58 protein-coding genes and 1 tRNA gene (1 of these 59 running past the window's edge) are annotated in these 54981 nt (G+C 59.2%); 13 read left to right on the top strand and 46 right to left on the bottom strand.

Features of this window, described 5'->3' with window-relative positions; translation table 11 throughout:
- Nucleotides 1-1297, top strand: partial view of a glutamate--cysteine ligase gene (locus ATY29_RS02145; protein WP_097534854.1) — the 3' portion only. The gene continues 77 nt to the left of window position 1, outside the view; 1297 of the gene's 1374 nt are visible here — the last part of the coding sequence; its start codon lies off the left edge, out of view; its stop codon occupies nt 1295-1297.
- A 149-nt stretch (nt 1298-1446) separates the two neighbouring features.
- Nucleotides 1447-2307 (top strand): DUF937 domain-containing protein, encoded by an 861-nt coding sequence (locus ATY29_RS02150; protein WP_025415413.1) that lies wholly within the window; start codon nt 1447-1449, stop codon nt 2305-2307.
- Nucleotides 2308-2395: 88 nt separating this feature from the next.
- On the opposite strand, the gene ATY29_RS02155 is transcribed toward ATY29_RS02150, so the two are convergent.
- On the bottom strand, nt 2396-2695 hold the full coding sequence (locus ATY29_RS02155) for a YjiS-like domain-containing protein (RefSeq protein WP_025415412.1): 300 nt from the start codon (nt 2693-2695) through the stop codon (nt 2396-2398).
- 255 nt (nt 2696-2950) lie between these two features.
- Here ATY29_RS02155 and ATY29_RS02160 point away from each other — a divergent pair, with 255 nt between their 5' ends.
- Nucleotides 2951-3907: a LysR substrate-binding domain-containing protein gene (locus ATY29_RS02160; protein ID WP_003588350.1), complete on the top strand. Its 957-nt coding sequence runs from the start codon at nt 2951-2953 to the stop codon at nt 3905-3907.
- Nucleotides 3908-3925: 18 nt separating this feature from the next.
- On the opposite strand, the gene ATY29_RS02165 is transcribed toward ATY29_RS02160, so the two are convergent.
- The 3 genes from ATY29_RS02165 to ATY29_RS02175 all read right to left on the bottom strand — a co-directional run bounded on the left by ATY29_RS02165 (nt 3926) and on the right by ATY29_RS02175 (nt 6151).
- Nucleotides 3926-4636, bottom strand: a complete 711-nt coding sequence (locus ATY29_RS02165; protein WP_193550342.1) for a TetR family transcriptional regulator — start codon at nt 4634-4636, stop codon at nt 3926-3928.
- 220 nt (nt 4637-4856) lie between these two features.
- Nucleotides 4857-5273 carry an MAPEG family protein gene (locus ATY29_RS02170; protein WP_097534856.1) on the bottom strand — a complete coding sequence of 139 codons (417 nt, stop codon included), beginning with the start codon at nt 5271-5273 and terminating at the stop codon, nt 4857-4859.
- Nucleotides 5274-5395: 122 nt separating this feature from the next.
- Nucleotides 5396-6151, bottom strand: a complete 756-nt coding sequence (locus ATY29_RS02175; protein WP_025415409.1) for an SDR family oxidoreductase — start codon at nt 6149-6151, stop codon at nt 5396-5398.
- Nucleotides 6152-6243: 92 nt separating this feature from the next.
- Between ATY29_RS02175 and ATY29_RS02180 the strand changes: the two genes are divergently transcribed.
- Nucleotides 6244-7161 carry a LysR family transcriptional regulator gene (locus tag ATY29_RS02180; protein ID WP_097534859.1) on the top strand — a complete coding sequence of 306 codons (918 nt, stop codon included), beginning with the start codon at nt 6244-6246 and terminating at the stop codon, nt 7159-7161.
- A gap of 8 nt (nt 7162-7169) precedes the next feature.
- Here the strand turns inward: ATY29_RS02180 and ATY29_RS02185 are convergent, their stop codons facing one another.
- From ATY29_RS02185 to ATY29_RS02195, 3 genes are all read right to left on the bottom strand, one after another.
- Nucleotides 7170-7724, bottom strand: coding sequence for a hypothetical protein (locus ATY29_RS02185; RefSeq protein ID WP_097534861.1), 555 nt, complete (start codon nt 7722-7724; stop codon nt 7170-7172).
- A gap of 2 nt (nt 7725-7726) precedes the next feature.
- A complete protein-coding gene (gene guaB / locus ATY29_RS02190; RefSeq protein WP_003570128.1) occupies nt 7727-9211 on the bottom strand; it encodes an IMP dehydrogenase in 1485 nt (494 codons plus the stop codon).
- Nucleotides 9212-9491: 280 nt separating this feature from the next.
- Nucleotides 9492-10484: an MBL fold metallo-hydrolase gene (locus ATY29_RS02195; RefSeq protein WP_097534863.1), complete on the bottom strand. Its 993-nt coding sequence runs from the start codon at nt 10482-10484 to the stop codon at nt 9492-9494.
- A gap of 251 nt (nt 10485-10735) precedes the next feature.
- Between ATY29_RS02195 and ATY29_RS02200 the strand changes: the two genes are divergently transcribed.
- The gene (locus ATY29_RS02200; protein ID WP_097534865.1) at nt 10736-12160 is read left to right on the top strand and encodes a DHA2 family efflux MFS transporter permease subunit; all 1425 of its coding nucleotides are present in this window, start codon (nt 10736-10738) and stop codon (nt 12158-12160) included.
- 57 nt (nt 12161-12217) lie between these two features.
- On the opposite strand, the gene ATY29_RS02205 is transcribed toward ATY29_RS02200, so the two are convergent.
- The 3 genes from ATY29_RS02205 to ATY29_RS02215 are packed head-to-tail and all read right to left on the bottom strand — an operon-like array spanning nt 12218 to nt 14948.
- Nucleotides 12218-12601: a VOC family protein gene (locus ATY29_RS02205; protein WP_025415404.1), complete on the bottom strand. Its 384-nt coding sequence runs from the start codon at nt 12599-12601 to the stop codon at nt 12218-12220.
- Nucleotides 12602-12656: 55 nt separating this feature from the next.
- On the bottom strand, nt 12657-13376 hold the full coding sequence (locus ATY29_RS02210) for an RlmE family RNA methyltransferase (protein ID WP_025415403.1): 720 nt from the start codon (nt 13374-13376) through the stop codon (nt 12657-12659).
- Between the two features lie 9 nt (nt 13377-13385).
- Nucleotides 13386-14948, bottom strand: a complete 1563-nt coding sequence (locus ATY29_RS02215; RefSeq protein ID WP_097534867.1) for a Ppx/GppA phosphatase family protein — start codon at nt 14946-14948, stop codon at nt 13386-13388.
- Between the two features lie 243 nt (nt 14949-15191).
- Between ATY29_RS02215 and ATY29_RS02220 the strand changes: the two genes are divergently transcribed.
- A tRNA-Gln gene (locus ATY29_RS02220) sits at nt 15192-15265 on the top strand.
- A 232-nt stretch (nt 15266-15497) separates the two neighbouring features.
- Here ATY29_RS02220 and fcl read toward each other — a convergent pair.
- A complete protein-coding gene (gene fcl / locus ATY29_RS02225; RefSeq protein ID WP_097534870.1) occupies nt 15498-16448 on the bottom strand; it encodes a GDP-L-fucose synthase in 951 nt (316 codons plus the stop codon).
- The gene (gene gmd, locus ATY29_RS02230; protein ID WP_097534872.1) at nt 16449-17510 is read right to left on the bottom strand and encodes a GDP-mannose 4,6-dehydratase; all 1062 of its coding nucleotides are present in this window, start codon (nt 17508-17510) and stop codon (nt 16449-16451) included.
- Between the two features lie 181 nt (nt 17511-17691).
- On the opposite strand from gmd, the gene rfbB reads away from it, so the two are divergent.
- Nucleotides 17692-18747 carry a dTDP-glucose 4,6-dehydratase gene (rfbB, locus tag ATY29_RS02235; RefSeq protein ID WP_097534874.1) on the top strand — a complete coding sequence of 352 codons (1056 nt, stop codon included), beginning with the start codon at nt 17692-17694 and terminating at the stop codon, nt 18745-18747.
- Between the two features lie 43 nt (nt 18748-18790).
- Here rfbB and ATY29_RS02240 read toward each other — a convergent pair whose 3' ends face one another.
- The 22 genes from ATY29_RS02240 to rfbA form a co-directional block, all read right to left on the bottom strand.
- On the bottom strand, nt 18791-19762 hold the full coding sequence (locus ATY29_RS02240) for a hypothetical protein (RefSeq protein ID WP_097534876.1): 972 nt from the start codon (nt 19760-19762) through the stop codon (nt 18791-18793).
- On the bottom strand, nt 19759-20571 hold the full coding sequence (locus ATY29_RS02245) for a class I SAM-dependent methyltransferase (RefSeq protein ID WP_097534878.1): 813 nt from the start codon (nt 20569-20571) through the stop codon (nt 19759-19761). The genes ATY29_RS02240 and ATY29_RS02245 overlap by 4 nt, the downstream gene beginning before the upstream one ends.
- Nucleotides 20571-21704 (bottom strand): CgeB family protein, encoded by a 1134-nt coding sequence (locus ATY29_RS02250; protein ID WP_097534880.1) that lies wholly within the window; start codon nt 21702-21704, stop codon nt 20571-20573. The genes ATY29_RS02245 and ATY29_RS02250 overlap by 1 nt, the downstream gene beginning before the upstream one ends.
- A 12-nt stretch (nt 21705-21716) precedes the next feature.
- Entirely contained in the window at nt 21717-22724 is a 1008-nt protein-coding gene (locus ATY29_RS02255) for a class I SAM-dependent methyltransferase (protein ID WP_097534884.1), read from the bottom strand.
- Nucleotides 22721-23599 (bottom strand): glycosyltransferase family 2 protein, encoded by an 879-nt coding sequence (locus ATY29_RS02260; protein ID WP_097534885.1) that lies wholly within the window; start codon nt 23597-23599, stop codon nt 22721-22723. Before ATY29_RS02260 ends, ATY29_RS02255 begins: the two co-directional genes overlap by 4 nt.
- Nucleotides 23600-23613: 14 nt before the next feature.
- Nucleotides 23614-24600: a class I SAM-dependent methyltransferase gene (locus ATY29_RS02265; RefSeq protein WP_097534886.1), complete on the bottom strand. Its 987-nt coding sequence runs from the start codon at nt 24598-24600 to the stop codon at nt 23614-23616.
- On the bottom strand, nt 24597-25463 hold the full coding sequence (locus tag ATY29_RS02270; RefSeq protein ID WP_097534887.1) for a methyltransferase, TIGR04325 family: 867 nt from the start codon (nt 25461-25463) through the stop codon (nt 24597-24599). The genes ATY29_RS02265 and ATY29_RS02270 overlap by 4 nt, the downstream gene beginning before the upstream one ends.
- A 1-nt stretch (nt 25464) precedes the next feature.
- A complete protein-coding gene (locus ATY29_RS02275) occupies nt 25465-26319 on the bottom strand; it encodes a hypothetical protein (protein ID WP_244597327.1) in 855 nt (284 codons plus the stop codon).
- Nucleotides 26320-26327: 8 nt separating this feature from the next.
- On the bottom strand, nt 26328-26960 hold the full coding sequence (locus tag ATY29_RS02280; protein WP_097534889.1) for a PIG-L deacetylase family protein: 633 nt from the start codon (nt 26958-26960) through the stop codon (nt 26328-26330).
- On the bottom strand, nt 26957-27658 hold the full coding sequence (locus ATY29_RS02285; protein WP_097534890.1) for a WbqC family protein: 702 nt from the start codon (nt 27656-27658) through the stop codon (nt 26957-26959). Before ATY29_RS02285 ends, ATY29_RS02280 begins: the two co-directional genes overlap by 4 nt.
- Nucleotides 27655-28620, bottom strand: a complete 966-nt coding sequence (locus tag ATY29_RS02290; RefSeq protein WP_097534891.1) for a PseG/SpsG family protein — start codon at nt 28618-28620, stop codon at nt 27655-27657. Before ATY29_RS02290 ends, ATY29_RS02285 begins: the two co-directional genes overlap by 4 nt.
- Nucleotides 28602-29279 carry a cytidylyltransferase domain-containing protein gene (locus tag ATY29_RS02295; RefSeq protein ID WP_097534958.1) on the bottom strand — a complete coding sequence of 226 codons (678 nt, stop codon included), beginning with the start codon at nt 29277-29279 and terminating at the stop codon, nt 28602-28604. Before ATY29_RS02295 ends, ATY29_RS02290 begins: the two co-directional genes overlap by 19 nt.
- Entirely contained in the window at nt 29276-30292 is a 1017-nt protein-coding gene (locus ATY29_RS02300; RefSeq protein ID WP_097534892.1) for an N-acetylneuraminate synthase family protein, read from the bottom strand. The genes ATY29_RS02295 and ATY29_RS02300 overlap by 4 nt, the downstream gene beginning before the upstream one ends.
- 103 nt (nt 30293-30395) lie before the next feature.
- Entirely contained in the window at nt 30396-31466 is a 1071-nt protein-coding gene (locus ATY29_RS02305; protein ID WP_097534893.1) for a radical SAM/SPASM domain-containing protein, read from the bottom strand.
- A 1-nt stretch (nt 31467) separates the two neighbouring features.
- Entirely contained in the window at nt 31468-32313 is an 846-nt protein-coding gene (locus tag ATY29_RS02310) for an NAD-dependent epimerase/dehydratase family protein (protein ID WP_097534894.1), read from the bottom strand.
- Entirely contained in the window at nt 32306-33019 is a 714-nt protein-coding gene (locus ATY29_RS02315; RefSeq protein ID WP_097534895.1) for a nucleotidyltransferase family protein, read from the bottom strand. Before ATY29_RS02315 ends, ATY29_RS02310 begins: the two co-directional genes overlap by 8 nt.
- Nucleotides 33012-33992, bottom strand: coding sequence for an NAD-dependent 4,6-dehydratase LegB (locus tag ATY29_RS02320; RefSeq protein WP_097534896.1), 981 nt, complete (start codon nt 33990-33992; stop codon nt 33012-33014). Before ATY29_RS02320 ends, ATY29_RS02315 begins: the two co-directional genes overlap by 8 nt.
- Nucleotides 33989-35308: an ABC transporter ATP-binding protein gene (locus ATY29_RS02325; protein ID WP_097534897.1), complete on the bottom strand. Its 1320-nt coding sequence runs from the start codon at nt 35306-35308 to the stop codon at nt 33989-33991. The genes ATY29_RS02320 and ATY29_RS02325 overlap by 4 nt, the downstream gene beginning before the upstream one ends.
- On the bottom strand, nt 35308-36186 hold the full coding sequence (locus tag ATY29_RS02330; protein ID WP_097534898.1) for an ABC transporter permease: 879 nt from the start codon (nt 36184-36186) through the stop codon (nt 35308-35310). The genes ATY29_RS02325 and ATY29_RS02330 overlap by 1 nt, the downstream gene beginning before the upstream one ends.
- The gene (locus ATY29_RS02335; protein ID WP_097534899.1) at nt 36183-37289 is read right to left on the bottom strand and encodes a DegT/DnrJ/EryC1/StrS family aminotransferase; all 1107 of its coding nucleotides are present in this window, start codon (nt 37287-37289) and stop codon (nt 36183-36185) included. Before ATY29_RS02335 ends, ATY29_RS02330 begins: the two co-directional genes overlap by 4 nt.
- A gap of 1 nt (nt 37290) precedes the next feature.
- On the bottom strand, nt 37291-37665 hold the full coding sequence (locus ATY29_RS02340; protein WP_097534900.1) for a sugar 3,4-ketoisomerase: 375 nt from the start codon (nt 37663-37665) through the stop codon (nt 37291-37293).
- A gap of 25 nt (nt 37666-37690) precedes the next feature.
- The gene (rfbA, locus tag ATY29_RS02345) at nt 37691-38602 is read right to left on the bottom strand and encodes a glucose-1-phosphate thymidylyltransferase RfbA (protein WP_097534901.1); all 912 of its coding nucleotides are present in this window, start codon (nt 38600-38602) and stop codon (nt 37691-37693) included.
- A 250-nt stretch (nt 38603-38852) separates the two neighbouring features.
- Here rfbA and ATY29_RS02350 point away from each other — a divergent pair, with 250 nt between their 5' ends.
- Entirely contained in the window at nt 38853-39641 is a 789-nt protein-coding gene (locus ATY29_RS02350; RefSeq protein WP_097534902.1) for a glycosyltransferase family 2 protein, read from the top strand.
- Nucleotides 39642-39679: 38 nt separating this feature from the next.
- Here the strand turns inward: ATY29_RS02350 and ATY29_RS02355 are convergent, their stop codons facing one another.
- Genes ATY29_RS02355 through ATY29_RS02365 form a run of 3 tightly spaced genes read right to left on the bottom strand, consistent with a single transcriptional unit; the run spans nt 39680 to nt 41666 of the window.
- Nucleotides 39680-40483 carry an anti-sigma factor family protein gene (locus ATY29_RS02355; protein WP_097534904.1) on the bottom strand — a complete coding sequence of 268 codons (804 nt, stop codon included), beginning with the start codon at nt 40481-40483 and terminating at the stop codon, nt 39680-39682.
- Nucleotides 40480-41085: an RNA polymerase sigma factor gene (locus ATY29_RS02360; protein WP_097534906.1), complete on the bottom strand. Its 606-nt coding sequence runs from the start codon at nt 41083-41085 to the stop codon at nt 40480-40482. Before ATY29_RS02360 ends, ATY29_RS02355 begins: the two co-directional genes overlap by 4 nt.
- Before the next feature lie 44 nt (nt 41086-41129).
- Complete coding sequence (locus ATY29_RS02365; protein WP_097534908.1) at nt 41130-41666, bottom strand: tetratricopeptide repeat protein; 537 nt, start codon at nt 41664-41666, stop codon at nt 41130-41132.
- A gap of 171 nt (nt 41667-41837) precedes the next feature.
- Between ATY29_RS02365 and ATY29_RS02370 the strand changes: the two genes are divergently transcribed.
- From ATY29_RS02370 to ATY29_RS02380, 3 genes are all read left to right on the top strand, one after another.
- Nucleotides 41838-42890, top strand: coding sequence for a type III polyketide synthase (locus ATY29_RS02370; RefSeq protein WP_097534910.1), 1053 nt, complete (start codon nt 41838-41840; stop codon nt 42888-42890).
- Complete coding sequence (locus ATY29_RS02375; RefSeq protein WP_097534912.1) at nt 42887-43390, top strand: isoprenylcysteine carboxyl methyltransferase family protein; 504 nt, start codon at nt 42887-42889, stop codon at nt 43388-43390. The genes ATY29_RS02370 and ATY29_RS02375 overlap by 4 nt, the downstream gene beginning before the upstream one ends.
- Nucleotides 43391-43463: 73 nt before the next feature.
- Entirely contained in the window at nt 43464-44711 is a 1248-nt protein-coding gene (locus ATY29_RS02380) for an NAD(P)/FAD-dependent oxidoreductase (protein WP_097534914.1), read from the top strand.
- Here the strand turns inward: ATY29_RS02380 and ATY29_RS02385 are convergent.
- From ATY29_RS02385 to ATY29_RS02420, 8 genes are all read right to left on the bottom strand, one after another.
- A complete protein-coding gene (locus ATY29_RS02385) occupies nt 44701-45240 on the bottom strand; it encodes a gluconokinase (protein WP_097534917.1) in 540 nt (179 codons plus the stop codon). The genes ATY29_RS02380 and ATY29_RS02385 overlap by 11 nt on opposite strands.
- Nucleotides 45241-45325: 85 nt before the next feature.
- Entirely contained in the window at nt 45326-46279 is a 954-nt protein-coding gene (locus ATY29_RS02390; protein WP_097534919.1) for a peptide ABC transporter ATP-binding protein, read from the bottom strand.
- Complete coding sequence (locus ATY29_RS02395) at nt 46276-47292, bottom strand: ABC transporter ATP-binding protein (RefSeq protein ID WP_097534921.1); 1017 nt, start codon at nt 47290-47292, stop codon at nt 46276-46278. The genes ATY29_RS02390 and ATY29_RS02395 overlap by 4 nt, the downstream gene beginning before the upstream one ends.
- Nucleotides 47292-48182, bottom strand: a complete 891-nt coding sequence (locus ATY29_RS02400) for an ABC transporter permease subunit (RefSeq protein ID WP_097534923.1) — start codon at nt 48180-48182, stop codon at nt 47292-47294. The genes ATY29_RS02395 and ATY29_RS02400 overlap by 1 nt, the downstream gene beginning before the upstream one ends.
- A 9-nt stretch (nt 48183-48191) precedes the next feature.
- Entirely contained in the window at nt 48192-49196 is a 1005-nt protein-coding gene (locus ATY29_RS02405; RefSeq protein WP_025415376.1) for an ABC transporter permease subunit, read from the bottom strand.
- Between the two features lie 87 nt (nt 49197-49283).
- Nucleotides 49284-50879 carry an ABC transporter substrate-binding protein gene (locus tag ATY29_RS02410; protein ID WP_097534925.1) on the bottom strand — a complete coding sequence of 532 codons (1596 nt, stop codon included), beginning with the start codon at nt 50877-50879 and terminating at the stop codon, nt 49284-49286.
- Between the two features lie 360 nt (nt 50880-51239).
- Nucleotides 51240-51722 carry an iron-responsive transcriptional regulator RirA gene (gene rirA, locus ATY29_RS02415; RefSeq protein WP_003570210.1) on the bottom strand — a complete coding sequence of 161 codons (483 nt, stop codon included), beginning with the start codon at nt 51720-51722 and terminating at the stop codon, nt 51240-51242.
- Between the two features lie 217 nt (nt 51723-51939).
- Nucleotides 51940-53436 (bottom strand): CoA-acylating methylmalonate-semialdehyde dehydrogenase, encoded by a 1497-nt coding sequence (locus ATY29_RS02420; RefSeq protein WP_097534927.1) that lies wholly within the window; start codon nt 53434-53436, stop codon nt 51940-51942.
- Between the two features lie 176 nt (nt 53437-53612).
- Here ATY29_RS02420 and ATY29_RS02425 point away from each other — a divergent pair, with 176 nt between their 5' ends.
- Nucleotides 53613-53927: a putative quinol monooxygenase gene (locus ATY29_RS02425; RefSeq protein WP_025415374.1), complete on the top strand. Its 315-nt coding sequence runs from the start codon at nt 53613-53615 to the stop codon at nt 53925-53927.
- The gene (locus tag ATY29_RS02430) at nt 53924-54805 is read left to right on the top strand and encodes a LysR family transcriptional regulator (protein ID WP_025415373.1); all 882 of its coding nucleotides are present in this window, start codon (nt 53924-53926) and stop codon (nt 54803-54805) included. Before ATY29_RS02425 ends, ATY29_RS02430 begins: the two co-directional genes overlap by 4 nt.
- On the opposite strand, the gene ATY29_RS36665 is transcribed toward ATY29_RS02430, so the two are convergent.
- Nucleotides 54802-54966 carry a hypothetical protein gene (locus tag ATY29_RS36665; protein WP_003584352.1) on the bottom strand — a complete coding sequence of 55 codons (165 nt, stop codon included), beginning with the start codon at nt 54964-54966 and terminating at the stop codon, nt 54802-54804. The genes ATY29_RS02430 and ATY29_RS36665 overlap by 4 nt on opposite strands.
- Nucleotides 54967-54981: the final 15 nt, after the last annotated feature.

Consider the following 54981-nt stretch of genomic DNA (forward strand, 5'->3'; position numbering starts at 1 on the left):
GCCGCGGGAGCGCTTCCGGATCGGCACCGAACACGAGAAATTCGCCTTCTTCCGTGCCGACAACAGCCCGGTTCCCTATTTCGGCGACGCCAGCATTTCCGCCCTGCTCACCGGCCTGCAGAAAAAAAGCGGCTGGGAGCCGATCATGGACGGTGGCAACATCATCGGCCTTGCCGAGCAGAGCGGCATGGGCGCGATCTCGATCGAGCCAGGCGGGCAGTTCGAACTGTCCGGCGCGCCGCTGGAAACGATCCACGAAACCTGCAGGGAATCGAACCAGCATCTGGCGACGCTGCGCGACATCGCCGAGCCGATGGGCATCCGCTTCCTCGGCATCGGCGGCAGTCCGAAATGGACCTATGCTGAAACCCCGCAGATGCCGAAATCGCGCTACGAGATCATGACCCGCTATATGCCGAAGGTCGGCACCAAGGGTCTCGACATGATGTACCGCACCTGCACGATCCAAGTGAATCTCGATTTCTCCTCCGAAGCCGACATGCGCCAGAAGATGCGCGTCTCGATGAAACTGCAATCGCTGGCGACCGCCCTCTTCGCATCCTCGCCCTTCACCGAGGGCAAGCCGAACGGCCTGCTGTCCTGGCGCGGCGATATCTGGCGCGATGTCGACAATCAGCGCTCGGGCCTGCTCGATTTCACCTTCCGCGACGATTTCGGCTTCCGCGACTATGCCGAATGGGCACTCGACGTGCCGATGTATTTCATCGTCCGGGACGGGAACTATCACGATTGCACCCATGTCACTTTCCGCCAGTTCATGAATGGCGCTTTGAAGGGCGAGGTCGCTGATCCGGCGCCAACGATGGGCGACTGGACGAACCATCTTTCGACGCTCTTCCCCGACGTGCGGATGAAGCGTTTCCTCGAAATGCGCGGCGCCGACGGCGGCCCGTGGCGGCGCATTTGTGCCTTGCCGGCCTTCTGGGTTGGCCTGCTCTACGACGATGCGGCTCTCGATGCCGCCGACCAGTTGACGAAGGATTGGAGCCTTGCCGAGATCGGCACATTGCGGGATGCCGTTCCGGCGCAAGGATTGAAGGCCGAGTTTCGCGGACATGCACTGCTCGACACGGCGCGCGAAGTGGTCGGCATATCGAGGGCCGGCCTCAAGGCGCGCGGCAGGCTCAATCGCGAAGGCCAGGACGAGAGTATCTTCCTGGCGCCGCTCGACGAGGTGCTCGCCAAGAAGGCGACGCTCGCCGAGGATCTGCTGTCGCTTTATCACGGCCGCTGGAACGGCTCCGTCGAACCGGTCTTCGAGGACTATCAGTACTGAGCCTGTCCTGGGGTTTTCTCCAACTCGGAAAATCGCACGGCACTTTCGCTGAAATTGGTTTAAGTTCTTATGGCAAAAAGCCGTTTGCACATTACCATTTCCGGATATAGTGGCGTTACCAGCGTCACGACTCGGGGAAAGGGACCTCCATGCTGCCACTCTTCGACATGATGATGCAGGCGCAGAACGGCGCGGCGATGGAGGCAATCGCCCGGCAGTTCAACCTGGCCCAGGAACAGGCGACCAAGGCGATGGCGGCATTGATGCCGGCCTTCTCAGCCGGCCTGAAGCGCAGCACCAGCAACCCTTATGATTTCGTCGGGCTGATGCAGGCCGTCTCCTCCGGCAATTATGCGCGTTATTTCGAGGATATGAGCCGGGCTTTCACGCCCGAGGGCATTTCCGACGGCAACAATATCCTTGCCCAGCTTTTCGGCTCCAAGGAGGTTTCGCGCGCGGTCGCCGCTCAGGCCGCACAGATGACCGGCATCGGCCAGGATATCTACAAGCGGATGCTGCCGGTGCTGGCCGATACGCTGATGGGCGGGCTCTTCAAACAGACGACTGGCCAGATGGCTTCGCCGGTCAACCCCTTCGTCAATACGGCGATGGCCGAGACCATCCAGCAATGGCTGCAGAGTACCGGCTTCGCGCCGAAACCGAAGGCGGCGCAGCCCAGCATCTTCGACAATCCCTTCACGCAGGCGATGCAGCAGATGTTTTCGGTGCCGAAGGCTCAGCCGGCACCTCAGCCGAACCCCTTCCTCGACAATCCCTTCGCCAAGGCCTTCCAGGAGATGATGGGTGGGCTAGGGCAGCAACCGGCGGCCCAGCCGGCAACCAAGACGCCCGAGGCGCCGAAGGAAGAGACGAAGGCCGCGGCAGACAGCTATGGCGAAATATTGAACGCCATGTTCGACAGCGGGCTGGAAGTGCAGAAGACCTACCAGAGGAACCTGGAAGCGATCTTCGAAACCTATCGGCCGAAGCCGCCGGAATCCAAGGCGTAAAAAAACCCGGAGATGGCTTGGGAAAAGCCGATCACCGGGTCAAGCGGCAGGGCTATTGGCTATCACCCTGCGGGGAAACTCGACATTCCTACTCCTGGTAGGAGCGGAAGAGCGACAGGCGCCAGCGATTGCGCGCCGAGCGGGTCAGATGTTCCGACGGGTCCTCGAAGAAGGTCGACGCCAGGAACGCGGAGGTCAGATCGGCCCTGGTGAGGCCGATATCCCTCAACTGCGTGTCGTTCAGATCATGCAGCGCGTTGATCTCCATGCGATTGCGGAACACGCGAAAGAGAGAGGCCAACGGTGCGAGACCTGCCGCCAGACGCTGGGAAAACGTCGGGGTCGGCTTGTCGCAATCGAGTTCGAGTGTCTGGTCTGTCATGCGCATTGAACTCTCCTTTCTGTACAGCGCCGCGCGTCCTTCAGACGTGGAAAGGGCGCTGTAACGTTTCAGATCTCCGCGCAACGCAACCGACCCTCCCGCGAGGTCGTGCGGGAAGGAGCAAGCTGAATTCCGCTTGGACAGGCAGGGTGTCTGTCCTTCACTTTGCTTTGATTTGCATCCCGAAGATGCCAAAGACCTATTGATCAGTCCAACGAATGTTTCTAATGATTATCATCAGCTATCTTTATGGGTGACACCATGTCCGCGCCTCTTGATCTCGACCAGTTGCAGACTTTCATCGCCATCGTCGATTCCGGCAGCTTCACCAAGGCGGCCGACAGGGTCTACAAGACCCAATCTGCCGTCTCCATGCAGATGCGCCGTCTCGAGGAGCGCATCGGCAAGCAGTTGTTCATCAAGGATGGACGCGGCAACCGGCTGACGGTCGAGGGCGAAAAATTGCTCAATTACGCCCGGCGTATCATCCGCCTCAACAATGAGGCGATCGCGGCCTTCGACGACAACAGGCTCGAGGGCACGCTGCGCATCGGCACGCCGGACGATTATGCCGACCGCTACATGCCCGAAATCATCGGCCGCTTCGCCAAGACCCATCCGAATGTCGAACTCTACATCGTCTGCGAGCCCTCGGTGGATCTGGCCGAGCGCATGCATAAGGGCGAACTCGACATCGCGCTCGTCACCCACAATCCGCGCGAGCGAATGTCTGACGTCGTCAGAACCGAGCCGCTCTGCTGGGTGGGTTCGGCCAACCATCCGATCCGCGACGACGCGCCGGTGCCGCTGGCCGTCGGCCGGCGTGATTGCCAGTGGCGCCAGCTTGCCTGCTCGGCGCTCGACGCAGTGGGACGCGAACACCAGATCCTGTTCACCAGCTGGTCCTGCACGGTCGTTGCCGCTGCCGTGCTTGCCGGCATGGCAGTCTCGGTGATGCCGGAATCGGCGCTGCGCACCGGCATGAAGGTGCTGAGCCAGGCGGACGGCTTTCCCGCACTGCCGCCGGTGCAGATCGGCATCATGAAGCGGCCGGGCGTTTCGCTCTCGCTGATGAACGCGATCACGGCGCATATCACCGCCTGCCTCGACAATATCACGCCTGCCGTCGTCGACGACACGCTGGAGGCCGATGTCAAATCCGCCCAGGCACGCCTTTATCCACGGCTGAAAGCCGCCAATATGGTGCCGAGCTGGTAAGAAGTATGACTTAAGAGCTCAGGCGGCGCGCTGAGCGGTTGCGGCGAAAAGGGAAGCGCGGATGGCGCGTTTCCACTCATCGAGCATGCGCCGCGCCAGGGCTTTGTCGCTGACGGCGGCAAGCCGGATGACGGCGCCGATCAAGTGGCTGAACAGATAAGTGCGCGCATACATCTCTTCGTCGCAAAGGTGCGGGGCCAGCCGACGCACGGCCTCATGAAAGATGCCGGCAACGCGGCCGCTATGCTCGATATTCAGCTGAAGCAGATCCTGGTCGGTCTCCGTTCCCATCCAGACACCGAGATAGACGGGATCATCATGATAGGACTCGTAATACCAGTCGATAATGTCGCAGACGATGTCGAGTGCCTGGTCGAGCGTCTGAACGTCGGCGAACATCGCCTCCGTCTTTTCCTGGATTGCCAAGGCGTGCTGGTCGAACAAGGCTTTGACGATCGCCGCCTTTTCGGGAAAATACTGGTAAACCGAGCCGATCGGCACCTTGGCGGCGACGGCGAGCTCCGTCATCCGCATGGCGCTGACGCCCTTTTCGGCAATGATCTTGGCGGCGGCGGCAAGAATGAGGTCCAGCCTCTGGATACTGCGCTCCTGCTTCGGCTTCCTGCGCAAGCCGATCCGATCGATGCTTTCCACGCCCATCTCGTTCCCGTTCTTATCGTTCGCGCGGCAGGCATCATGCCAAATCAGCGCGTCGGGCGGGTATGACATTGCAGGTCTTCATCAGTGGTAAATGAAAACGCCCGCATTTTAACGATCGGCAAATGCGTTTGAAATCAGGCACCTAGATCATATCATCCTAATTGACCAGCATTCGAAAGACCTGAAATAGTTGTAAAATCCTTGGGTCGAGAAGAGAGACCCATGCCGCTGCCGGGGCAAGTGACGATCCTGCCCGCCGGGACGCCGGACGAGCTCCCAGTGTTCGGCATCAGCCCATTGCCATCCATGCTGCGAGCCACACCCACATAGCGGCGAGCGTGAGGTAACCGGCAGCGAAAAGCGGACTGCGGTAGCGCAGATCATTGCTGGTGACATGCACGACGGCATGGGCGTAACGCAGCGCGACGAAGAGCCAGGCGAGCCCGACGGCCGGGAGATTGTCGGCCTCGGTGACATAGAGAAGAATACAGCAGGCGTAGAAGAGCACAGGCAGTTCGAACTGATTGGCGAGGCAGTTTTTGACGACGAGGCTTGTCGCCGGCTCGTCCCGATTTTCGCGATAATCCGATCTCCCGATCTTGCCGGCGCGGACCATTTTCCCGCGCCGCATGCCCAGAAGTGCATAAAGACCATAGACCAGGGCCACATGGGCGAGGAGTGGCCAGAAGATTTGATAACCGGTCATATGGGCGCCTTGAGTCCTTTTCCGCTTCCGCATTCGTTGCGAGCAGTAGCCGAAAGGAGAGCCGGATACCAGCGGCGGCGGCAGTGAACCGCCGTCGTGCGACGGCGGGTCACAAGAACATGTCAGACCTGAGCAGAGCCACCATCGGCGAAGAGCTCTGTGCCGGTGATGAAGCTCGAATCGTCCGAGGCGAGGAAGAGTGCCGCGGCGGCGATTTCCTCGGCGCGGCCGACGCGGCCCATCGGCACCTGTGTTGCGAGATAGTCGAGCAGGCCCTGCTGCTGTACCTTGTCCTTACCGGCGAGTTCGACAAGACCGGTCGTCTCTGTCGGGCCGGGGCTCAGCGTGTTGATGCGGATGCCGCGATCCTTGAGATCGAGGATCCAGTTGCGGGCAAAGCTTCTGAGCGCGGCTTTCGACGCAGCGTAGACACTGAAGGCAGGCGTGCCGGTCGAGCCGGCCGTCGAGCCCGTCAAGATCACGGATGAACCCCGGCCGAGCAGCGGCAGCGCTTTCTGTACGGTGAAGAGCACGCCCTTCACATTGCGGTTGAAGGTATCGTCGTACTGCTCCTCGGTAATTTCGCCGAGCGGCAGCATGGAACCGCCGCCGGCATTGACGAAGAGCACGTCGATGCGGCCGACTTGCGCCTTCACGAACTCATAGAGCCGGTCGAGGTCGGCAAGCTTTGCCGAGTCCGCCTGGATACCTTTGACATTGCCACCGATTTCGGCGACCGCCGCGTCGAGGACGTCTTTGCGCCGGCCGGTCACGAAGAGCTGCGCGCCCTCGGCAGCGAAACGTTTGGCGGTGGCAAGGCCAATGCCGGATGTGGCGCCGGTGATGACCACGATCTTTCCATTCAGTCTCTGCGTCATTGTCGTCTCCTGTTGTTGGACCGAGGCTGAGATATGGACGCGGGGATTGTTTCGGAATAGAAAGAAATGAAAGCCATCGTTGCAAGGATGAAATGACGAAGTTTCCCGATTTCGAAGGCCTCGCAATGTTTGCAAAGGTGGCAGAGGAGCGTTCTTTCGCCCGCGCCGCCAAGACGCTTGGCGTCTCGGTGCCGACCGTTTCGCGCGCCGTCGCCCGGCTGGAGGAGAGGTTGGGAGCACGGCTCTTCAACCGCACGTCACGGCAGCTGGCGCTGACCGATTTCGGCTTGCGGCTGGTCGACAGTGCCTCACGGCTCTATGCGGAGGCGGAGGCGGCGGAGGATGCAGCGCGCGAGCTTTCCAGCAGTCCGCGCGGGATGATCCGGCTTGCCGTGCCGATGGCCTTTGGCACACGCTGGCTGGCGCCGATCCTGCCTGATTTTTTCGAGCTTTATCCGGATATTTCCATCGACCTGCATATGAGCGACGCTGCCGTCGATCTGGTGGGAGACGGTTTCGATGCAGCGCTGCGGATCGCCGTTCTACAGGATTCCTCGCTGGTGGCACGGCGGCTGACGCCGGTCGCTCGTTTCATCCTCGCAGCGCCCTCCTACCTGGAAAAACACGGGACACCGGCACATCCAAGCGAGCTTACCGCCCACCATTGCCTGGGCTATGCCTATCGGCCGCGGCAGGATATCTGGCACTTGCGCAACGAGGCCGGCGAGGAAGAAACGGTCATACCGACGGGGCCGTTGCGCGCCACCAATTCGCAGGCGCTGATCCCGATGGCGCTCCGCGGCCTAGGGATCGTCGAACTGCCTGAATTCATGGCGCATGAATATCTCGCCGATGGCCGGCTGAAAGCCATCCTCAGCGATTGGAAACTGCTGAGCGGTGCGCTCTATTTCGTCACGCCCTCGGCTCGCACTCGTCCGGCGAAGGTGGAGGTGTTGTCCGATTTCATGGTTGCGCGGCTTTCCAACCCATCATGGCGATGGAACGGCTGAAGGTCCCCTCAGTCCTCGCGCGGCGAGAGCCAGCGGGCGATGGCAAGCCGGGCGATGACAATGACGCAGATGGCGAGGCTTGCGAATTTCAGCCGTGTCATCCACGGCAGCAGATGTGTTGCAAGATGTGTGGACGCACCATCGCCGAAGGCGATCAGGCTCGAGATGTTCTCGGCGTAGTCGGCGATGCCGTAGATGAACGGTAGCAGGTAGATCGCCTTGGCCACAAGCGGATGCGCCGATCGGCCGAACCACGAGCCGACGGGACCGAGTGCGACGAAGACAAAGAACAGCAGCGCCGTCAGCAAGGCCGGAAAAATCAGTTCCGGCCCGAAATACATGGCGCGCAGCAGCTTTGTCGCCGTCTCGTTCTCATCCAGCAGCTTCTGCATGTGGAAGACGGCAGACTCGTCGTAACCGGCGAAATAAGTATCGAGCACCGCCTGCCCGGTCTCATGCTTGAAGGGCACGACGAAGCCGAAGGTCGTCCAGGCGAGCACGATCAGGCAGAGGGCTGCGAGCAGCGCGACGATCCAGACAGGAATCCCGCTGCCCGCTTTCATGATCAGAGGCCAGCGCCCGGATAGTTCGGGCTCTCGCGGGTGATCGTCACGTCATGGGCGTGGCTTTCGCGAAGGCCGGCGCCGGAGATGCGCACGAAGGTCGCCCGCTCCTGGAAATCCTTCAGATCCTTGCCGCCGACATAACCCATGGCTGCCTTGAGACCGCCGGCCAGTTGATGGACGACGGCCGAGACCGGACCCTTATACGGCACCTGGCCCTCGATACCCTCGGGCACGAGCTTCAGCGTGTCGCGCACCTCCGCCTGGAAATAACGGTCGGCGGAGCCGCGGGCCATGGCGCCGACGGAGCCCATGCCGCGATAGGCCTTGAAGGAGCGGCCCTGGTAGAGATACACCTCGCCCGGGCTTTCGTCGGTACCGGCCAGCAGCGAGCCGATCATGACGGCGGAAGCGCCGGCGGCGATCGCCTTGGCCAGATCGCCGGAGAATTTGATGCCGCCATCGGCGATGACGGGCACGTCCTGAGCCTGTGCCGCCTGAACGGCCGACATGATGGCGGCGAGCTGGGGAACGCCGACGCCGGCAACGATGCGCGTCGTGCAGATCGAGCCTGGGCCGATGCCGACCTTGACGGCATCGGCACCGGCATCGATCAGCGCTCTCGTACCGTCATAGGTGGCGACGTTGCCTGCCATGATCCTGACCGAGTTGGAAAGCTTCTTGACGCGGGTGACGGCATCGAGGACGCGCTGCGAATGACCGTGGGCGGTATCGACGACCAGAAGGTCGACGCCGGCCTCGATCAGCCGCTCGGCGCGCTCGAAGCCGTCATCGCCGACGCTGATGGCGGCGGCGGCGCGAAGCCTGCCCTGCGCATCCTTGGAGGCGTTCGGGTTCAGCTGCGACTTCTCGATATCCTTGACGGTGATGAGGCCGACGCAGCGGCCTTCAGTGTCGACCACCAGCAGCTTTTCGATGCGGTGCGAATGCAAGAGGCGCTTGGCCTCCTGCTGATCGACGCTCTCCTTGACGGTGACCAGATTGTCCTTGGTCATCAGCTCGTGGATCTTCTGCTCCGGATCGGAGGCGAAGCGAACATCGCGGTTGGTCAGGATGCCGACGAGGCGACCCGATTTCTCGACGACGGGAATGCCGGAGATGCCATGCGATTTCATCAGGCCGAGCGCTTCGGCGAGCTTCGCCTCCGGACCGATGGTCACCGGATTGACGACCATGCCGCTTTCGAACTTCTTCACCTGGCGGACCTCTTCGGCCTGCTCGATCGGCGTCAGGTTTCGGTGGATGACGCCGAGGCCGCCGGCCTGGGCCATGGCGATCGCCAGACGGCTTTCGGTGACGGTATCCATGGCCGAAGAGAGGATCGGGATGTTGAGGTCAAAATCGCGGGCGATCCGGGTGGAAATGTTCGTCTGGCCGGGCATGACCTCGGAATGACCGGGCTGCAGCAGCACGTCGTCGAAGGTAAGCGCGTCCGCGCCGGTTGCCGTTTCAATGATGCGTGCCATGGCCAAATTCCTTCATTTAAGAAAATGCAACCTGGCCCGGAAACGAATCGTCCGCCCCGGCGGTGTGCATGGGATTGCTTGGAAGTTGGCGAGGGCTGGTAACACGTCTATGACAGGAAGGAAATAGCAAAAAGCCCGGCCTGTCCGCCGGGCTCGTCATGGGTGCCATGCGCCTGGAGCAATCCCCTGATTTCCCCAAGTCGCGGGGATGGCCTAACTCTCTGTTTTCACGCATTCCGGACGCACAACCGCTGCGCAATTTTGCTGGAGCGGCTCCATATCAGATGTCGAACTGATAGGTCTTCGGCACGAAGCGATAGCCGCCATCCTGCTTCTCGGCAAAACCGACCGCCGGGAACGGCATGTGGTAGCCGAGGAAGGCGATCTTCTCGGTCGCGATCATGTCGAAGACCTTGCGGCGGGTGGCTGCTGCCTGCGCCTTGTCCATGTCGAAGCGCACCTCCCAATCCGGCCGCAGCAGCGACAGGATATAGTGATTGGCCGTATCGCCGGTCAGCACGAGACGTTTCCCCTCGGATTCGACGTGGAAGACCATATGCCCCGGCGAGTGGCCGGCCGCCAGCATTGCTGTCACGCCGGGCGCGACGCTGTCACCGTCCTTGATGAAGGTGGTCTTTTCGGCAAGCGGCGCGACATTGGCCAGCACCGCCTTATGGCCGCCTTCGGCCGGCGTGCCCTCGCGCGCCTTGTTCGACCAGAAATCATATTCGGCCTGGCCGGCGACATAGCGGGCATTTTTGAAGGCAGCCGCGCCATTCTCCATCAGGCCGCCGATATGATCGCCGTGCAGATGGGTCAGCGCGACTATGGTGACGTCGTCGGCCGAATAGCCTGCGGCCTTCAGGCCCTCTGTCAACTGGCCGGCGCCCCGTGCGCGTCCGTTCTCGCCGAAGCCGGTATCGATCAGGATGACATCCGAGCCGGTATCGATGACAGCCGGCGTATAGCCGTTCACGAACTTGTCGGCCGGCAGGAAGTTTGCGGTCAGTAACGCCTGGACGGTTTCGGGGGCTTGATTGGTACCGAAGGTTTCATAGGGCTTTTCGGAGACATTGGTGCCATCGCGAACGACGGTGAACTTATAGGAACCGAGCTTGAATTGATTGATCTCTGGCAAAGGCGTTAAATCCATCTTATTGCTTTCTCCAGTCGCGGCCGCTTCGGCCTTCTCTCTTAAAATGACCGGCGCCGCGAGCAGGCCGAGGCCTGCGGCAAAAAGGGTGCGCCGCTTTATTCCCGACGAAATTGCCATATGTCCATCCTCCAATGACGTGCGGTGCGTCGCCGCACGGCCCCCGATGTCGATTCCGGCCGGATTTCTTCTTCGGGCGGAATAGACATATCCCAATCTTGCCAAACGACGTTGTCGGACAAGCCGTTTCACGCAGACGTGAAGCAAACGTGTCGTCGAGGCCGATTGAGGGATTGGCAGGCCCCTGAAGTGGGACTACACAGCACTGGCCTTCGCAGCTCCCGTCCGCAGCCCATCAAGGCCTCCCGCCTATGAACCGCATCGTCCCGCTGATCCTCGCCGTCGCTCTTTTCATGGAACAGATGGACTCCACGGTCATTGCAACGGCGCTGCCCGCGATCGCGAGGGATCTCAATGTCGGGCCGATCACGCTGAAGCTGGCGCTGACCTCTTATATGGTGGCGCTTGCGGTGTTCATTCCGGTCAGCGGCTGGATGGCCGACAGATTCGGCGCCAAGAAGATCTTCCGCCTGGCCATCGCAGTCTTCGTCATCGGCTCGATCTTCTGCGCCATCTCGTCCAATCTCGGCGAATTCGTCTTTGCCCGCTTCCTTCAGGGCATGGGCGGGGCGATGATGACGCCGGTCGGCCGTCTGGTACTGGTGCGCACGACGAAGCGCAGCGATCTGGTTTCGGCCATGGCGCTGCTCACCATTCCGGCGCTGGTCGGCCCGCTCACCGGCCCGCCGCTCGGCGGCTTCATCACCACCTATTTCAGCTGGCACTGGATCTTCCTGATCAACGTGCCGGTCGGCATCATCGGCATCTGGCTTGCAACGATCTTCCTGCCGGAGGTGGAGGCGACGGCGCCGCCGAAGCTCGATTTCACCGGTTTTGTTCTTACCTCGCTTTCGGCCGCCGGCGTCGTCTTCGGCCTGTCGGTCGTCAGCCTGCCGGCCCTGCCGCCGATCATCGGCGTTACCGCCACCGCGATCGGCTTCATCTGCGGCTATCTCTATATCGGCCATGCGAAGCGCCACCCGGCGCCGATCCTCAACCTCAACCTGTTCAAAAACCCGACCTTCCGGGCCTCGACCACGGGGGGCAACCTCTTTCGCGTCTGCGTCGGCGCCATGCCGTTCCTGACGCCGCTGATGTTGCAGCTCGGATTCGGGCTGACGCCGTTTCAATCGGGCCTGATCACCTTTGCCGGCGCGATCGGGGCGATCACCACCAAATTCATGGCAAAACGCGTCTTTGCCGCCGCCGGCTTCCGCACGACCCTGCTCGGCGCCGCCATGGTAACGACCCTGGTGACCGTTATCACCGGCCTGTTCACACCGGCGACGCCGCATCTTGTGATCATCGGCGTGCTGCTTGTCGGCGGCTTCTCCCGCTCCTTCATGTTCACCGGCGTCAATGCGCTTGCCTTCGCCGATATCGACGATGCGCAAGCCAGCCAAGCGACATCGATGAGCTCGGTAATGCAGCAAATCAGCCTGGCGCTCGGCGTCGCACTCGCCGCCGCGATCTTGGAGAGCTCGATCTACATCCGGGGCGAAGCGCTCGATGTCGTCGACTTCCACCTTGCCTTCTACATCATCGCCGGACTGACCGTCATTGCGACGATTCCCTTTGTGAGAATGGACCGCAATGCCGGCGCGCTCGTTTCCGGCCACCGGTTAAAGGTGGCGAGGTCGTCGACTATTGAAGCCGAGCAGCCGGTGACGAAATAGGCTTGAAACTGCGATAGCGCCCTTTACGCATCGGAAAAGACGCGCGGCGCTGCCCTCCTATTCCGGGTTTTCGCAGACGGCAGAGAGCTTGTTGCCGTCGAGATCGCGCACATAAGCGGCATAAAAATTGGCGTGGTAGGGGCGCAGACCCGGCTCGCCTTCATCGGCGCCGCCTGCGCCAATCGCCGCCGCATGGAAGGCGTCGACATCAGCCCGGGTTTCGGCCGTGAGCGCGACCATGGCGCCGTTGCCCGATGTCGCCCGGCGGCGATTGAACGGCGTCACCACCCAGAAGCGGCAGCGCGTATCGCTGTCGGCGGAATAGCCAATTTCCTCTTCCGAATAATGCTGGCGGCGATAGCCGAGCAGAGGCAGCACGGCATCATAAAACTGTCCTGCGCGATAAAGGTCGTTGGTTCCGAGGGTGATGTAAAGAAGCATGGGATCGGCAGTTCAGCTCTTGGGTCCGTCATCATCGGACGGTCCCGGCCCAAGATCAAGCTTTCTCAGCGTCACCTTCGGCCTTGCGGCCCTTGAACCCCTTGGCGAGCAGGAACATCTCGACGGATTCCGCGCGCGACGCATTCGGCTTGACATGGACCACCTGGCGAAAATTCTGCTTCAGCATGGCGAGCAGCTCACGTTCGGTGCCGCCCTGGAAGGTCTTGGTGAGGAAATGTCCGCCCTCCCCCAGCACCTCCACGGCGAAATGCGCCGCGACTTCGCAGAGGTGCATGGTGCGCAGATGATCGGTGCGGTGGTGGCCGGTGGTTGGTGCCGCCATGTCCGAGATGACGAGATCGGGTGTGCCGCCGACGGCTTCCAGCAGCTTTTCCGGCGCTGTCGGATCAAGGAAATCGAGCTGCAGGATCTTCACACCGGGCAGCTGGGTCATTTCGAGGAAATCGATTGCGGCCACACGGACATCCTCATCGGTCGAGCCGGTGACCTTGGCGGCGATCTGCGACCAGCTGCCGGGGGCGGCACCGAGATCGATGATGCGCTTGGCGCCGCGCAGGATATGGTGTTTCTCATCGATCTCCAGCAGCTTGAAGGCGGCGCGGGCACGATATCCCTCCAGCTGGGCGCGCTGCACATAGGGATCGTTGATGTGGCGCTGCAGCCATTGGCGGGAGGAGGCCTTCATCTTCTTGTTCTTGACGCGCTGGCCGAGCTTGCGGCCGGTGCGGTTACCCGCGATCGGTGCCTTGGTCATGCCTTCTCCTTATCTTGCACGCTGGCCGCGGCGGTTGCGGTTGCGCCGCCACACGCCGTCATCGGCCATCATGTCGGTGAGCAGGCCCTCCCTCAAGCCGCGATCGGCGACGCGCATGCGCGGGCTCGGCCAACGGCGGCGGATCGCCTCGAGGATGGCGCAGCCGGCGAGCACCAGATCGGCCCGATCGGGCCCGATACAGGGATTTGCGGCGCGGCTTTCGAAATTCCAGGAGAGCAGTTTTGCCTGCATGGCAGAGACCTCGTCGTCGGACAGCCAGATGCCATCGACCTTGCGCCGGTCATACCGCGGCAGATCGAGATGCACCCCGGCAAGCGTCGTCACCGTGCCCGATGTGCCGATCAGATGGAAGTCGCCGGTCTGGGCGACCTCGATCTCCGGGCAATCAAAGCCTTCGAGCATGCCGCCGACTTCGCGCACCATGCCTTCGAACGCCTCCGGCGTGACGTCGCGCCCGCCATGACGCTCCGACAGCGTCACGACGCCGACCGGCAGCGAAGTCCAGTGGGTGATGTGATTGGCCAGCCGGCTGAAACGATTGTCGCCGATGCGGATGACGGCAATCTCCGACGAACCGCCGCCGATATCGAAGAGCACGACAGAGCGCGTCTCGCGTCCGACGAGCGAGGAGCAGCCGGAGACGGCGAGCCGCGCTTCGGTCTCGCGATCGATGATCTCCAGCGCGAGACCAGTTTCGGCAACGACGCGGCTGAGGAATTCCTCGCCATTGACCGCCTGGCGGCAGGCTTCGGTGGCGATCAGCCGCATGCGGCGGATCTCGCGGTTCCTGAGCTTGGAGGCGCAGATCCTCAGCGCTTCGATCGCCCTTTCCATTGCCTCGTCGGACAGACGGCCGCTGGCAGCCAGGCCTTCGCCAAGGCGCACGATGCGGGAAAAGGCGTCGACCACCCGGAATTGCCCCGGGCGGGTCGGCTGGGCGATGAGCAGACGGCAATTATTGGTGCCGAGGTCGAGAGCGGCATAGAGCTCGTCCGGCCATGCATGTTCGCTCGCCTGGCGATCGCCCTGATAACCGGAAGTGGTATGGCCATCCTGGCGCCCCCTGCGGCCGGCATTTACGCTGTTTGGCGCCTCGCGCGGCTCGGTGCGCTGCACCGTCTCTTCGGCGCGGCTTTCCGGCTGCGGAGCGGAAGGTTTTGCCGTCGTCAGCGGCCGGCCCTGAAGACCGCGCTTACCGCGATGTTTGCGGCGGTTGCGCCGGCTCGGCGCCAACGCGCCTTCCGACCGGGCAGGATTGCCCGCCGCTTGCGCCTGCTCCATCGCTTGGGGGTGAGATGAACCGTCCTGCGCAGCGCCTTGGCCGCCACGGCGGCGACGCTTTCGCTTGCGAGCCGGATTGCCGGCCGCATCTTCCATCGGGCGCGCAGACTGCCCGGCACTGCCGGAAAGGTCATGCGAAGCGGGATGAGCCGCGTTGCGGGATTGCCCGCCACGCTTGCCCTTGCGGCGCCTGGACTTCTTGCCGTCCTTGCGCCCTACCGCCGACGCCCCGTCAAATTGCGGCTTTTCGCCGCCTTCGGGGTCTTCCACGTTGTTTTTCCATCGCGCCGCGCAAGTCCTGAGGTATGCAGCAGGCGCTCATTCGATTTTTGCGTTGCGGCAAGAATATCAGCGCCCGCCGAAATCGCCAAATTCTTTTTTGGACGCGGGATTTGCGGATGGTTTCACGTCTTCCGTACAACATTGAATTTTTTCAGAACGGGTATTTGCAATCCGCCCGCTTTTGGTTATAAGCGCCGCACAGCAGCCAAGCCATGCTTCGGCGGCACCTGCTGGGGAATAGTTCAATGGTAGAACGACGGACTCTGACTCCGTTAATCTTGGTTCGAGTCCAGGTTCCCCAGCCAATCGATTTTATCGAACAAGCCGACATTGAATTTAGGCAGTAAAGATTTTCCTGGGTGGACTGCCGTGTCTGAGCGGCTCTGGGAAGTGACAGGAACATGCTGTTGGCACCAGGCTGCTGGATCAAACCCAAGGCCCAGCGATTTTCCAATTGCATGTTGCCCCAGGCGCCGGCCCGATGACGCCGTCTGTGGCGCCAACATCGGTGCGGTTAATTGCCGGTTCTCACCGATATCAGGCTGCCGGATCCGATGCATTTTCGAACTCCAGAAACCAAGCATAGGTGGCTGCAATGCCGTCTTCAAGCGAAATGCGTGGTTTCCAACCCATGTCCTGCAGCTTCTGATTGCTCATCAGCTTTCGCGGCGTGCCATCGGGCTTGGAAAGATCATGGATGATCTCGCCCTCATAACCGACAACCCGGCAGACCAGACGCGTCAACTCGATAATTTCGAGATCTGCCCCCGAGCCGACATTGACGTGCTGCGCGCCCGAATAAGTTTTCAGCAGAAATACCAACGCGTCGGCGCAGTCGTCGACGTGCAGAAATTCGCGGCGCGGGGTGCCGGTGCCCCAGACCACCATATGCGGGTCTTTGCGAAGTTTGGCAGCGTGCGCCTTGCGGATAAGGGCCGGCAGCACATGGCTGGAATTCAGGTCGAAATTATCGCCCGGGCCATAAAGATTGGTCGGCATGGCGGAGATGTAATCGCGGCCGTATTGCTTACGATAGGCTTCCGCGAGTTTGATTCCGGCGATCTTGGCGATCGCGTACCATTCGTTGGTCGGCTCGAGCGCACCGGTCAACAGAGCCTCTTCGGAAATCGGCTGTGGAGCGAGCTTGGGATAAATGCAGCTTGAACCCAAGAACAGAAGCCGGTCCACTCCGCCTCGGTGGGCGGCTTCGAAGATGTTCGATTCAATTATCAGATTGTCATAGATGAATTCTGCGGGATAGCTGTCATTGGCGAGGATGCCGCCGACCTTGGCAGCGGCGAGAATGATCGCGTCGGGTCGGTTTGCGTCAACAAATTTCTCGACCTCGTCCTGCCGCTTCAAATCGACCTCACGGCGCGTCGCCGTGATGACGTTGCAATCTTCCGATTGAAGTCTGCGCACGAGAGCACTGCCGACCATACCGCGATGACCGGCAACCCAGATCTTCTTGTGGGACAAGTCGTACACTTAGATCTCTTTCCGGCTGTTTTGAGCCTTCCAGTGCTTGACATCTTCGCGCACCATTTCGGCGGCGAGCTCACGAACCGGGGTCTTGTGCTGCCAGCCGAGCTTCTGACGTGCCTTGGTCGGATCACCCAGCAAAAGGTCGACTTCCGTCGGGCGGAAATACCGAGGATCGACTTCCACGAGGCACGCACCGGACGCGGAGTCATAACCCTTTTCATCTACGCCGGAGCCCTTCCATTCCAAAGCGATGCCGACGTCGGCAAACGCCCACTCGACAAACTGGCGGACACTCGTCGTCTCACCGGTCGCCAATACGTAGTCATCCGGTTGGTCCTGCTGCAGCATGCGCCACATGCCCTCGACATACTCACGGGCATGGCCCCAGTCGCGCTTGGCGTCTAGATTGCCGAGGAAGAGCTTATCCTGAAGTCCGAGATGGATGGCAGCCACCGCCATCGTGATCTTGCGCGTGACGAAGGTCTCACCGCGAAGTGGGCTTTCGTGATTGAACAGAATGCCGTTCGACGCGTGCATGCCATAGGCCTCGCGATAATTTACGACGATCCAGTAGGCATAGAGCTTGGCTGCGGCATAGGGAGAACGTGGGTAAAAGGGCGTCTTCTCGTTCTGCGGCACTTCCTGGACAAGACCGTAGAGCTCCGACGTCGATGCCTGGTAGAACCGGGTCTTTTCCTCGAGCCGCAGGATGCGGATCGCCTCAAGCAACCTCAACGTCCCGACACCATCGGCATCCGCCGTATATTCAGGCGTTTCGAAGCTGACACCCACGTGGCTTTGGGCGGCAAGATTGTAGATTTCATCGGGCTGCGTCTGCTGCACGATCCGCAGCAGATTGGTCGAGTCGATCATATCGCCATAATGGAGAATGAAGCGTGGATGTGCCTCGTGCGGATCCTGGTAGATATGCTCGATGCGGCCGGTGTTGAAAGACGATGACCGGCGCTTGATACCATGCACGGTATAGCCTTTGCTCAGAAGCAATTCAGCGAGATAAGCACCATCCTGACCAGTCACCCCAGTAATCAGCGCGGTTTTTGTCATTCTTTTCACGTCTTTCGATACAATCTTCGGGACGTGTTTATGGAAACGGTTGAACTAGCGCAACCCCCATGTGACCAGGGTGAGGCCAGCGAAATGAGCATCGTCGATCTCTTCGGTTGACGCGGGAGTGAGACAATGAGACTAGAACTCTCCAAATTGTCAGATCTCCAAGGGGGAAAATATGATCCTGGTGACGGGGGGAGCTGGTTTCATTGGCGCGAACTTCGTGCTCGATTGGCTTGCGCTTCATGATGAACCGATCGTCAACCTCGATGTGCTGACATATGCCGGCAATCTACAGAACCTCTCCTCCGTCTGGAACGACCCGCGCCATGTCTTTGTCAAAGGCAGCATCGCGGACTACGATCTCGTTGAGGAACTGCTACGATCCCATCGTCCCCGCGCAATCTTGAATTTCGCGGCGGAAAGTCACGTCGACCGATCGATCCATGGCCCTGAAGAATTTATCCAGACGAATATTGTCGGCACTTTTCGCCTGTTGGAGGCCACACGCGGATTTCTTGCCGCACAGGATGAAGCCTTCCGAAAGAGCTTCCGCTTTCTTCATGTATCGACGGACGAAGTCTACGGCTCGCTTGCTCCCGTGGAAGCAGCCTTCAGCGAAGATCGCAAATACGAACCCAACAGCCCTTATTCCGCGAGCAAGGCAGCCAGCGATCACCTGGTTCGCGCCTATCATCACACCTACGGCCTGCCGGTTCTGACCACGAACTGTTCGAACAATTATGGTCCCCACCATTTTCCCGAGAAGCTTATTCCGCTGGTCATCCTCAATGCCCTTTCGGGCAAACAGATTCCGATCTACGGGGATGGAATGCAGGTACGCGACTGGCTGTTCGTCAAGGACCATTGCAGCGCGATCCAACGCGTTCTGGAAAGCGGAAAGGTCGGAGAAACTTATAATGTCGGCGGCAAAAACGAGCTGACCAACCTGTCGGTAGTCAATACGCTCTGCGAGATCCTCGACGAATTAAGGCCCCTGCCGCACGGGGCAAGCTATAAAGCGCAGATCTCCTTCGTGCGGGATCGGCCTGGTCACGACCGCCGCTACGCCATCGATGCGGCCAAGATCGAGCGGGAACTGGACTGGCGTCCAAGCGAGACGTTCGACACCGGCATCCGCAAGACGGTTGAATGGTATCTTGCCAACGATGCCTGGGTCGAGAACGTCACAAGCGGCAGCTACCGCCAATGGATCGATCGGCAGTATCGGTAAGCATACTGCCCCTTGATCTTCGACATTCAAGGCTGCGCTAGGATCAATAACGCAGGAGACGGTGCAGGACGCGCTTGACTGCGAACGGAACGTAACGCTGCGCCCATCTACGCCTCGCGACAGCGGCGGCCTCTCGAAGGCCGCCAGAGAATCCTGGTGAGATCATCCTTATTTCCGAAAGCGCTCGCATGAGTGCAGTCTCATAGGCTGCGTAGACAGCTTCGGGCTCCCTGCAAACCGAAGTGTAGAATGACGACAGCCTGTCGAAACCGCCGTCCGCCAGCAACTGAAACTGATGAAAATGATAGAATATCAACGGCACGCCTTCGACCAGTATCTGACCTGAAGTATCCTCGGCGAAATGCAGCTTCTCATAATTCCAAGGCGCAATTCCCGCTCCTGGGTGCGCGATAATATGGCACGTCGGATACAGCACAGGCCACTCGTCCAAATATTTCTGGTCGCCCATTTTGCCGTCTTCGAGGCGATAGTAGCACCACTCAATGCACTGCTCGCGCCAACGAGCAAGGCAACGCATACCCTCCTCGTCGCGCCGGAAGCTCACCCATTCCACACAGAAACGACCGTTCACTTCCCTGTCCTGCAGCCGCGGAACAAAACGGTGCTCGATGATTGCGATCGAACTGTCGCCAATTTCGTCCAGGATTGGACGGATCGGCGAATAGAATAGCAAGTCGGAGTCGAGATAGGTGATGAAATCGATCTCGGGATGATGCTGCAGTACGAAAGTTGGGAGACAGGGCGACAAAGTCCAGCAATATTCGGCGACGCCACGCGATTTCTTTGCCTCCAACAGCTCTGGCGTCTCCAGATCGGCGAGTGGGATGCAGGTGATGTAGGATCTGTCGAAAGCAGTCAGTATCTCCTGCGCCTTCTGATCCATGCAGAGCACAAAAACATGCGCGTCTGGGCACCACTGGACGAGGCTCTCCATCATGGCCATCCCCTTGATGAGATAGCCGCTGTCGAAAAGGGTACAGAAGTAGGTCGTCATGACTGGGATTGTTTCCTGCACAAATAGGTGCGGTTGGCATTGCCCTTGCTACTGTCACGCGGATCCGCGCTCTCATTTAGCGTGAAGGTGGATTGAACTTCCAGGCCATGAACCCGAAAGCTCTCTAACAGCTCCGGTTCGGAAAAATGGATCTCGATGGTCTCGACGCCATAGGCCTGCTTACGGAAATACTTGGTCGATTCGCCATAGACGACAGGCGTGCGGTGAAAAATGACATATTCCTTGGCGACGCGGGCGCATTCGGCAATCGCCGTTTGATAGTTGGGAATATGCAGCAGGCAGCATCCCGAAACCACGACATCAAACGCATCATTCTGATAGCTGAGCCGCGTTGCATCCTCCACATCGAACGACAATGCTGGATAGAGGCTGCGCGCCATATCGACGAACGCATCGGAATAATCGCAGCCGCGATACCGCAACGGCAGGCCATTTACTTCCAAAACCTCGGAGTAATATCCGCTGGAACAACCGATTTCGAGCAATGAACCGGCAGCCGGCAAATTGTCGATCTTACGGAGCGCCGCGGCAAAAACATCGAATACATCGATCGAAGCGCCACCGCGATATTCCTTCAACTGGCGCTCGACGAGGGCTCTCTGACGTGCAGGCAGATCACTCGCTTTCCAGGATGCAGCCAGACGCGAGCTTTCGCTGTCTCGCCGAGCTGCATCTATTTCGACGTAGTGCGAGGACACCGATGCCGCAGGCATCAGTTGTTCACGCAGTCGTTTCAACCGGCGCTTCAACACCGGAAAGCGGTTGAGAGTCGTACGAACAAATGACATTAGCCGCGAGCCTCCAGATGTCTCTCGAGGATCGGCATCAACTGGTTCATTCTCGACTTGTAGGTATGATCCTTCAGCGTCCTAGCCTGACCGGCCTTCGCGATAAGGTCAGCTTCGTCGGGGTGTTCTATGTAATAGCGGATAAGTTCCGCGGCCTCCTGGGGGCTGGAATAGGCAACCACTTCCTTGCCGACCTCGAAAATCTCGCCGAGATTGTCTTTGCTGTCGGTTATGAGGAGCGATCCGACACCCGTCGCCTCGTAAAGCCGCATATTGTTGGCATTGTTTTCGGCAACGTTGATATGCCGGTTAAGGGTGATCCGGCTGCGGGCCAGCGCGCGATACATGTCCGGACCCCAAACTTCGCCGTTATGACGTTTTCGAATTGGAGATGAGCGCGGAAGCGTCCTGGCGCCGTAGCCGAAAAACTGTATCGGCGTGGTATTGGCAAGATGTTCGAGCAGCGGGATCGCCTTGCCATGATGACGGCTTATGCCCCCAACGAAGCTCACGGGTACGTCGCGAGGGACATCGCCAAGGATATCCAGCACTCGGGTGTCGAAGCCGATCCGGAAATATTCGGATTTTATGCCCATCTCGTGGAACCGCGGCACGAAATGGGGAAAGGACGTGAGAATCAGATCATAGGGACGCAAAAAGCCGTCCGGCGGCAAAGGACAAGCGATCTGGCCGACGATTAGTGGCACCGTCTTTTTCAGCTCAATCAACGCATGAGGTGGAAAAAAGCTGAGATCCTGGCAATAAAGCACATCCGGCTTGAATGCGCGGACCCGCGCCATCGCGACCTCAAGCAAGCCGGGGAGTGCCGCCAGCCGCGCCCCGATATAAGGCAACCTGAAAAACCGATGCGGAAGCTTCATCGCCCATGGGCTGAACGGCTCATTGTTCTCTTCTGCCCAGGCCGATTGAAGCGGAACACAGTTGCCGATGATATCGAGGACGTCGCAACCCTGATCCTTCAAGTGGCGTGAATAGAAATCGGACGTGCCGAACGCTGCTTCGAGCAGGGAAGCCGTCTGCCTTTGGGAGGAAGCCGACCTCAAATCCCGATTGCGACGATAATGCATCGTCAGAAATCGGGAATAGTAGGTATCGAACACGGCAATCCGCATGACTCTAAAATCCTATTTCTTTGTCGCGGAAAGTCGGAGTTCTACCAACAGACTATCGCCCTGCCCCATCGCATCCAGAGCCCGGTTCCCAAATCCCATCATGACACCGGCAAGGCGTGCGCCGCGCGAAACAGCGACGTTGCGAAGTTTTTGAACAAGGCTCGGCGGCTTCTGAGAATTGCCGCTTTCCGACCAGGTATTGGACGCCTTTCCTTCCTGGCGCTGCTCCCCCGAGGTCCTGAGCTGAAGCACCGACCAGAGATTGGGAGTGATGGTCCTGATCCGCCCGACATCGTAACCGGATTTCCGCGCAAGCAGAGCAAAAGAAGTTCGATTGAAGTGGTTCTGATGGTATGGAATGTGCCAGTTGATCCAACGCTCCTTCCACAGTTTGCGGTGAAAGGAACCCGTATTCGGAAAGGCCAACATGACGCGTCCGCCGCTGTTGAGACGGCCTTTCAGAGCCGCAAGCATCGCGAGCGGATCGGGCACATGTTCGATGACCTGGTTCAGCACGATGAGATCGAACTTCTGGTCAGGGAATGGCACATCATAGATGTTGCCGATATGAACGCGTAAGGCATATTTCTCAGCGATCGTTCGCACGTTCGGATCAGCCTCGATCCCCCAGCAATCGACACCGAGCGTACGCATCTCCAGAAGAGAGAGACACGAGCCGCAGCCAATATCGAGCACCTTTTGCCCTGGCTTAGCAAGATAATGCCCCTGGTTATCGGTCCCGGCTATCCATCGGCGAAATCCGGCGAGCGGTCTTTGGACGAGCGCAGCCTCTTTCTCCAGCGCAACGAAGTCGATCTCACGACGGGGATAATAGTTGCTGTAGAGCGCGGGCAGATCTTCTTCCGTCAGGCGTGGCGCGGTCGACATGTGACCACAGGAAACGCATCGGTCTATCGCGTAAACGCCGGGGCAGCCGTATCGGTCGTCGCTGATCCGCTCGATAAAAGTTCGCATCTTCGATCCGCACGCGATGCATTGCTGATGCTGGCCGCCGCTCATATCGTTCCTTCCTTTTGTTTCGCCAATGACCTCCACGTCGAAAACGCGCGGCTGCACGAGAAATACGCCATTCGAACAGGTGCGGTCATGCGTTGCACCGGTGTGCCGACAAGCGAATAGAAAATCAGGCGCTGAAACACGTTATGAGGCGAACGCCTACCGAATAACTGCTTCCACCATGAAAGTCTGGACGTATCATTTCCATATATCGGAGGCGAATAGACGATTGCATTGCTGCTGACAACCAGTGGCACGCCTGCGCGGGCGAAACGCATGGCGATTTCGTAGTCAGCCATGTAGTGCGGCAGAAGCGACGGCCGCATGCCGCCATATTTCCTAAACAGATGCGCAGGATAGAGCGTTCCCCGGCCACTCAACGCATCGACGCGATAGTGGCTGTTGGGCGACCGTTTTTCCGTTTCATTCAATTCCGAGAGCAGGTCCCATACGGCAAGCCTGTTGATGTTGACCTTAGCCCCGATACTGACCAGAGGTGGGTCACGTCCCTCTTCATGGATGACGCTTCCGACCGCGGCGTCACCATTTTCCTTCGACGTTCGGATCAAGGTTTCAATATAATGATCGCCAAACCACGTATCATTATTCAGGAACAGGATGTAATCTTCCGCCTGACACGACGGAAGCACGCGTTTCAGCCCTTCCTCGATGGCTCCTCCCCACCAAAGATTGCCGTCACCCCGGATTTCAACCACGTCTCCCTGCGACTGGAGATATTCCGCCGTTCCATCGGTCGAACCGTCGTTGACGACTATCATCCTCAGTTTCGGTGCAATGCTCTGAGCACGCAGAGAAGCGAGAACACGCCTTGTGTGTTCGAGACGATTAAAAACCGGGATCAGGACATACACGATCATTGCGGCGCGAGAACCTATTGCTTCTGAAGCAGGACAAGATGTGTTTGTCCGACCAGCTTGTCTTTGGCGCTCTGAAAAGTCGTTGCCATTTGCATTTCCGTGACTCTCTCCCCGAGCCTCTTTAATTCGACATCACGCTCTTTCTGATAGCCGAACAATCGATAAAGGACGCGATCGAGAAAGCTCGGCTTCCGCGGTGGAGGCGGAGGAGCAAGGAAATTACCCAAATAAGATCTATAGTGTGCAAAGCGAAGAGGCTCTTGATGGACCTGCTCCAACTTGAGGGAGAACAGGGCCTGCATGCTCTTGAAGGCTTTCTTCGAAAAGCCCATTACGTGGTGGGGAGGCATATCGAGAAGAACTTTTTCGGCCTCTGTGAAATATCCTTCCGGATCAGGTACTGCGAACAACAGGTAGCCGCCCGGCCTTAAAAGCCGCAAGGACTGTTCAATGAATTCGCGTGGCGCAGGCAAATGCTCCAGAACCTCGAACGCCGAAACAACGTCGAAACTGCCTTCACCCAGCGTCGCCATCGCCTCGCTGGTGACGTCGAGGCCGATGGCTCTGCAATCGGCAATCGCCTGAGGGTTGAATTCCAGGCCCTTCACGTCGTAGCGATTCTTGATTCGAACAAGGAAGTGGCCCTGGCCGCAGCCGACCTCCAACACCCTCTTTATCCCGTCGAGACCAGCGAGAATTTCCGCCGCGACGTCAAACTCCCATTTGTCCTTCTCGTAGTACCAGGAAAAACGGCTCGAAAGTTCATTATAAAACTCACCGTCTCCCGCCAGCGTCGTTGCCGGATCGAAAAATCTCAAGTCACAGTCGAAACAGCGAAACTGATGCGCTACGCCCTCAATGCCAAGCCGACTGAACGGTTCAAAGCCAAACCCCTTCTGCCAATCCGCTTTCAAGGCGTCGACGTCGAACCAGCGGTGCAATCCGATTTGCTTTCCCGCACACAAGGGGCAGGATTGGGGATGCTTTTGCAACGAACTCATTGTTTATTCTCGCTGATTATGGGCGCCTGCAGGGCAATATCGTATTGCGAACCGTTCAGCACGAACAAATAACCGGACTCCTGCAGGTACCGATTTTCTCGATCATTTTCGACCGTGGAACAGGACGCTGGAAACTTTGACACGAGCGTGTAGTCCGACTCCATGGAATTCAAAAACTTGGATTCGCTGAAAATCCATGTCGGTATGACAGCAGAGAATATATCAGCCGATACATATTGGCGCGTGAGGACGTCGTCTAGGCGGCCTGAAAACAACGTTCTGTCAAATACGACCATCGGAACCTTTGAGGCTTTTACGGCCTCCAGCAGATCGTAAGGCCTCTCGACGTATTGTAGGGAACTCGAGAAAAGGACTATATCCGGGATCTCCGTCGCCAACGCTTCGCGCATATCAGAACAGAAGCTGACTTGGCTATCTTGGAATAGATGTTTTCCTTGTTCAACAAACGTCTGTTGCTCAACGATCACCCAGTTCACCTGAGGCACTGCCTGAAGGAAGGGCCGATTCTGGAAATAGGTCGTGCCGAGCCCACCTCCGAAATCAAGAACATTAAGCGCATCGCGCGCAGCTGAAGCCCATAAAAGGGCAGTTGCGATCGGGAAAGCATATTGTCGGGTCTCGAACGTAACCGAATCGCGCTCGTAAACCTTCCGTCCGCTCAGAACTTCGGTCGTGCCGTCGGCAACTCTCTGCGCGATGTTCGGATCCGAATAGCCGGGCAAGCCTGCCTTTGCTTCTTCCCAGTTGGGGAATTCACCGACGTAGCCGGTTTGGCCTTGAAGGCCGGGTTGATACGCGAGTTTGAAAAAACGGCGCGCCAGCGAAAAGAGACGGGCGCGCATATCACCGCGCCTTGTCTTGCGAGAGCAGCAGGTTCAAGGGAATCCGTTCGAACTCATCGAGCTCGCCGCCTATGCCTGCATTAATTATCCGGATGCCATTGGCGGAGGCGATCATCGCCAGCCGGCGATACTGGCGCCAGAGGCGGGCAAGGCTTTGAAATGTATCGTAGTTAGGAGACAGAATCTTTCCTTCGGACGTGACCGAGAAATCCGTGTCGGCTTGTGTCTTCAAATCGAAGGCATAGGTATAATATCCGCTTCGCCAGCTGTCGTGATCGACGCCGAGCAGGACGATATTTTCGAAACCCATATACATGGCGATCATCAAAGCCAGCACCGGGACGGAATCAATCCGCGGTATCGGCTTTGCGATATCGATGATGGAAGTGTTACCGATGTCGTCGAAACTCGTTCGAAGAGCTACGTAGTGTACTTTCCGGCCGGAAAACAGTTTGCGCTCGGCGACGATGCCAGCTTCGGTTTCGTTCAGAAACAGTTCTGCCTCGCCAAGATTTTCATGCATCTCGGTAAACCAGCGCGCAACCTGATCCTCGGTCATGGTGCCATAGGTTATCTGTGGAACGACATGATATTTCGGTGCGAAGCGCATATAGCCGGCATGAAGATAACCATTCGATACGCTTATTACCGTCTCCCCCTCGAGCACCGTGAGATCCAAAGCCTTCACACTAGGACCGTTACCCACGATAAAGCAGCGCCGGCCCTGATGACGTCCCGCCAATTCCCGATTGGCCTTCAAGGTCGGCAGTATGGATCCCGAGAGTTCGGTGCGCTGTTTGTGTCTGCGCCTCAACTCATGCACGCCATATGGAAGCAGCATGGAGGCAAAGGTCATGACCTTCTTCAAGGCTGAAGCCACTTCACCACCTCGAAGACTTCGGCGTATCTGACACCGATGCGCTGGCCGGCGTTCTCGGCTTCATTGCGGAAGAAGCTCACCCATTTCCGCCCGGTGCGCTCCATTTCGGATTCATGGGCAAGGATCGCCTTTTCCTTCTGATCCCAATGGGCGGTGATGTCGACATAGAAATTGCCCCGGAAATCGACCGTCGAATGATACCAGTTGCTGCGATACATCAGCAGGCGCGGCACATGGCGGCAGCTGTGCAGCGATGCGCGCGATAGGGCCAGGTGGTCATGATGGATATCGCCCACCCAGTGGGTATAGACCATATCGATCTTCAGATCCTGCACGAGCTTGAGAATCTCGATATTCAGAGGGTCGACGAATTCGATCTGAAGCGTCTTGAACTCGCCGCAAAACATCTTTTGGACGCCGAGGATTTCCATCGCGGCATCCGCTTCCGCTCTGGCGACCTGGCTGCTGCGCACGGACTGGTCATATTGGTTGGAAAAGCCGGATACGGTCGCGACATAGACGTAAACCGTATCCCCGTTTGCCGTATGGCGCGCCAGTGCACCGCCGCAGCCAAGCTCCACGTCGTCAAAATGGGCACCGATCGCGAGAATATTCATTTACAACTCCAGAGCAGGTCACGCGTGCCTGCAATACCACAATTCAGCAGTGTGTCGAGAATACTGAGATAGGGAATGAACTCGCCGAAGGGCTGTGGATAAACCGGATGGACGAAATGCTGCCATTCGATTTCGATTCCGGCTGCCTCGAACAGTTCCGGCCGCATATAGTCGCGCGCGCCGAGACCCGAGAGATAACGCGTCGCTCCCACTTTGCCCAGCAGTTCGACAAGCAACTCGTTCCTATGACCCTCGGGGCTGAGAGTGCTTGATCGCACCGTCGGCATGCTGATTTCAAGCATATCCAGAATACCCTCCAGGAAATGCATATTGAAATCGGCCAAGAAGTCGAACCGCGTGCCGTAGAGGGCCTCGATACGAGGAAAGACTTCGCTCCAGCCGGCGGACTTGCGATAGTTTTCGCGAAGCAGCGAAAGGTTCTGGTCTATCCATCCGGTGCTGGGCGCCAGTTCCACCGCATTGATCGGTGTACCGAAGCTCGGCTTTCTGATTCCGACGGTGAGCCACCGGTCGCCTTGTGCCGTCTTTATCTTGTCACGGTGCGTCCAGCTTTTGCTTGTGCCGTGGACGAACTGAACGTGATCCAGAACGATGTAGAGATCGGCGTTCAGAAAACGCTGAAAAAAGCCGAGATAGGATGCGAAATCCGGCTGGTGGATCACGGCTGTCAGGGTCATGCAGCCAATCTTTCCAGCAGATCGGCAACACGCCCGACCCCGCCAAGGTCAACCTTGGTCATGGCGATCTCGCTCATGGCCCTGATGGGAATCGGCTTGTCGAGGATGCCGAGATCAAAAACGGAGTGATGCCCGGCGAAGAACGCTGCTCCAAGCTCCTCGAGCGCACGCCCGACGGGGATTTCAAAAGGTTCGTTTGCGACCACGACACACGGCAGGCCGGCCGCACAAGCTTCGAAGGGCGTAAGGCCGCCACCGGTAATTGCCAGATCGTGCCCATACATTTCTGCCGCAAGCGACGGCACCTGGTTCAACAGCCTGAACCGATCCGGCGCAGCCGCCGCAACGACCTCCTCAAGCTCCGCCATGTGCTGGAAGCTCGGGCCGGTCACGATGGTGACAGGGAAGGGCTTGCCGCTCAGCCATTTGGCGACGCGGACCGTCACTCCGTAAGTATCGGCGCCGCCAAGCGTGACAAGTATCGAAGCAAGCTTTTCCCGAACTCGGCGATACCTTGCGATTTCAGGATTGAGTATCATGTACTCCACCCCCAGCCGCACATCCCTGCCCTTCAGCCCCTCCGTCCTTTCGAACAGGAGAGCGCAGATATTCAGGTCGGCGAGTTCCGCGCCATCACCACGATCATCAAAGGTAACAAGCTTGGCGTCCAGGCGCTTGATCGTCTCGCTGTGGGACCGCTGCGTATTGAGGCGGTCGTTGATCCAGATCGCAGATGAAGCAGTGGCTTCGAGGAAATCCTTCTCCCATCCAGTGACGGTGGCGAGATCATAGAGCGCCACGTCAAAGCCGCGCTCGCGGATGATTGTCAACGAATTCGGATGATCGTTCGCCAAAAACCGGACCGAATGACCGCGTGAACGCAATTCGGTGGCGAGCGTCAGCGACCGAAACAGATGACCCATGCCGCGTGCATGTGAACTTTCTACGCAGAAGACGAACATAGCCTGATCGCTTCTTCCGTCCCGAGCCAATTCCCGCCCGCTTGCGCTGCGAGCGCACGGGCACGTCTCCAATCTTCCTCAGTATCCACCGTCAGGCGCAGCTCCGGAGAGATTTTGGCCGGTGGCACATCAAGCTGACCGATCCTGAACAGTTCGGGGCGATCGGTGAAGTACTCATTCACGTGTTCGCGATGGTGCGGCAGCTTCCCCTCGCGGTGGCTGCGCGATAGGGCTTCAAAGGTAAATATTTCGGCGCCGACGCCAATCGGCAACTGGCCAAACGCATGTGTATAATCGAATCCCTGCTTCTGGTGCAGATCGATCAGCCTCTCGAGCTCCTCAATGTCAGTGAAAGGATTATCTGCGGTCAACCGCACGATATCCGACATCCCGAGCGATCGCGCGCACTGAAAATAACGATCGAGAACATCGGCTTCGTCGCCGCGAAAGCAACTGACACCATGCGCAACGCACCAAGCTTCGACAATATCGTTCTCGCCGGCGGACGATGTCGCAACGACAACCTTTGCCGGGCGCTTCAACATCTGAAGCCGTCCAAGGACATGTCCGAGAAGGGGCTTTCCGCAAATGTCGCGGAGCACTTTTCCCGGCAGCCGCGTCGATCCCATCCGCGCCTGGATAATGATCCCAAGCGTCACGCCAGATCGCTCCATTGGAGGACCGCGTCGCCGTCTAGATCCTTGATGACTCGTCGCCCGGCAAGAGTTTCGAGATGTTTAGGTTCGATTCCCGTTCCCGGCCGTTTGACCGAGATATCGCCGACGGAAATGACATGGCCGGCTTTGAGCGGTCGGCTGACAACGATGCTCTTGCGGTTGTTCAACCTGGTTGTCGCCTCGCTGGCAGCCGGTTCCTTGCGACCACTGCCCTTCATGATCTCGAATGCGCGGACCGCATCCACAAGCCATTTCATTTCCGCCGGATCGGCCGAAAGCATATGGTCGGGACCGTCAGCGGTTTTGTCGTAGGTGAAATGCCGCTCGATGACGCGGGCACCCATTGCCGCCGCACAAAGGCTTGCGACAGGCGTCACCGTATGGTCAGAATAGCCGACGTCGAGATCCGGAAACGCCTCCATCATCGTCTGCATCGCGCGCAGGTTCACATTTTCCGGATGCGTCGGATAACTCGTGATGGCATGCAACAGAATGAGCTTGTCGTTGCCAGCGTCCTTGATTGCCGCAACGGATTCCCGAACTTCGTCGAGCGTGGACATCCCTGTCGACAGGATGATCGGCTTGCCCGTTTTTGCGAGATAACGAAGAAAAGGAATGTTGACCGCGTCGTCCGAGCCCACTTTGTGGGCTCCAACTCCGCATTTCTCCAGCAGATCGACATCCGTCTCGTGCGAAGGAGACGAAAACCAATCCAGCCCGTGCTCCTCGGCATAGCGGAAAACTGCCTCGTGCAGGTCGTGACTGATTTCATATTTACGGAAAAGTTCGAATTGCGAGGTGACGCCCGTGTTTTCCATATCGAACATGGCGTTCCGGCTCGACAGTGTTTCTGCCCGGTAAGTCTGGAGCTTGACAGCATCGACCCCTGACGCCTTTGCCTCGTCAATCAGGCGCTTTGCCTGATCGAACGTCGTAAAGTTGCCGCCGATCTCGGCTATAATATAGCAGCGATCAGGCCGGTAGTTGCGAAACATCTGTTACTCCCTGTAATCACGACCGGCAATTTCGCCTCGCGCCTTTGGCAGCAGGCACCCATAAATCTCGAAAAGGGTGCCCGTTGCGCGCGTATTCAGTCGATTATCGCCCGATTTCCTGGTTCCGATCGACGTAATTCCGGACAATGACCTGTCTGCCGCAAATCTGCGCGGTTTCGTCATTGGTCTCTCTCGGTAGGTAGCACCTGCGGCAGACCTCGCTCTTGAGGAAGCCCTGCGGTTCCTTGTGCAAAGCGCGGACGGCGTTCATTTTTTCCCCGTGCCATATCTGGTGCACGGTTTCGGTGTTCGCATTGCCGATAACCTCACGGTTTTCCTCGTCGTTCGAGCACTTCATGACCAATCCGTCGGCACCGATCACCAAACGCTGGTACTGCTGCGGGCAGGTGAAATTGTCGAGATAGGCGATGTCTGAATCGTTGCCGAGATAATCGATCAGCGGATTGAAGGCGACGAGATCCACGTAAGGCGCGAAGGTATCGTAATAAAGATCAGGATTTTCCCGGATTGCCGGCCAAATGCCCTGCACCTTGATGACAGGACGATGGAGACCGCGCTCGTCCTTGTATTTCTTTATGTCCTTGATCTTGTCGAGCAGAGCCTGGAACTTGATCGGCTTGCGGATCTTCTCATAGGTCTCACCGGTGCCGTCGATCGAAACGGTGATCCAGTCGATGCCGGCATCGACGAGCTGGGCGAAATAGTCTCTGTTGAGCTTGAAGCCATGCGTCAGGGTCGAGACTTCCTTGATCCCGTGGTCCTTGGCATAGCGCACACAGTCGGCGAAACGCTTGTGCAGCGTGGCCTCGCCGCGCAGGGACAGACGGATCGCAGGAACCTTGCCGCCGATCTCATCGATGATGCGGCAATAGAGGTCCCAGTCCATCCGGGTCGTATTGACGCTCTTCTTGAATTCGTCGCTAATCGTATAGCACATCGGGCAGCGCAGGTTGCAGATCGACGCCAGCTCGAGGTCGACCAGCAGCGGGTAATCCGAAACCTGCTGGTTCAAGGCATATTCCGACCATTTGCGACGGTAATCCGCGTATTCGGCTTCCCACCCCTCGCCACGGTATTTGTCGAACGCGGCTTCGCGCTCGTCCGTGTCCATCGAGTAGTTGCCCTTATTGATCGGAACGTAACGCTCGTTCAATTCACGACTCCTTCATCATCACGCCGATGCCGGCCGGCAGATCCCATTCCGGCCACCATCCGAGAACGGCTCGAGCCCGCTCAATATCGGCCCGCACGTCAGGTATTTCATTCCGCCGAACAGCGCAAGACGACACTACAGGTAGATCAGTGCCGGCGGCTTTCTGCAAGATATCGATGATTTCCTGCACCGAATACGACTTTCCGGAGCCGATATTGATGCAGTGGTAACCTTCTGCCACATCCATGGCCTTGGTAAAGGCGCTCAGCACATCGGCAACAAATACATAGTCACGCCGCGGGCTCAGATCCAGAACCTGGATTTCCTTCTTCGCCCTTATTTGATCCAGAAGCGTCGGGATCAGAAATTCGGGCCGCTGCCCTGCGCCATATATATTGAAAAGGCGCAATACCACCACCGGTATCTGCTCGTATGTGGCAGCGAACTCACAGAGTTGTTCGGCAAGATGTTTGGAGAGCGCGTATGGGTTGTTCGGCTTGACCGGATCGCTTTCGTGGATCGGCAGCCGTTCCGGCACTCCATAAACATAAGCGCTTGCGAAGACGAGTTTGGCCTTGTGTCGCTTGCACCAGGTCAAAGCATGCTGCGTACCGAGAACATTGGCGGCCATGAAGCTCGGCCCCTGTGTCCAGCTATCCGGAACGAATGTCCTGCCGGCAAGATGAAACAGCGTTCGCGCCGCCGGAAGCTCCTGCCAAAGGCGTTCTTCGCCTATGTCGCCATGTGTTCGGTCAAGCGCAAGCACATCAATGCCAGCCTGTATAAGCCGCTCTACCAGACGCTTCCCGAGAAAGCCGCCAGCACCGGTGACGATGGCATCAACCATTCAAGAACCTGGATTTCATGGTTTCGAACTGCTCGATCGCCAATGCATAATCGTCGGGGCGTCCGATATCGAGCCAGTAACCTTGAAAATCGCGAACGGTGGCCGGCTTGCCGGCCGCCAAAAGATCCAACATCAAATGGTCAAAGCCGTAAGCGCCGCGTTGCGGTATATGCTCGACGGCCCCAGACGACACCATGTAGACGCCCATGCTGACCTTATACTCGGCCGTCGGCTTCTCCCGGAAGCCGGTCAGGCGTCCTGCCTCGTTGGTATCAAGAACGCCATAGTCAATGCGATGCTGACGCGTCTTGGACGAGATCGTGAATATATTGCCATCGCGGACATGGGTGTCATGAAAATCGGCATAGTCGAGATCCGTCAGGATATCGCCATTCATCACCAGGAAATTCTCTGGCAAATCCTTGATCAGCCGTAGCGGTCCCATGGTGCCGAGTGGTTCGTCCTCGAGGGAATAGTCGATGCGCACGCCCCATTTATCGCCGTCCTGGAAAAACGCCTTGATCAATTCGGCCTGATGGTTGACGGCAAGCGTTATGTGCTCGAACCCGCCTGAGATCAGCTGACGAATGATGACCTCAAGAATAGGGTAATCGCCGATCGGCATCAGAGGTTTTGGAAGGACGACGGTATAGGGCCGCAGCCGCGTTCCCATTCCCCCGGCCAGAATGACCGCGCGCCTAGACATTGAAAATATCCGCCTTATACCGCGTCAGATTCTCAGGCTGGCGCAGCCATTCGATCGTTGCCTTCAGACCGTCTTCCAAGCTGTAACGCGGCGAAAATCCCGTCAGAGACCTGATCAGGCCGTTGTCACAGCACAAGCGTTCCACTTCACTGTTTGCCGGACGCAAACGCTGTTCGTCGCATTCGATCTCGACGTTGACGCCAAGAATGTCGGCGATCAGTTGAACGGTATCGCCGATCGAGATCTCGCTGCCGGAGCCGATATTGACCGTCCGGCCGACGGCTTGGTCGCAGGCCGCGAGCGCCAGAAAACCGTCGCACGTATCCTGCACGAAATTGAAATCCCGCGTCGGTGAAAGCGCACCAAGCTTCAACTTCGTTCGTCCGCTCAGAAGCTGTGAAATCACGGTCGGAATAACCGCCCTTGCGGATTGTCGCGGGCCAAAGGTGTTGAAGGGCCGTGCAATCGTCACCGGCAGGTCAAAGCTCGAATGATAGCTGTAGGCGATCGCATCGGCACCAATTTTGGACGCCGAATAGGGCGACTGCGCCTGCAGTGGATGGCTCTCGCTGATCGGCACAAAACGCGCCGTGCCGTAGACTTCGCTCGTCGAGGTCTGGATCACCCTTCCGACACCGGCGTCGAGAGCCCCTTGAAGAACGTTCAACGTTCCATGCACATTGGTGTCTATATAGCTTGACGGGGCCTGATAAGAGTAGGGAATGGCAATCAGAGCGGCAAGATGGAAGATGGTGTCGACACCTCTGGCGACGGAGCGCATCTGCGCCGGATCGCGGACGTCTCCAAGGATCACCTCGAACTTGCCGCGGTATTCCGATTGGTCCAGCCAGCCCCAACTGGAAAACGAATTGTACTGGCAGAGGGCGCGAACTTCGACGCCCGATCTGACCAGCGTCTCGACAAGATGAGAGCCGATGAACCCGTCCGCCCCGGTGACAAGCGCTTTCTTCATTTCAAAACACCCTCAGAATCACGCAGGAAGACCTTCTCAACCGCCCAAGGCAACTGTATCGCCGAAATCGACGGCTTCCGTTGCTGACCCAGCATCTGGATGATTCCCACATTGTCCTCTACGTCAAACCGAATACCCTCGGCGACGGAATATATCGAGAACCGGCTCGATATCCCCAGCCGCACGTAGAACGTGCCCGTATTCAGAAGACATCCGGGAAATTTGACGCGGGCTCGATAATAGCCGGCTGGCCGGGTGTCGAGGCGCCCAAGGTCGAGCTCGGGATCGGAAAGACTGACGAGGGGGGTATAGCCATCCTCCATCATGATCTGCATTCCGACTGAGAGGCCGGAAAGAGGCTCCCTCAATTCGTATTCGATCTCAACGGAAAAGCCCTTAGACAGTTCTACCGTGCCCGAAAGCTCGTCCTTCTCGTTCAGTACCGCAACACGGCAAATGACCGCCTTTCCATCGACGTCCTCGGGGTTGACCGAGTAAATTGCCGTGCCGCCGAATTCCGGGCGGTCGAGGTAGGCTTTTATCACATCTGCGGTATCGCCCATCGCAGCGACTTTGCCGTCGGCCATCAGGATCGATTTCGGGCAGATGCTGCTGATCGCCGTCATATTGTGGCTGACAAAGATAATCGTTCGGCCGGCCTTGGTGACCTCCTGCATGCGCCCCATGCATTTGTTCTGAAAGTTGACGTCGCCGACGGCCAATACCTCGTCGACCAAGAGTATTTCCGGCTCGAGATGCGCCGCGACGGAGAAGGCCAGGCGGACATACATGCCGGACGAATACCGCTTCACCGGCGTATCGATGAATTCGCCGATCTCCGCAAACTCGACAATTTCGTCGAATTTCGACCTAACCTCAGCACGGCTCATCCCGAGGATGGCGCCATTCAGATAGACGTTCTCCCGACCGGTGAGTTCCGGATGAAATCCAGTGCCGACCTCAAGCAGGCTGGCAATTCTGCCTCGTATGCCGATGAAGCCCGAGTTGGGCATGGTGATACGCGACATCACCTTCAGCAGTGTGGATTTTCCGGCTCCGTTCCTGCCGATAATGCCGACGATCTCGCCGTGCCCGACCTCGAAAGAGACGTCATCCAGCGCGTGGAAGATGTCTCCCTTCAGCCGCGACCGCGCGCCGCGGGCGGACGTGTGGTCAGATACCGAAATGTTCGGATCCGGAAGGTTGCGCCACTTCGCCCACCAGCTCTGAAGGTCGCGATAGAGAGTGCCGTGATTGATGACGCCAAGACGATATAGTTTGCTGACGTGCTCCGCTCGAATAACGATGTCGTTCATCAGACGGTATCCATCGCGTTGGCTTCCGCCCGCGAGAAAAGTGCCAGCCCGCATAGGGTTATTGCGACAGTCACTGCGAGATTGGCGAGGCAAAGACCGACGGGCAAGGCGGGAGCGTCAAATAGCGCCCAGCGGAAGGTTTGAACTGGCGTCGTCATTGGATTGATATAATAGAACCAATGATACCGTTCCGGAATCTGGCTGAAGGGGTACACGATCGGCGTACCATACATCCAGAGTTGCGTCATGAACCCGACGGCGTAGACAAGATCTCGGAAACGCACCGTCAGCGCCGAAACGACAAGGCCGGCACCAATGCCCAGCACGGCGATATAGAGCAGCACCAGCGGCGTCAGAAACAGGAACCAATAGCTCACGGCCAGATCGGGATTGGCAATTTTCAGGCCAATGGAAACCGTCAACAAGAGCAGGAACTGGATCGCAAAGGCGACAAGGCCACTCATCGCAACTGACAGCGGCACCACGAGTCTCGGAAAATAAACCTTTCCGAACAGATTGGCGTTCTTCGAGAAGACTTCGGAGTTATTGGTCAGACAGGCAGAAAAATAGCTCCAGATGATTGTGCCCGACATGTAAAACAGAAAGGGCGGAAGGCCATCCGTCGAAAGATTGGCGATTTTTCCGAACACGACATAATAGGTCATCGCCGTCAGCGACGGCTGAATGATGTACCAGACAGGCCCGAGAATGGTCTGTTTGTAAAATGTCGTGAAATCCCGCTTGAAGAACATCCAGACGAGATCGCGATATTGCCAGACAAGGCCGAGATCCGGCGTATTGCCCTTGGAAGGCCTGATAACGATATCCCAATCATCATCCTCACGTGCCGAGGCCGGTCCTTTCAATTGCTCTGTCATGCCGCCAACTTCAGATTTTCCGGGAGCGCCGCAAGAAGGTTGCAGACACGCTCGATCTCATCGCGGCTATGCCCGGCCGAAATCGGCAGGCTCAGCTCGGTGGCATGCAACTCATCTGCAATGGGATAATCGCCGGAAAGAATGCCTTGCATTGCCTTCTGCCTATGCGGCGCAATCGGATAATGTATCTCGGTCTTGACCCCATTATCGAGCAGCCACCGACGCAATTCATCGCGGGCTGGGTGTCGTATCCCGAAAATATGAAACACGTCATACTCGGCAGGTCGACGAAGCGGCTGCGCGAGCCATTTGGGCAGATTGTCGAAATAGATATCGGCCAGTGCCCGCTTATGTTCAGTCACCTGATCGAGGTAGCGCAGCTTGACCCGCAGAAATGCCGCCTGCATCTCGTCAAGTCTGGAATTTACACCGATATAGACGTTCTCATATTTTTTCTTCGAGCCGTAATTGCGCATGTGCCTCAAGCGATCGGCAAAGTCCTCATCATCCGTGACGATCGCACCCGCATCTCCCAGGGCACCAAGATTCTTGGTCGGATAGAAGCTGAAGCAGCCGGCGATTCCGAAGGTGCCGGTCAGCTTGTCATCATAACGCGCGCCATGGGACTGCGCGCAATCCTCGATCACTTTGAGACCGTGCTCGCTTGCAAACGCGGCGATCTCGGTCATCCGGCAGGCTTTGCCGAAAAGATGCGTCACACAGATGGCCTGGGTGTGACGTGTGAGCGCCGCAGGAAGGCGCTCCGGATCGATATTGAAGGTTTCGCGTTCGGGCTCCACCAAAACGGGTTTGTGGCCGGCGCGCAGAATTGCGAGGATCGTGGCTATATAGGTATTGGAGGCAACCATGATCTCGCTGCCTTTTGGCAGGTCGAGCGCTTCGATTGACAGGATCAGCGCATCCAGACCGTTGGCCACGCTGATGCAATGTTTGCTTTCCGCGAAGGCGGCGAATTCCGCTTCAAACGAGGAGACCTCATTCCCAAGTATGTACCACCCGGAACGAATAACGCGGGAAGCAACAGCCTCCAGCTCTTCCATCAGCGCACGGTTGGCCTGCGCAAGACTTTCATACTCAATCATCTCAGAGCCGTTCATAGGGAGTGTCGATGTAATCATCCTTATCATATCCGCGAGAGGCAAAAACGAGCAGGATCGAACCGGGACCGAAGGTCATCTCGTGCCAGTCCCTTGGCTCTACCAGGAGGCACTGGTCCGGTGACGACAAGGTAATCTCCTCGCGGGCTTTTCCATCGTCCATCAAAACCATCACGCTTCCCGAAAGCGCCACCAGCGCCTGTCGCGTCTGGTGATGACGATGGCCCCCGCGTGTATATCCGTCGGCTCCATAGATCCAGAAGCTCCGGACGACCGGAAATGGCAGTATTCCGTCCATGACGGTCAGCGCGCCTCGGCCGTCGGTCATCGTCTTTAACGTAAGCAAGGTAAAAGCAGACAAGATTGATCTTCCAGTTTTGCCCGGTTCAGCCGGTTGGGAAATGCGGAGCTGGCTCCCTCACCAAGCTGATGAGGTATCGACCGTAAGAACTCTTTTCAAGTGGAGCCGCCAGCCTTAGTAATTGCTCGGCATCTATGTAATCCAAATGAAAGGCGATTTCTTCGGGGCATGCGATTTTCAGCCCTTGGCGCCGCTCGATGGTGGCAATGAACTGGCTGGCTTCAAGAAGTGAATCGTGCGTGCCCGTATCCAGCCACGCATGCCCTCTTCCCAGGACGGCGACGTTCAGCCTGCCGGCCGACAAATAATGCCGATTGATGTCGGTAATTTCGGTTTCACCGCGCGACGAGGGTTTCAGACCGGCAGCGATGTCGAGCACGTCATTGTCGTAGAAATATAAACCCGTCACAGCGTAGGAAGAGCGAGGCCTGGATGGCTTTTCCTCCAAGGTGAGGACTTTACCCTGCCCGTCAAATTCCACGACCCCATACCGTTCGGGATCGTGGACTTTATACGCGAAGATCGTCGCTTCATCGGATCTTTCGGAAGCCGCGGATAAATCATGCGTCAGGAGGTTGCCGTAAAAGATATTGTCGCCAAGCACGAGGGCAGTTGCCTCTTGCCCGATGAATTCCCTGCCGATCGAAAATGCTTGGGGAATGCCTTCCGGCGCGGCCTGCACGGCGTACTGAAGATTCAATCCCCATTGGGCGCCGTCACCCAGCAACTGTTCAAAGCGCGGCGTGTCCTGCGGCGTAGAGATAATCAGGATATCTCGGATACCTGCAAGCATCAGCGTCGACAGGGGATAATAGATCATCGGCTTGTCAAAAACCGGGAGAAGTTGCTTCGAAATGGCGAGGGTCGCGGGATGGAGCCGGGTGCCCGAGCCCCCGGCGAGCAAGATGCCCTTGCGCAGCTTTTTCTTCGAAGACAAGAGACCTCCTGCAACTGGTAAATCCGCGCGCATTCACGAGCCTTCGTGATGACGTCGCCGTTCGACACTGCTCACTACAGATAGATCGATCGGCATGCAATGCACTTACCGAGACGGGAAGTAGCCCAACCCCTCATCAATCGGGCATTGGTCGAGGATAATTTGCTATACTGGATTGCGACGCCGCCTTTCCGTCTGCTACGGATTAGCCAAATTTCGCCCCTTGGAATATGAGCAAGACACCCGCTAAATGGCTGCAGACACTGCCGATCCACGTCCCCCCCGGATAAGCCTCATCACTGTTTGCTGGAACGCCGAGCGGACCATTGCCGATACGTTGCGGTCCATCGATACGCAAACCTACCGCGATTTCGAGCACATCGTCATTGACGGTGGCTCAAGTGATTCGACGCTCGCCATCATTGCTTCGGCACCGGCGGAGAACCGCCGCGTACTTTCGGGACGGGACGGAGGTATCTATGAAGCGATGAACAAGGGGATTGGCCTTGCGACCGGCGACATCATCGGATTCCTAAATGCGGACGACACTTTCGAGAGTAACGGCTCCCTCGAAATCGTGGCGGCCACGCTGGAAGACGAAGCCTATGACGGCTGCTACGGCGATCTCATCTATGTTTCCAACCAGAATACCGATCGCAAAGTCCGTTATTGGAAATCCTGTGCGTTTAAATCCGGTTCCTTTGGGCGCGGCTGGTGTCCGCCGCATCCAACCTTCTATGTTCGACGTCGCATCTATGAACGGTTTGGGACGTTTGATCTGCGTTATCGCCTAGCAGCCGACGTCGAGCTTATGATGCGATTTCTGGAAGTCGCGCGTATCAAAACCATTTATATCCCCCGCGTGCTGGTCAGGATGCGCTTGGGGGGCGCCACAAACAAAAACGTCCAAAACATATCGCGCCAGAACAAGGAAGTGCTGCGAGCCCTTGCCGACCACGGCTTCAAGATCTCAACCCCCGTGTTCTGGGCATCGAAGATTGCCAACCGCCTCGGCCAGTTCCTCACACGAAATCGATAGCAGCATCCCGTCAGATGTCGCGCAGGGTCAATAGCCAGTCACACAGCCATCCTTCCCCGCACCCCATCGGCAATCGTCGCCATCCTGTCCGCCGCCGCACGGCCGATCAGCATGAAGGCGTGCGTGCCGTTCGACCAGTAGACGACGTTCATGCCCTTGCGGCTTTCGAGATCCGGCGGCTTCGGCCCCCGGTCAGACCTAACGATGCAGAGCGCCATCGGGCCGGTTTCGGGGTCGAGATAGGCGATCTGGGCGAGTGGCTTGCCGTCATATTGCAGAAGCAAAGCGCGTTTGAAATCGATGCCCGGAAGCGCGACGGCTTCGGGTGAAAGCGACAGGCCGAGTTTTTCGTCGAAGGCGCTGAGCTGGGCTGCCTGGACATCTGTGGCTGGAACCGGGCCGGCGAGAGTTTCTCGCGTATAGAGGGAAATATAGTCGGCGACGACGGCGCGCCATTCGCTGTTTTCGTCCCTCGCCGATAAGCCTCTGCCGATGCCGATGACGGCGCGGTCGATGGCGATGCCGGCCACCAGCGCGGCGGCAAGCGCGCCGAGGAAGCGGCGGCGGGTGGCGAATGCGGGTGGGGAGCCGGATTTTGCGCTTGCAGGCGCGGGGATGGCGGCGAGCATTTTCTCCAGTTTCTCGCGCGGGGCTTCCGATAGCAGCGGGGCGAAGGCCTGCGCGAACGGCAGGCTGGCGCGCGACAGGAACTCCAGCCGCTCGGCGACGGCTTCATCTTCATTGGCGAGGGTTTCGATGCGGGCGGCCTCTTCCGCCGTCAGTTCGCCATCGATGAAGGCTGTGAGGTCCTCGTCGGAAGGAATGGTGTCTCTCGTATTCATTGCCGTCCCCCTTCCCGCCCGTCGTCGGAGAGCTTGGCGCGGGCAGCCGCCAGCCGGCTCATCACGGTTCCGATCGGAATATCCAGTATGCCCGCAACCTCGCGATAGGAAAGTCCTTCGACATAGGCGAGGAAAACCACCGTTCTCTGCGCTTCGGGCAGCGCATTCACCCGTTTCAACAGCTGCGCCGCCATCACCTGCGTTTCGGTATCGTGGGCGCCATCGAAGGTCAGCGCCTCGCCGGCATCGACAAAACCCTGGCCCTGGCGCACCCGGCGCGAGCGGATCTCGTTCAGCCAGATCGAATGCAGGATCGAAAACAGCCAGCGATCGAGCCGGGTGCCGGGGGTAAACTGATCGGCGCGCTCCAGGGCGCGCAGGCAGGTCGCCTGCACCAGGTCGTCGGCGACATCGCGCTGATGCGAGAGAACGAGGCCATAACGCCAGAGCCTTGGCAGATTTTCCGTCAGGCCGCTCCTGATATCCGCTGCGCTCGCGATGGCCGCCTCCGACGATCTTGCATGTCTGGGAACCGCCGGATGAACCGGCGATTCCATTCTTGCGCGACTATAGGCGGGAAACCGGGTGGGCGCGACCGACATTCGGATATCCTTCGTGGTTCCGTTTTCCCGCTCTGCCGGGCGGATCAGATCTTCGACGGGTCGAGGATTGCCGCGTTCAGATCCTGATATTCCTCGCAGCCCGTGCCGCAGATCGCCTTGATCGACTTCAACTGGTCCTTGGCGAGATCGAGCTGGCCCTTGATGACATAGGCTTCGCCGAGATATTCGCGGACCTTGGCGTATTGCGGGTCCATCTTCACCGATTGCAGGTAATAGGAGATGCCTTCGTCGGTGCGGCCGAGCTTGCGGGTGGCATAGCCGCGATAGTTCAGCACTTCGGCCGTGTTCTGGTCCTTCACCGTGTCGAGCATGGCAAGCGCCTCTTCATAGCGGCCGGCTTTCGCCAGCGAATAGGCATAGTCGGTACGGTTCTCGTCCGAAACATTGGCGCTCTGCTGCTTGACGCATTTCTTGGTCTTCTGGTCGTAGATCTCGCCCTTCTTGCAGGTCGGCATCGTGCTGCTGTCATTGCCCGCCGCAAAGACCGGCGCAGAGAAAACGAAAGCGGCAAGGCAGCCGCCGAGAAGGATGGAAGCGAAACGGACTGTCATGATCGTCATAGGGAAAACTCCTCGAGAAGTGACGTTGCGAGGAGAGAACACCGCTGCACCTCGCTTTATTCGGAGGCCTTCCCATTTTCTTCATCACTGCTTCGTGAAGCCACGAAGCCGAATAAATTATCGGGACCGCGTGTTTTCCGTCGTTCCGCCGGGAACGACAAGGAGAAATCTGTGACCGATAGCGTGAAACTCATAAGCCTCGCCACCGCCGCCCCCGAACATGTCATTTTCCAGAAAGAAGCGGTCGAAGCCTCCGCCCGGCTGTTTGCCGACCGTTTCGAGGATTTCCGCCATCTTGCCCGCGTCTTCGATAGCGCCGGCATTCAAAAGCGCCATGCGGCGCGGCCACTTGCCTGGTTCGACGAGCCGCATGGCTGGCAGGATCGAATGCAGGCCTATGCCGAGGTGGCGGGCGAGTTGTTCGTCAAGGCCGCCAGCTCGGCCCTTCGTCAGGCCGGGCTTGACGCCGGCGATGTCGACTGTGTCGTGACGGTCTCCTCGACCGGTTTTACGACGCCGAGCCTCGATGCGCAGATGGCCCGCCGGATGGGTTTCAGGGCCGATATCGAGCGCGTCCCGGTGTTCGGGCTCGGCTGTGCTGCCGGCGTGTCGGGCTTTGCGATCGCCTCGCGACTGGCGCGGGGCAGGCCGGACGCCGTCGTGCTGTTCGTCTCGATCGAGCTCTGCACGCTGGCCTTCCGGCTGGATGAGCTGACGCGGCCGAACATCATCGCGACGGCGCTTTTCGGCGATGGGGCTGCCGCCTGCGTGCTGCGATCCGGCGAAGGCGGGCTGGCGGAGGTGGAATCAACAGGCGAACATCTCTTTCCCGATACGCTCGATATCATGGGGTGGAAGATCGACGATGGCGGTTTCGGCATCGTGCTGGCGCAATCGCTGCCGCCCTTTGCCGAACGCGAGCTCGGCCCCGCGGTGACGGCCATACTGGCGCGCAACGGGCTGACATCAGGCGATATCGACCGCTTCATCTGCCATCCCGGCGGAACGAAAGTGTTGGCGGCGTTGGAGAGTGCGCTTTCGCTGTCGCCGCGCACTCTGGATCACGAGCGCGCCGTGCTTTCCGAATATGGCAACATGTCGTCGCCGACCATTCTGTTCGTGCTGGAGCGGGCGATCCAAGCGGGATTGCCGGAGCGTTCGGCGATGATTGCCATGGGGCCGGGCTTTTCGGCGAGCTGCGTGACGCTCAGGAGGGTCGCATGATGTGGCCGTCGCTCGCGCTTCTGGCGTTTGTGACCCTGCAGCGGCTCGGCGAACTCGTGCTTGCCCAGCGCAACACAGCCGCCCTTCTCGCCAGAGGTGCCAGGGAGGTAGCGCCGGAGCATTATCCTGCCATGGTGGCGCTGCATGCCGTCTGGCTCATCGGCCTCTGGCTGCTAGCGCCCGGCAGGCCGGTCGAGCTTTTTTGGTTTGCCGTGTTCATCGGGCTGCAGGCGCTCAGGCTCTGGGTGCTGGCGACGCTGAAAGACCGCTGGACGACGCGCATCATCGTCCTGCCCGGCGCGCCGCTGGTCACCTCGGGCCCCTACCGCTTCCTCCAGCATCCGAACTACGCGATCGTCGTCGGCGAGATCGCCGCCCTTCCGCTGGCCTTTGGTCTGCCGTTCTACGCGATCGGCTTTTCGCTTCTCAACGCCTGCGTTCTCTATATCCGCATCAAGGCTGAAAATGCCGCACTGAAAAGCGCAATGATTTTGAAATGAATGCGATTTTTCGTTTGCGCCATCCTATCGGCAGGGGCATTTTCACCCCGACAACAGAGCGGAATGCAGGGAAATGACGAAGAACGTTATCGTGCTCGGCGCCGGCATCGTCGGCGTGTCGACGGCCATCCATCTTCAACAGCGCGGCCGGCAGGTGACGCTGGTCGACCGCAAGGAACCGGGCAGCGAAACCTCCTTCGGCAATGCCGGGCTGATTCAGCGCGAAGGTGTCGCGCCCTACGGCTTTCCCCAACAGCTCGGCCTTCTCCTGCGTTATGCGCTGAACAACCGCATCGATGCGCATTATCACCTCCGCGCGCTGCCCAGCCAAGTCGCCTTTCTCGCCCGCTATTGGTGGAATTCGAATGCGCGGCGGCACGCGATCATCACGCGGGCCTATGCGCCGTTGATCGAAAATTCGATTGCCGAACACAAGGATCTGATCGAGGCGTCGCATGCGGAAGCGCTGATCCGCAGGGATGGCTGGATGAAGCTTTTCCGGACGCCGGCCAAGCGCGATGGAGCCCTGGCGGAGGCCGCACTTTGGCAGAATGAATTCGGGGTCGAATATGACAGCCTGACCTCGGCCGACATAGCTCGCATGGAACCCGATCTAACAGGCGATTTTGCCGGCGGCATCCGCTGGCGCGATCCCTGGTCGGTGCTCGATCCGCAGGCGCTGACCTCGGCCTATCGGCACTATTTCGAAAGCCTCGGCGGCCGCTTCGTCACAGGGGACGCCGCCTCGCTCGGTCCGTTCGGCTCCGGCTGGAAGATCATGACGGCGGACGGTTCGCTCGAGGCCGACGATGCGGTGATCGCGCTCGGCCCCTGGGCGGCCGTTGCGACACGCCGGCTCGGCTATTCCTTTCCGCTCGGCGTCAAGCGCGGCTATCACATGCATTATGCCGCCAAGGGCGATGCCGTGCTCCACAACTGGATGCTCGATGCCGAACGCGGCTATCTGCTGGCGCCGATGCACCGCGGCATCCGCCTGACCACGGGGGCGGAGTTCGCAACGCTCGACGCGCCGAAGACGCCGGTCCAGCTCGACCGGGCCGAAGCCGTGGCGCGCACGATCTTCCCGCTCGGAGACAGGCTCGATCCCGAACCCTGGATGGGCGCGCGCCCCTGCACACCCGACATGATGCCTGTTATCGGCAAGGCGCCGCGCCATCAGGGCCTGTGGTTCGCCTTCGGTCATGCCCATCACGGGCTGACGCTCGGGCCGGTGACCGGACGCGTGCTTGCAGAACTGATGACCGGCGAGACGCCGTTTATCGATATCACGGCCTATTCGCCGCAGCGCTTCAAGCCGTGACCCCAAGCGCCTTGAGGCCCCGGAGCGCCGATGTCGCAATGCCATCGATCGTATCGTCGATATCAACGGTGACGACGCCTGGCTCGCCTGTGGGAACCTCCAGCGTCGCCAACTGGCTTTCGAGCAGCGAGACCGGCATGAAATGGCCCTTGCGCTCGCCCATGCGTTTCGTCAGCAGCGCCCTGGAGCCTTCGAGGTAGGCGAAGAAGAGATTGCCGCCGGCAGCCTCTCTCAGCCTGTCGCGATAGATGCGCTTCAGCGCCGAGCAGGAGACGATGATGCCCTCGCCTCCCTCAAGCGATGTTTTGATGTCTTCGCCGATGCGGTCGAGCCAGGGCATCCGGTCGTCATCGGTCAGCGGAGTGCCCTTCGACATCTTTTCGACATTGGCTGCCGGGTGAAGCGCGTCGCCTTCGACGAAGGTCAGGTGCAGAGCCTCGGCGAGCTTTTCGCCGACCGAGGACTTGCCGCAGCCGCTGACACCCATGACGATGATCGCATGGGGTTTGTTCGTCCGCTCATCGGGCATGGCTTCTCCCAGCATCTAACTCTTGTCTACGCAATTCCTGGCAAAAGCGCTTCGCGCTTTGCCTGGAATTGCTCCGGCTCCCCGCTCAATCGAGCGGGAAGTGACAGGCATATTGTTGCGTGCCTTCTCCGCTTAATTCGGGCGAAACCTGGCGGCAATAGTCCTGCGCCTTCCAGCAGCGCGGATTGAAGTGACAGCCCGACGGCGGCTTCAGCGGTGACGGCAATTCGCCCTGCAGGCGGATGCGGTTCTTCTCGCGCTCGGGATCGGCAATCGGTGTGGCCGACAGCAAGGCTGCCGTATAGGGGTGACGCGGCCTTGCGAAGACCTCGGCGGCGGGACCGGTTTCGACCGGGCGGCCGAGATACATCACCATCACCTCGTCGGCGATATGATGGACGACGGAAAGGCCGTGCGAGATGAACAGATAGGCAAGCCCCATCTCCTTCTGCAGATCCATCAACAGGTTCAGCACCTGCGCCTGGATCGACAGGTCGAGCGCCGAAACCGGCTCGTCGAGCACCAGCACTTTCGGCCGCAGCATCAGGGCGCGGGCAATGGCGATGCGCTGGCGCTGGCCCCCGGAGAACATATGGGGGTAACGACCGTGATGTTCCGGACGCAGGCCGACGCGGGCCATCATCTCCTCCACCTTGCGGCGGCGGGCCGCGGCGTTGAGATCGGTATTGATCTTCAGCGGCTCTTCGAGGATCGCGCCAACCTTCTGGCGCGGGTTGAGCGAGCCATAAGGATTCTGGAAGACGATCTGCACCTGGCTGCGCAGGCTGCGGTCGCCGACGCGCGCCGGCTTGCCGTCGATCAGCAATTCGCCGGCCGTCGGATTCTCGATCATGGTGACAAGACGGGCAAGCGTCGACTTGCCGCAGCCGGATTCGCCGACGACGGCGAGCGTCTTGCCGGAATGGAGGCTGAAGCTGACGCCGTTCAGCGCCTTGACCGTGGCATGGGCTTTGAAGAGACCGCGGTTGACTGTGTAGAAGCGGGCGAGATCCCTGCCCTCGAGAACGGCGCCCGTCATACCAGGTCTCCTGCAGTTTCAACGGCCATGACGCCGGGATGGCCGAGCGGCTTGCCGTCCTTCAAAGGATAGTTGCACAGCGCCAGCCCAAGCTCCGGCCCCTGGCGCACGACACCGCGATCGCATTCGACCGTGGCGTAGCCGCAGCGCGGCGCAAACAGACAGCCGGTCGGGCGGCCGTGCTGGCCGGGAACGACGCCGGCGATCGAGGGCAGGCGCTGGCCGACCTCAGCGCGTTCCGGCAAGGCGGCAAGCAGGGCGGCGGTATAGGGGTGATGCGGATCGCGGAACAGCGCTCTCACCGGCTGCTCCTCGACCTTCTGGCCGGCATATTGCACCTGCACGCGCTCGGCGGTTTCGGCAACGACACCCATGTCGTGGGTGATCAGCACCAGCGCCATGCCCTGCTCCTTCTGCAGCCGCACGAGCAGATCGAGGATCTGCGCCTGGATCGTCACGTCGAGCGCGGTTGTCGGCTCGTCGGCGATCAAGAGCTTCGGATTGCAGGCGAGCGCCATGGCGATCATGACGCGCTGGCTCATGCCGCCGGACATCTGATGCGGGAAGTTCGACAGGCGATCCTCGGGCGCTGGAATGCCGACGAGGTTCAGGAGTTCGATCGACCGTTCGCGCCGTTCCCTCCGGTTGAGGCCCATATGGACACGCAGGGTCTCGCCGAGCTGGAAGCCGACGGTAAAACACGGGTTCAGGCTCGACATCGGCTCCTGGAAGATCATCGCCATGTCCTTGCCGACGATCCTGCGGCGCTGGCGGCCGGAGATCCCGCGCAAATCCTGGCCGTCGAACTGCATGCGATCGGCGGTGATCTTCGCCGTCCAGGGCAGAAGCCCCATCAGGGCCAGCATGGCAACGGATTTGCCCGAGCCGGATTCACCGACGACCGACAGGATCTCGCCCTTGTCGCAGGCAAGCGATACGCGGTCGACGGCCCGGAACAGACCGGAAGAGGTCTGGAATTCGACGGTCAGATTTTCAATTTCGAGAAGTGCCATCACGACCTCTTCAGCTTGGGGTCAAGCGCATCGCGCAGGCCGTCACCCATCAGGTTGATGGCGAGAACGGTGATGAGGATGGCGAGACCCGGGAATGTTACGACCCACCAGGCGCGCGAGATGAACTCACGGGATTCGGCCAGCATCGTGCCCCATTCAGGCGTCGGCGGCTGGGCGCCCATACCGAGGAAGCCGAGAGCGGCGGCATCGAGGATCGCCGCCGAGAAGGCGAGCGTCGCCTGGACGATCAGCGGCCCAAGACAGTTCGGCAGGATCGTCTTGAACATCAGCTGGAAGGTGCCGGCGCCGGCAACACGCGAGGCGATCACATATTCCTTCTCGCGCTCCGAAATGACCGACGCGCGCGTCAGCCGGACAAAATGCGGCTGGTTGACCAGCGAAATCGCGATCATCGCATTGGTCAGGCCGGGCCCGAGCACAGCCACCAGCACGAGGGCGAGCAGCAGCGATGGGAAGGCCAGGATGATATCCATCAGGCGCATGATCGCCGTATCGACCTTGCCGCGGAAATAGCCGGCGACGAGGCCGATCAGCACGCCGCATACGACCGACAGCGTGACGACGACAACGCCGATGAAGAGCGAGAAGCGCGCGCCGTAGATCAGGCGCGACAGGATATCGCGTCCGACGGCATCCGTTCCGAGCGGGAAGGAGATGCTGCCGCCCTCCATCCAGGCCGGCACGGCCAGCAGCGCCTGGCGGTTCTGCTCGTTCGGCGCATGCGGCGCAAAGACCGGCGCGAAGATTGCGACGACCAGGATGACGATGAAAACGACGAGGCCGATGACGGCGCCCTTGTTGCGGGAGAAATAGTGCCAGAACTCCGCAGCGGCGGATGGCTGGCCGGTCTTGACGGTGACGGTGCTCATGAACCGCTCCTAGTGACGAATGCGCGGATTGATGAAGCCGTAGAGGACATCAACAATCAGGTTGACCAGCATGATGACGCCGGCGATCAGCAGAAGACCGCCCTGGACAACGGCGTAGTCGCGCTTGAACACCGAATCGACCATCCATTTGCCGATGCCCGGCCAGGAGAAGATCGTCTCGGTGAGAATGGCGCCGGCCAGAAGAACGCCGATCTGCAGGCCGATCGTGGTGATGACCGGGATCATCGCATTGCGCAGCGCGTGCACGCCGACGACGCGCAGCGGCTTCAGCCCTTTCGAGCGCGCCGTGCGGACATAATCCTCGCCGAGAACCTCGAGCATCGCCGAGCGCGTCTGACGCGCAATGACGGCAAGCGGGATGGTCGCCAGCACGATGGTCGGCAGAATGAGATAGCTGACGGCCGAGGAAAACGCGCCCTTCTGGCCGGACAGCAGGCTGTCGATCAGCATGAATCCGGTGACCGGCTTGAAGAAATACATCAGCGAGATGCGGCCGGAAACCGGCGTCCAGCCGAGATAGCCGGAGAAGAAGATGATCAGCAGCAGGCCCCACCAGAAAATCGGCATCGAATAACCGATGAGCGCCACACCCATCACGCTCTGGTCGAACCACGTGCCTCGCTTGACGGCGGCAAAGATGCCGGCGGGCACGCCAAGACAGACAGCGAGAATGATGGCACAGAAGGAAAGTTCCAGCGTCGCCGGAAACAGCGTCAGGAATTCGCCGAGAACGGGCCGTTTGGTGACGATCGAGGTCCCGAGATCGCCGTGCAGAATCTTTCCGAGATAATCGAAATACTGCACGTACATGGGCCGGTCGAAGCCGAGATCGTGCATGATCTGGGCGTGCCGTTCCGGCGCCATCACACGTTCACCCGATAAAAGCATGACGGGGTCGCCGGGAAGCATGCGGATGAATGAGAAGGCAATGAGGGAAACGCCGAGGAATGTCGGGATCAGCACCGCGAGGCGGCCGATGAAAAAACGCAACATGGCAGATATCCAATAGTTTCCGGCGGTCAGGGGGTGCCTGACCGCCGGCTTCGCCCAGCTCTGCTGGGCATTCTTACATTTTTCTTGTTATTCGGATACGTCGACGCCGTCGAAGCGGTGAATGCCGAGCGGATCCATGAAGAAGCCGGAGACCTTCTTGCTCATCGGAACGAAGACCAGCGAGTGATCGAGGGTCGCCCAGGGCGCTTCCTTCTTGAAGATCAGCTGCGCCTGCTCATAGGCCTTGGTCCGCTCGCCGACATCGGCGGTCAGCTTGGCCTTGGTCATCAGGTCGTCATATTCCTTGTTGCACCACTGAGCGCGGTTGTTGCCGCCGACGGCATCGCAGCCAAGCAGCGTATCCATGAAGTTGTCAGGGTCGCCGTTGTCGCCGGTCCAGCCGAGGATGACGGCGCCGTCGCGCTTCACGTCGGAGGAGAGCTTCAGATATTCGGCCCATTCATGGGTGACGATCTCGACCTTGACGCCGGCCTTGGCGAAATCGGCCTGGATCAGTTCGGCGGCGCGGCGCGCATTCAGCATGTAGGGACGCGACACCGGCATCGCCCAGACCTTCATGCTGAGATCCTTGACGCCGGCATCGGCGAGCGCCTTCTTGGCGGCATCCGGATCGTACTTGTCGTCCTGGACGGCGTCGTTATAGGACCACATTGTCGGCGGGATCGGGTTCTTGGCAACGGCCGCTGCACCCTGGAAGACGGCGTCGATGATCGCCTGCTTGTTGATCGCCATATTCAGCGCGCGGCGAACTTCCGACTTGTCGAACGGGGCCATCTGGGTGTTGTAGGCGAGGAAGCCGACATTGAGGCCGGCCTGTTCCATCACTGTCAGGTTGCCGTCCTTCTTCAGTTCGGGAACGTCGGCCGCATTCGGATAGGGGATCAGGTGGCATTCGCCGGCCTTCAGCTTTTGAGCGCGGACGGCGGCATCAGAGGTGATGGCGAAAACCAGATCGTCGATCTTTTCCTTGCCCTTGAAATAGGTTTCGTTGGCCTTGTAGCGGATGACGGCATCCGGCTGGTAGGCGACGAAGGTGAAGGGGCCGGTGCCGAGCGGCTGCTGGTTGAGCTGCGCCATCTTGCCGTCGGCGGCGAGCTTGTCGGCATATTCCTTGGAAACGATCGAGGCGAAGTCCATGGCGAGGTCGGCAAGGAACGGCGCTTCGGGATGGTTGAGCGTGAACTTGACCGTGAGGTCGTCGACCTTCTCGATCGACTTGATCAGATCCGGGAAGCCCATGCCGGCGGCGTATTCGTAGGAACCGCCCTCGACATACTTGTTCCACGGATTGTCGGCTTTCAGCTGGCGCTCGAAGGAGAACACGACGTCGTCGGCGTTGAAATCGCGCGTCGGCGTGAAGAAGTCGGTGGTCTGGTACTTGACGCCGGGATGAAGCTTGAAGGTGTATTCGGTGCCGTCGGCCGAAACGCTCCAGCTATCGGCCAGACCCGGTTCGATCTCTGTGCCGCCATGCTTGAATTCGACCAGACGGCTATAGACCGTGCGCGACGAGGCGTCGAAGGTCGTGCCTGCCGTATAGAGGCTCGGGTCGAAGCCTTCCGGCGAGCCCTCGGAGCAATAGACAAGGGTCTTGGACCAGGCCGACGTTGCCATGACCGAAATCAGGGCCGTCGCTGCCAGCATGACAGAGATCTTTTTCATAATATTGTTTCCCGGTTGTTCTTTTTTGATGTCTGGAGACCGCAGATATGCATCCCGATCGACGGTCGATGGAACGACATTTATCTACTGAAAGCAACGGGCTAAGGAGAAAATTTTTCCAGTTGGACAATTTTAGAAATTTTCAGTCAAAAATCGGCCTCATTCGGACATTTTCGGATAAAAACGTCCGGGATTTCGTCGTATTTTGGATAATTGCGCCTCTTATGCGTGTCGCGATCGATCGGATTCGCGTGCCACGCCGAGGATTTTTATCTCTTGCCGCGCCAGGGAGACGCGGCAAACAAAAACCGCGATTGCCGGGGCAACCGCGGTTTCAAAACTCTGTCCTGCTGTTTAAATTCAGGCGGCGGGCGCAACGATTGCGGGTTTGCGATAGGGCTGCTCGCCGGTAATCCCGAGAAGGAAATTGATTTGCGGACGCGCCTTGACGAGGTCGTCGATGGAATATTCCGACAGCACGGCGAAGAAGGCGTTAAGCGCCTTGCGCAGCGCCGAGTTCAAGCCGCAGCTATCGACCAGCGGACACTCGACCACGCCGTCATCCTCGAAGCATTCGGCCATGGCGAAACTGTCTTCCGTCACCCGAACCACGTCGAAGAGCGTAATCTCGGCGGCCGGCTTGCCCAGGCGTACACCGCCATTGCGGCCACGCACCGTCTCCACCAGACCCGCCTTGTTCAGCGGCTGGAGGATCTTGAAGAGAAAGAGTTCGGAAACACCATAAGCCCTGGCAATTTCCGGAATCCGGCTCAGGTGCCCGTCGTTGGCAGCACAATACATCAACATGCGAACCGCATAGTTGGTCTGCTTCGTCAACCGCATGCCATTCTCCTGACTCGTGCCTGTTCAGACCTATATAGGCGGTTTGGTAGTTTTGAACAATTCCAAAATATGAAATTCGCATTCAGCTTATGAGGCCATTTGCCGCGACGTCAATCCAGCTCCAAGATCTTCTGGTTGTAATCCAGAATGGCCAGATAGTGCTCAAATGAAACGGGGGCCGTAAGGCCCCCGAATTGCAGCTCGATGATCGCGTTGATCACTTCATCGTCGGCATGACGAATTCTGCGCCGCTCTTGATGCCGGAGGGCCAGCGGGCGGTGACGGTCTTGGTCTTCGTCCAGAACTTGATCGAATCCGTGCCGTGCTGGTTGAGGTCGCCGAAGCTCGAGGCCTTCCAGCCGCCGAAGGAGTGGTAGGCGAGCGGAACCGGGATCGGAACGTTGATGCCGATCATGCCGATATTGATGCGCGAGGCGAAATCACGGGCGGCATCGCCGTCGCGGGTATAGATTGCGACGCCGTTGCCGTATTCGTGCTTCATCGGCAGCGACAGCGCTTCCTCGTAGTTCTGGGCGCGAACGACAGAGAGGACAGGTCCGAAGATCTCGGTCTTGTAGATATCCATCTCGGGCGTGACATGATCGAACAGGCAACCGCCGACGAAATAGCCATCTTCATAACCCTGGAGCTTGAAATCGCGGCCGTCGACGACGAGCTTGGCGCCTTCCTCGATGCCGCGGTCGATCAGGCCGCGAACACGGGTATAGGCTTCCTTGGTGACGAGCGGGCCCATGTCGGCCTTCTCGTCGGTGTAGGGGCCGATGCGCAGCGATTCGATCTTCGGCGTCAGCTTCTCGACGAGGCGGTTGGCTGTCTCTTCGCCGACCGGAACGGCAACCGAGATCGCCATGCAGCGCTCGCCGGCCGAACCGTAGCCGGCGCCCATCAGCGCGTTGACGGCCTGGTCCATATCGGCATCCGGCATGATGATCATATGGTTCTTGGCGCCGCCGAAGCACTGGGCGCGCTTGCCGTTCATCGCCGCCGTGCCATAGACGTAGCGGGCAATCGGCGTCGAGCCGACGAAGGAGACGGCGCCGATATCGGGATCGGTGAGGATCGCGTCGACGGCAGCCTTGTCGCCGTTGACGACGTTGAGAATGCCGGCCGGCAGGCCGGCCTCGATCATCAGTTCACCGAGACGGATCGGCAGGGAAGGATCACGCTCGGAGGGCTTCAGGATAAAGGCGTTGCCGCAGGCGATCGCCGGCGCAAACATCCACATCGGGATCATGCCGGGGAAGTTGAACGGAGTGATGCCGGCGCCGATGCCGACCGGCTGGCGGATCGAATACATGTCGATCGCCGGGCCTGCACCCTCGGTGAACTCGCCCTTGGCGAGATGCGGAATGCCGCAGACGAATTCGCAGACTTCGAGACCGCGGATGACGTCGCCCTTGGCATCCTCGATCGTCTTGCCGTGTTCCTTGGAGATCAGCTCGGCAAGTTCGTCCATGTGCTTGTTCAGGAGTTCGACGAATTTGAAGAAGACGCGGGCGCGGCGCTGCGGATTGGTGGCAGCCCATTTCGGCTGCGCAGCCTTGGCGTTTTCGACGGCGGCGCGCATCTCGTCGACGCTGGCGAGCGCGACCGTCGCCTGCACTTCGCCGGTTGCCGGATTATAGACGTTGCTGACGCGGCCGCTGGTGCCGGCGATGTGCTTGCCGCCGATGAAATGACCAATCTCGTGCATGGGATGCTCCTCCTGTTTTGGATGGCCAACAATCGCACTTCAATTTGCACAAATCAATGCGCTGATATAAGGAACTGTTGTGCGTAAATTATAGCCCTATCACTGCATCAGGCGCTGTTACTTTCAAACTTGGCACGGTGCGCGGACAAGTCAAATCCGAAGAGGAGGTCAAAGCGATGAGCGGGAAAACCGTCGTCAGAATGGCGGAACTGGAGATCGTTCCGGACACGCTCGAGGCCTATCGCGCCTTGCTGACGGAAGAAATCGAGGCATCCGTTGCGCTGGAAGAGGGCGTTCTTTCGCTCAGCGCTGTCTCCCTCAGGGACAACCCAAACCGGATCCGCATTCTGGAGGTCTACGCCGACCAGCAGGCATACGAGGCCCATCTGCGGACAACGCATTTCCTGAAGTATAAGAATGAGACGGCGGGCATGGTGACATCGCTGACGCTGATCGAGGTCGATCCGATCGCCATGCGGGGCAAGCCATGAACTGGGACGATGTTCGCATCTTCCTCGCCGTCGCCCGCACCGGGCAGATCCTTGCCGCCTCGAAGCGGCTGGGGCTCAATCATGCGACACTCTCGCGTCGGCTGACATCGCTGGAAGAGGCGCTGAAGACGCGGCTTTTCATCCGCCGCACGAATGGCTGCGAACTGACGGCCGAAGGCGAAGTGTTCCTGGCATCGGCAGAACGGATGGAAACGGAAATGCTGGCCGTGCAGGCGAGCCTCGGCCACACCGACACGGCAATTGCCGGAACCGTTCGCGTCGGCGCGCCCGATGGCTTCGGTGTTTCCTTTCTGGCGCCGCGCATGGGCAGGCTGATCGAACGCCATCCTGAACTGAAGATCCAGCTCGTGCCGGTGCCGCGCTCCTTCTCACTGTCGCAGCGCGAGGCCGATATCGCCATCACGCTGGAGCGGCCCGAACAAGGCCGGCTCGTCTCCTCCAAGCTTACCGACTACACGCTCGGCCTCTATGCCTCGCGCGATTACCTCGCCTCGCACGGCACACCCGGCGATATCGATGCGTTGAAAACCCATCCGCGCATCGGCTATGTTGAGGACCTGATCTTCACCGCCTCGCTGAATTTCTCCGGCGAGGTGATGCGAAGCTGGGATGCAAGCTTCGAGATTTCGACCTCGATCGGGCAAACGGAAGCGGTGCGGTCAGGCGCCGGCATCGGCATCCTGCACGACTATATCGCCCGGCAGTATCCGGAACTCCAGCGCATCCTGCCCGACATTTCGATCCGGCGGGCCTACTGGACGACCTATCACGAGACGGCGCGCGACCTCCTGCGTGTCAGGAGCGTCGCCGACTTCCTGCAGGAACTCGTCAGCGCCGAACGCCACATCTTTCTTTAGAAAGAGACATGTTTTGCCGGCTCGTCGTTCTCATCAGGGTTCGGAACCGGCGCCTCGTCGGGCAGCCTGTCCGGCTCCGGCTCCGTGATCGGCGGCACCGGCTTCCAGCCGGGCGCCGGCATCGGCGGCTGATCGGGAATGGGTTCGTTGGGCACGGACATAGCCGCCTCCCTTTC

This window comes from Rhizobium hidalgonense, from assembly GCF_002914525.1.
GTDB lineage: Bacteria > Pseudomonadota > Alphaproteobacteria > Rhizobiales > Rhizobiaceae > Rhizobium > Rhizobium hidalgonense.

Bases quoted from the DNA above. Each gene is read 5' to 3' on its own strand.
- ATY29_RS02180 (WP_097534859.1), top strand. From the start codon at position 6,244: ATGACGAAGTTTCCCGATTTCGAAGGCCTCGCAATGTTTGCAAAGGTG.
- ATY29_RS02260 (WP_097534885.1), bottom strand. From the start codon at position 23,599: ATGATCGTGTATGTCCTGATCCCGGTTTTTAATCGTCTCGAACACACA.
- ATY29_RS02200 (WP_097534865.1), top strand. From the start codon at position 10,736: ATGAACCGCATCGTCCCGCTGATCCTCGCCGTCGCTCTTTTCATGGAA.
- ATY29_RS02170 (WP_097534856.1), bottom strand. From the start codon at position 5,273: ATGACCGGTTATCAAATCTTCTGGCCACTCCTCGCCCATGTGGCCCTG.
- ATY29_RS02270 (WP_097534887.1), bottom strand. From the start codon at position 25,463: ATGCGCGCCCGTCTCTTTTCGCTGGCGCGCCGTTTTTTCAAACTCGCG.
- guaB (WP_003570128.1), bottom strand. From the start codon at position 9,211: ATGGCACGCATCATTGAAACGGCAACCGGCGCGGACGCGCTTACCTTC.
- ATY29_RS02255 (WP_097534884.1), bottom strand. From the start codon at position 22,724: ATGAGCGGCGGCCAGCATCAGCAATGCATCGCGTGCGGATCGAAGATG.
- ATY29_RS02355 (WP_097534904.1), bottom strand. From the start codon at position 40,483: ATGAATACGAGAGACACCATTCCTTCCGACGAGGACCTCACAGCCTTC.
- ATY29_RS02175 (WP_025415409.1), bottom strand. From the start codon at position 6,151: ATGACGCAGAGACTGAATGGAAAGATCGTGGTCATCACCGGCGCCACA.
- ATY29_RS02420 (WP_097534927.1), bottom strand. From the start codon at position 53,436: ATGCACGAGATTGGTCATTTCATCGGCGGCAAGCACATCGCCGGCACC.
- ATY29_RS02280 (WP_097534889.1), bottom strand. From the start codon at position 26,960: ATGAATATTCTCGCGATCGGTGCCCATTTTGACGACGTGGAGCTTGGC.
- ATY29_RS02325 (WP_097534897.1), bottom strand. From the start codon at position 35,308: ATGAACGACATCGTTATTCGAGCGGAGCACGTCAGCAAACTATATCGT.
- ATY29_RS02165 (WP_193550342.1), bottom strand. From the start codon at position 4,636: ATGTCATACCCGCCCGACGCGCTGATTTGGCATGATGCCTGCCGCGCG.
- ATY29_RS02290 (WP_097534891.1), bottom strand. From the start codon at position 28,620: ATGTTCGTCTTCTGCGTAGAAAGTTCACATGCACGCGGCATGGGTCAT.
- ATY29_RS02250 (WP_097534880.1), bottom strand. From the start codon at position 21,704: ATGCGGATTGCCGTGTTCGATACCTACTATTCCCGATTTCTGACGATG.
- ATY29_RS02425 (WP_025415374.1), top strand. From the start codon at position 53,613: ATGAGCGGGAAAACCGTCGTCAGAATGGCGGAACTGGAGATCGTTCCG.
- ATY29_RS02205 (WP_025415404.1), bottom strand. From the start codon at position 12,601: ATGCTTCTTTACATCACCCTCGGAACCAACGACCTTTATCGCGCAGGA.
- ATY29_RS02410 (WP_097534925.1), bottom strand. From the start codon at position 50,879: ATGAAAAAGATCTCTGTCATGCTGGCAGCGACGGCCCTGATTTCGGTC.
- ATY29_RS02245 (WP_097534878.1), bottom strand. From the start codon at position 20,571: ATGTCATTTGTTCGTACGACTCTCAACCGCTTTCCGGTGTTGAAGCGC.
- ATY29_RS02360 (WP_097534906.1), bottom strand. From the start codon at position 41,085: ATGTCGGTCGCGCCCACCCGGTTTCCCGCCTATAGTCGCGCAAGAATG.
- ATY29_RS02315 (WP_097534895.1), bottom strand. From the start codon at position 33,019: ATGTCTAGGCGCGCGGTCATTCTGGCCGGGGGAATGGGAACGCGGCTG.
- ATY29_RS02430 (WP_025415373.1), top strand. From the start codon at position 53,924: ATGAACTGGGACGATGTTCGCATCTTCCTCGCCGTCGCCCGCACCGGG.
- ATY29_RS02335 (WP_097534899.1), bottom strand. From the start codon at position 37,289: ATGATTGAGTATGAAAGTCTTGCGCAGGCCAACCGTGCGCTGATGGAA.
- ATY29_RS02380 (WP_097534914.1), top strand. From the start codon at position 43,464: ATGACGAAGAACGTTATCGTGCTCGGCGCCGGCATCGTCGGCGTGTCG.
- ATY29_RS02395 (WP_097534921.1), bottom strand. From the start codon at position 47,292: ATGGCACTTCTCGAAATTGAAAATCTGACCGTCGAATTCCAGACCTCT.
- ATY29_RS02385 (WP_097534917.1), bottom strand. From the start codon at position 45,240: ATGCCCGATGAGCGGACGAACAAACCCCATGCGATCATCGTCATGGGT.
- ATY29_RS02300 (WP_097534892.1), bottom strand. From the start codon at position 30,292: ATGTTTCGCAACTACCGGCCTGATCGCTGCTATATTATAGCCGAGATC.
- rirA (WP_003570210.1), bottom strand. From the start codon at position 51,722: ATGCGGTTGACGAAGCAGACCAACTATGCGGTTCGCATGTTGATGTAT.
- ATY29_RS02160 (WP_003588350.1), top strand. From the start codon at position 2,951: ATGTCCGCGCCTCTTGATCTCGACCAGTTGCAGACTTTCATCGCCATC.
- ATY29_RS02210 (WP_025415403.1), bottom strand. From the start codon at position 13,376: ATGACCAAGGCACCGATCGCGGGTAACCGCACCGGCCGCAAGCTCGGC.
- ATY29_RS02185 (WP_097534861.1), bottom strand. From the start codon at position 7,724: ATGAAAGCGGGCAGCGGGATTCCTGTCTGGATCGTCGCGCTGCTCGCA.
- gmd (WP_097534872.1), bottom strand. From the start codon at position 17,510: ATGACAAAAACCGCGCTGATTACTGGGGTGACTGGTCAGGATGGTGCT.
- rfbB (WP_097534874.1), top strand. From the start codon at position 17,692: ATGATCCTGGTGACGGGGGGAGCTGGTTTCATTGGCGCGAACTTCGTG.
- ATY29_RS02400 (WP_097534923.1), bottom strand. From the start codon at position 48,182: ATGAGCACCGTCACCGTCAAGACCGGCCAGCCATCCGCCGCTGCGGAG.
- ATY29_RS02150 (WP_025415413.1), top strand. From the start codon at position 1,447: ATGCTGCCACTCTTCGACATGATGATGCAGGCGCAGAACGGCGCGGCG.
- ATY29_RS02310 (WP_097534894.1), bottom strand. From the start codon at position 32,313: ATGGTTGATGCCATCGTCACCGGTGCTGGCGGCTTTCTCGGGAAGCGT.
- ATY29_RS02405 (WP_025415376.1), bottom strand. From the start codon at position 49,196: ATGTTGCGTTTTTTCATCGGCCGCCTCGCGGTGCTGATCCCGACATTC.
- ATY29_RS02265 (WP_097534886.1), bottom strand. From the start codon at position 24,600: ATGAGTTCGTTGCAAAAGCATCCCCAATCCTGCCCCTTGTGTGCGGGA.
- ATY29_RS02390 (WP_097534919.1), bottom strand. From the start codon at position 46,279: ATGACGGGCGCCGTTCTCGAGGGCAGGGATCTCGCCCGCTTCTACACA.
- ATY29_RS02240 (WP_097534876.1), bottom strand. From the start codon at position 19,762: ATGACGACCTACTTCTGTACCCTTTTCGACAGCGGCTATCTCATCAAG.
- ATY29_RS02285 (WP_097534890.1), bottom strand. From the start codon at position 27,658: ATGACCCTGACAGCCGTGATCCACCAGCCGGATTTCGCATCCTATCTC.
- ATY29_RS02330 (WP_097534898.1), bottom strand. From the start codon at position 36,186: ATGACAGAGCAATTGAAAGGACCGGCCTCGGCACGTGAGGATGATGAT.
- ATY29_RS02320 (WP_097534896.1), bottom strand. From the start codon at position 33,992: ATGAAGAAAGCGCTTGTCACCGGGGCGGACGGGTTCATCGGCTCTCAT.
- ATY29_RS36665 (WP_003584352.1), bottom strand. From the start codon at position 54,966: ATGTCCGTGCCCAACGAACCCATTCCCGATCAGCCGCCGATGCCGGCG.
- ATY29_RS02275 (WP_244597327.1), bottom strand. From the start codon at position 26,319: ATGACCTTTGCCTCCATGCTGCTTCCATATGGCGTGCATGAGTTGAGG.
- ATY29_RS02365 (WP_097534908.1), bottom strand. From the start codon at position 41,666: ATGACGATCATGACAGTCCGTTTCGCTTCCATCCTTCTCGGCGGCTGC.
- ATY29_RS02155 (WP_025415412.1), bottom strand. From the start codon at position 2,695: ATGCGCATGACAGACCAGACACTCGAACTCGATTGCGACAAGCCGACC.
- ATY29_RS02350 (WP_097534902.1), top strand. From the start codon at position 38,853: ATGGCTGCAGACACTGCCGATCCACGTCCCCCCCGGATAAGCCTCATC.
- ATY29_RS02195 (WP_097534863.1), bottom strand. From the start codon at position 10,484: ATGGCAATTTCGTCGGGAATAAAGCGGCGCACCCTTTTTGCCGCAGGC.
- ATY29_RS02375 (WP_097534912.1), top strand. From the start codon at position 42,887: ATGATGTGGCCGTCGCTCGCGCTTCTGGCGTTTGTGACCCTGCAGCGG.